We start from the raw sequence: 55,247 nt of genomic DNA, 5'->3' as shown, positions 1-55,247 counted from the left end.
GTGATTGTATTGACGACCGATAACTGTGAAAGTCGCCCATTCACTGTGGTGTTCAATAGGGTCAATGACTTTCACTTTACTATCAAGAGCAAAACGAGCATGAGGGACATCGAGGGGATCTTGATCGGCAAACAAATCGCAGTCTTTGGTTCTTTGATGATGAGTTCTAGCAGCCTGTTCAAAAAGGCGACACCAACCGCGATCTCGATCTGAGTAATTATTAAAGTGTTTGCATTGAGAGCAGGTAGATAAACGGGTTAAAGCCGATTCAGAGAACCAAGTTTTTTGTTGTCCGTCGTTGATGAGATATTTCCAGTAGGGCTGATTAATTAATTGTCCAGAAGGAGTTTTCGATTCAACTAACTCCATGCCACAAACAGTCGATGGTCTAGAGGAAGTGCCAGTGACGCGAGTAACTTGTTCGCCAAACACGAAGTTCGGTTGAGAGTAACTGTACTCGGTTTCGTTAGGATGAATCTTGGGGGCGAACTCGATGGTGATTAACTGTCGTTCCTTATTCGCCAATGATACTGACGATTTCTCTGTAATGTATGTCATTATTGTAAATGCCTTGATTTGAGTTTTGAGGTAGAGGGGAGTAGTAACCGTGCAAAGTAGCTGCTCCCCTTTTAAATTGGCTGAAAATTGTTACTTGAAATGTTGAGAGTCTTTATTACTTATTAAATAAAGGAAGTCTCTTTTTTCTATAACCTATATTTAAATATTACCAACTATCACTTGGTAAAGTCAAGTATTAATTAGACAATTAATACTTGACCAAGCAACAATTGGATAGATATGATAGATTGTAGCTGATAAGCTAGGAGCATGACTGTGAAAGTACTGTTGAAACAAATAAGAGAAAAACGTGGCTTGTCTCAAAATAAGCTTGCTCAGATTATGACGATGAGTCTTCAAAATATACAAAGAATCGAATATGGAGATGCAAAATCAATTCCTTTAGAAACATTAGATAGGCTTTGTGAAGCTCTTGATTGTCAGCCTGGGGATTTATTAATCAAAGTGGACGATCCAGATCGAGAAAATGCTCTTATTGAGCAGATGCTTCTTAGACTAAATTCAGATTCAGTCGAGAAAATCAGTTTGAAATCAGAAAAGTCGTCTCAGACGAGTCAACTAAATTCTTTGCTAGCGGTTAATTTAATGTCTAATTCAGCCTAATCATTAAAAGCTGGAGGTCAAAATGATTTTTAGGCACGTAAATTAAATAGAAGACTTAAATTAAAATCAGCAGAAAATTCAAATGCAAAAGCGACCGCCTTCCGACCAAAGAATCGCGATCGCTTTAATTACACAAATCCCGTTAGGAGGGAAAAAATGATTACTTACATTTTAAGTGCAGTAGGTAAAAACTGCACTCACGTTTCAGCACAAGTATTATCAAATCGCTCAAAGCAGTTGGGAGGTGCGATGTGATAGGATTTATCTCGCCATTCCAGATTTTAGATTACTTAGAGCGCTTAAACGTAGTCAAAGAAACTTCAAATGAATACCATTGTACTTGTCCTGTCTGTGGAGATGGTGGGTTCAAGATCAACAAGAAAAAAGGTTCGTACCAAGCGTTCAAGTGTGGCTGTGAAGTTAAGGATATTCGGGAGGCAGTGAGTCCTTGGTCTGAGGTGACAAGGAGACAGGGAGCAGGGGAGCAGGGGAGACAAAGAGCGCATGAAAGCTTAAAACTAGCTCGACTTACTTCACTCCCCACAGATTCGCCTTCACCAGAGTCAAAAGTTATTCCCGAATGGCTAGTTAAACAAGGAGTACCTGTTTCAGCTACCGAAACTCGTTATTGGTACTCAAAAACTCAATGGGTAAGCAGATTTGAGTGGCAAAATAGCGAAGGCATTAAAGAAAAAACAATCCGCCAGGGTCACATCAAATCGAATGGGTTAATTCAATGGAGCAAAGGCGCAAAAGACTGGAGAGCCTATCGACTAGGAGAAGCAGTTAAACATTGTCGGGGAAAATGGGTCTTAGGTTTAGAAGGAGAGGGTTGTGTAGAAACAGCCCGTGCGATCGCTTTGTGTGCAATAACATGGCAGGGGTCGAATTGGCAGGAGAAAGCTATAACCTCTGACTTAACAAAGCTTATTGAGGGTGGAGTAGCAGGAATAGTCTATTTTCCCGACCATGACGAAGCGGGAGCAAAGAAAGCCGAGTTGATCGAGTCAGCTTGTCAGCTTGTTAACTTGCCATGTTTAATCATCTCCCCGACGGATGTTTGGACTGATATGCCCGATAAAGGAGATATCACTGACTTTGTAAAAGCGCATCCTCAGCTTAGTACAGACGAATTAATTGAAAGATTAAACAGAGCGATCGCTCTTGCAGTACAGAGAAGTGAGCAAGAAGAACAAAAACAAGAAGAAGAAGAATTACTAGACAACTTACCAAACTGGTCACAATCAGATATAGCCTGTTGGCTAGCTGAAAAATACCGAGGAAAATTAGCTTGGAATACAGATTTACAGGAATGGTATCGCTATAGCCCCATTACCAAAGGAATATGGAGTATAGAGCCTGTTGAGTTTATTGGACAGTTAGTTAACTCAGAAATAGAAGCACTAGCCGAATTAATTGCTCAAACCAGTAAAAATAAGAAGAAGCCAACTTACACTATTAGCATGATCAATGGTGCGAGCGCTCTGTTAAAAATAAAGTTGGCGATTAGAAAGTGGAATCAATCGACAGGATTACTGCCTTTGCTTAATGGTGTTCTAGACCTTGAAACCAGGAAGCTGCTACCTCATAGCCCCCAAAACCGATTAACCTGGTGCTTGCCTTATAACTACAACATTCTGGCAACTTGTGAACCAATCCAGGAATGGCTGCTCTTGATGTGTAATGGCGATCGCGATCTAGTTCAATTGATGAGAGGCTATTTATTGGGCATAGTGACAGGTAGGACTGACTGGCAAAAGTATTTAGAATTAATTGGACCAGGAGGCACAGGAAAAAGTACCCTCACTCGATTAGCCACGGCTTTAGTAGGGCAAGAAAACGTTCACACGACAACACTGAAAAAACTAGAGAAAGAAAAGTTTGAAACTGCTTCGATTGCAGGAAAAAGGTTGGTACTAATCAACGATTCAGAGAGGTATGCAGGTGAAGTCGGGAAGCTTAAAAATCTGACAGGACAAGATAGTTTGCCTTACGAAGTCAAATTTAAGCAGAGCAAAGGTGGGTTCACACCTGATGCCCTGGTGATAGTTTCGACTAACGAAGTAATCCAAAGTTGTGACTATACATCAGGGTTGGCAAGAAGAAGAATATCTATACCCATGTTCAACCAAATAAAGGGCGATCGCCAAAAGAATTTAATTGAACATAAAAATGGTCAAATGAGGGGTGATTTTCTGCCATATATACCAGGACTACTTAACTGGGTGCTAGCGATGGATGAAACAGAAGCTACTTCAATTGTGAAGAACTATGAACTGAGTGTACCTTCACTGTTGGCAATGAAGGCAAGAACGCTGGTGGAGACAAATCCCATTGCCGACTGGTTAGATAATTTTGTGGTGTACGAGGCTGAAGCCAGAACCAATATTGGGGTGGCAAAAAGAGATAAAGATAGTAATTCACCTCATTGGTATTTAGACACCGATAGATGGCTTTATCCTAATTATGCCGAATACTGCCATAACAGTGGTACTCGCCCAGTCAGTCTACGTCGATTTGTCACCTTACTTTCTGATTTGGGTAAAAACCAGTTGGGTTTAGATATTATTCGAGAACGCGATCGTCATGGATCATATTTTGTGGGGCTAAAGATTCGAGATGAGAGCGACACTTCGCCGCCACTGATTACGGGAAATACAGCAATAGAAATAAATATTAGTCCTCGACTAGAGAACACAAATGTAATAAGTAAATTGTGGGCAATGATAATGGATAAGGTGACGGATGTTATAGTAACGGTGATGGATGAAACGCTTGACAGTAGTGAATGTGACCGATGTGACGGCAAAAATGAAAAATCCTCAGATAGTCAAAATAAAGTAGAAAATGAAACTAAGTGTAATACGATAAATAAGGGAGATTTAGAGAGAAAGGAAATAAATAACGAGTTTTTGAAAATGCCATCATATGCATCACAAAAAAAAGCTTTAACTCAAACAGAACAAGCTGCTACAGATAATCAATCTGCCATCACAGTAGGAGAGCGCGTAGAAATAGAGGATTGTCCAGGGCATTGGACTTCTTTTTCACCTTTCACCGTAGAGGGGATAGAGGGTGAGATGGTTAAACTAGAGATGGTCAGTGAGTTAGTAGAAATAGAGAGGTTGTCTGTAATTAATGGGTGAAGCTAGAAGCGCGAAGAGCCTTTGCCCTAAAGGATGTTATACCCTTGTGGTACTCGCTTCGCATCGCGGGGTTTCCTCCGTTGTCCCGAAGGGATACACTCAATGCGATAAGTGCAAGCCGCAAGCATAAGCAAACTTCGTAAGAAGGAAATGGAGCTATCTCGTCCGCCATTAAATATCTTATTGTCCCCTATTAAGAGGCAAAGCGCTGTAAGTACCTCAATCAGAGGCAAAGCGACAATCAAAGTCCAAATGAAGACAGCTATCGTAAATATTACGCTACAATGTAGTTAACTTTACGATAAAGCTGATAAAGGTCATGAAAACTATAAATTTAGAAAGCATATTAACTGAGTCACGGATACCACCAGAAGTTTTAGAGGAAGATGGTGCTTTTATTCAAGCTTCAAGATTGGGGATTTCAGGAGCGATATTACAGCCGACAATCAAGGTTTTGGGGGTGCGAAATCTCATTATTAGTCTTTTAAATACTGATAAAACCAACCTCAGCAAGTTTTATCATCAAGAACATTTATCTCCGAGCGTTAGTGAAGCTATTTTAGATACTTTAAAAGTGTTTAAATTGGCTTTTTCTGTCTACGAGCAAGATGCTAAAACCGCTTTGAAGTGGTTTCACACTCAGATTCCTGCCTTATCAGGACAAGTCCCAATAGATTTGTTAGATACTTTTAAGGGCAGAGAATTAGTTAAAGATTGCTTGATGGTCATGGAAGATGGTGATTTTACGTAATGCTCATCTACCGTGGTGTTAAACGGGATTACTTAGAAAGCTATGATGGCATGGGAAACTCCTACCGTAAAGGAGCAAGATGGAATTTTCCTCTTCATCCTGTTCTTTATTTTGCTCCTAATCCATCCGTAGCTGCTTTAGAATTAGCAAATTATTTTCCAAGTCCCGACCTCGTACCTAAAAACTATGTCATGGGGGAATATGAAATACCCGACCCAGTTGAGATTAAAACTATTTTGTTAAGAGATTTACCCGAAAATTGGCAAGATTACCCCCATCCAAGAAGTACCAAAGAGATTGGTAGTGCTTGGTTAAAATTTGGGCAAGAATCGTGTTTATTTGTGCCAAGTGCTGCCACCCCAGGTAATTTAGAATATATTATAGTCATTAATCCTCACCATCCTGACCTGAGACATATCAAATTAACTCAAGTTATTGAACCTATTTACAGCGCTCGCATCTTTAAAGGTCTTTAATTGCCAATTCAATTTGGTAGCATTGAAAATAATAGACGAGTTGATTAAAATTAGCGGCTTAGAAAAATGTCAAAAATAAGAAACGAATTTCTCATCGTTAACCGCTATTGAAGATCTATATTTTAATGGACGTAAACGTTCTCAGATTTGCCACACAGTAAATTAGTTGAGTAGTAGCCGATCGATTTGCCGTTTCAGTGAAGCTCCGCCTTTACTGGGGGTAATCGCCCCAGTATATTCGTCTAGCAGGTCAAACTTTAAGAACATTAAGAGCATGGTGAATAAAGCAACAGAAAAAGATTTAGAAAAAATTAAAGGACTAGTAGAGAGTGCTTTGAGTCCGAGAGAAAAAGCCATGTACGAAAGCTTACTGCACAAAGCAGAACAACAAATAGCCGAAGTGAAGAATAGTGAAACTGCAACCAAGGTAGCAAAAAAAGGTCACAGTACGTCTCAAAAAAGCCAGAAAGCATTTGTAGCAGCAGAAGAAATAGTCGCCCCTGGGTTGAAAATACCAAAGTCAACAGTGGAACAAGACAAATCATCTATAGAGACTGTAACCAAAGAACTGCCACTGGAAAAGAAGGTGGCATCTTTAGAGGCAGAGGCAAATGCGGCAATATTTCAAGCAATTGGAGTGATTGAGGGAATAATCTCCTTGACCGAGAAGTCGCAGCTAACAATCACTTTAGGTAATCAAAAATATCGCTTGGGTTATACGGCTAAATCGAGAAAACGAGATTACGCTAAATTGCTCGAAGAAATATCCAGCCAAGGCAGTAAAATCCAGAAAATATCGGTTTATCCTCAAGTCAACTACAGGTCAGGCGTTCCCTGGCTTTTAAAGCCAGGGCTTGCGCCTGACCGCATTTCGCGGTTAAAAAAAGAAGGGAATAATTTTACCTACGAAATAAACTTTTATTTAGTATCAGTAGAAAAACCTTCCCTCCAAGAGAAGCAGAAAACAGCAGGAATATTTGGGGATTTGGCGGTAGGAGAATTCCAAATATCAGGATATTGGCAGTATGTAAAGCTTTGTGATAATCCTGGTATAACAGTGATGAGAAACTACAGTGAGAGTTTAGCCAAGCAAGCCAAGAAATTAGGTCGGCAAAAAGCAAGTAGGTGGTTGCGACCCAATCATCTACCAGTAGAATGGCTCGATTCGTCACCAAAGCCGTTTAAATACGATCCCAACTTGGAGCAAAAAGGGCAAATGCCACGTTTATTTGTGCAGACAAAAGTTAAATTTGAACCTGAGTTGCAGAAATTCATAGTGATGGAAGAACTAGAACAGGCTAGAACACAAGCTCCTCGCTACTTAAAAGCTTAAATGGAAAGATAATGATTGAAGAAGTGGTAGGAGTTGATGGATATTTGTTGATGGTCTATTATTCGCCCAGCAAATGTTATCAATTTTTGGTAATTGATGAAGAGGGCAGAGTCCACCAGTTTGAGTCAATATTTTATGCGGTGGCTGCTGCCAGAGCTGAAGGTATGGCAGCGATTATGGCAATGTCTTGGTAGACAATCTGACTGTTCATCAAGTTAACTTGTATAGACGCTCACTTTCGTTCTCCCAACCACAAGGTAAATTAAGCATCACCACGCTAAAAGTGGGATGCTTCCAAGGCGATCGCCTTGATTGACCAAATCCCTAAAGTAGTTATGTACATTTTAAATGGGGAAGGTAAAAATGCTCTAAGTACAGGACAAAAAATAAACCAGAAGCTTGCAAAAGACTACAGGAAAAGGGTTTGATTTAAAGTAACCACACTCAAATCGAACCCTATGAATCAGATTAACTTATTGCGACAAACCCTGAAACCACTTTTAGGATGGCATGGCGCACGCCTAAGCTTTCTGGCGCTATTTTTAATTGCTTTACTCAGAGTCAAAACTATCAATTTAGTGGAATTAGCGACTGGGTTTAGGACTCAAGTTAAGACAGATTCTAATTACAAACGCCTACAGAGATTTTTTAAGGATTTTAATTTAGATTATGTCGCGATCGCCAAAATTATTGTCACCTTAATGGAAATTCCTCAGCCTTGGGTGCTTAGTAAGGATAGAACGGAATGGTCATTTGGGAATACTCGCTTTAATATACTGATGTTAGGAGTAGTACATGAAGGAGTAGCTTATCCATTGTTATGGGAAATGCTCGACAAGAAAGGCAACTCCCACAGTAATGAACGTATGGATTTACTCGATCGCTTTCGAGAAGTTTTCCCTGATGCAGAAGTTGCTTAGATCTGCGGAGATCGGGAATTTGTTGGTCGGGAGTGGTTAACTTATCTGCTGATTGAGCCAACGATTCCTTTCCGAATCAGAATCCGAGAAACCGACCAAATTAGCGATGGTCAAAAAAGGCTTGCTGCTTCGATTATTTTCGCTCATCTTCAACCTGGTCAAAGAGAAATTTTGTCAGGTCGTCGTTGGGTCTGGGGTCGATTGGTCTACATTTCTGCTTTACGCCTCGAAGATGGAGAGTTATTAGTAGTTATCTCGGATGATTCTCCTCAAACAGCTATTTCTGACTATGCCAAGCGTTGGGGAATCGAAACTTTATTTGGAATGTTTAAAACTAGGGGGTTTTGCCTTGAATCCACTCATTTTACTGATGCCCAACGATTAAGTAAGTTATTAGCTTTAATGAGTTTAGCCATGTGTTGGGCGATGAAAATGGGACAATGGCTACATTCCCTCCCAACGCTGAATTAAAGATTGAGCAGCGACCTAGCGTCTTTAAAAGACGTTAGGTCGCTAGTGCGAGGCGAAGGACGCGACGTAGGAGCTAATCTCCAACTAAGCGAGACAAGTCCTTTAGGGCTAGTACCATAAGGGTATAACATTTTTTAGGGCGGCTTGACCGTGAAAGCGCTGCGATACAGTGTAGGACTTCGCGCAGATTAGGTAAAAATTATGACATTTCAGTCGCTTCTCGTTCTTGATACTTTTGCATCAAAGACATTGCGGCTTGACGATGTTTAAGCTTTAATTCGGGTGGGGATAAAACTATAACGTTGTCTGAATATCGATTTATCCAAAATCCAAATTCAGCCAGCGATCGCAGTGGTAGCTTAAGGGAATAATCTAAATAATCTGGATGTTTTTCGATTATCTGTCGGGGATGTCTTCGTTCTCCCTCAGCAATAAAAGCACTTACGGGCGGAAAAAAACGGACTTTGGCGGAAATAAGCGCCAGTTTACCTGCTAATTCCAATTGCTGTTCTTCAAACGTTCCTAATTTTAAACCCCAGCCATTGCGGATTAATTGGTGAGCATTATTCAGGCTTTTTTGTTGCTCTGCTATCTTTCTCGCTTTTGTGCTTGTCACAACTTTTAGATAATCTTTAAAACGATTAATTCTACCAGTAGATAAAGTACCATCTTGAGCATTTTCATAAATTAAATACCAGGCGATATCAAAATAAATTAGTTGTAAAGGATATAAAGTAATCAAACCAAGTTTGTTTTCACCATAGGGATCGACATTACGAGAAAGTTCAATTGCCTGACCTGTAATAATAGCTTCCTCTAATAATTCAATTTGATGATATAAAGTATGACGATATTCACCTTGATTCATCATTTCTTGAGGATCGGTATAATTAATAGCACGATTAAGATGTTGGCGGACAGGATAAAAGAAATCTTGTTGTTCCTCAAATTCAAATCCGCGCAAGCGTTTTTTAAGTGAATAGTAGATATTTCTTAATTGAGGATCTCCCTGATATATTGCCTGAGATTCTAAAGCATTAAATGCTGCTTTAAGTTCTTGTTTACTCATCACTCCTGTACCGAGATAATAACCCCAGCGATACATTCTATGGTCTAAAATTTGATAGTCTCTCAATAATTCTAAATCTTTCCTCAAAGTAGCTGTAGCTGGATATTGTTCTGGTAAGTCAATGCCTAGTGATAAAGCTAATTCTTGTAGTTTAATTTGCACTAATTTCAAAGCATTATGATGCTTATCATCAGATTTTTCTAATTCATTAGGACATCCAACTCCTGGATATTTGATTAATATGGCAATTAATAATAATAATCTTTCTAAAGCTTGGATATTAGTATAACGGTTTATTTTTGAAGACTGATTCATGGATATTATGGGAGCAGGGAATAAAGAATCATTAATGTCAAAAAAAAGAAAATATTTAAGGGCGATCTCCTTGTTACTCGATTCTCTTTTTTAGTTTAATTTTTACTTGCCAGTTTGTAATTCAGTAAATATTGGGAAATTAGAGAATTAGTTGAGATGTATTAGGTAAATTATAGTTTCATGAAGTAACTTTAATATTACAAAAATATTTAATGTATTTATCAACTCGGACAGCAGTAATCAGAAATTTTAGTACCGCTATAGCTAATGGTGCAATTACCTTAGCTTTATTATTAATCGCTCCTTTGGGCTTGGCAGCTGTAATCGGTAATACCTTTTTAGTGACTGTCTCCAGCTTTTTTGTCGGTACTTTTGCGGATCTGGTTGTTGATTGGCTAGCTCTTTCTAGTATTAGGCAAAATAAATTTGCCTCCTTAAATACTGAAAAAGAATTGCAGCTTAAAAATCAAAGAGCGTCGGCTATAGAGAAAAATAGACTATGAAAAGTCTTTATGTATCCCAACAGGGCTGCAATATATCCTTAAGTAAAGAAACTTTAATCGTTCGTTATCGAGAAGACATTGTTAATCGCGTTAAAATACCGCTGCTCGAACAGATTTTAATTTTTGGTAAGTCGCAAATTACCACTCAAGCAATTAGAGCTTGTATCTGGCAAAATATTCCCATTGTCTATCTTTCGCGCATGGGTTATTGTTATGGTCGAGTTTTGCCTCTAGAAAGAGGCTATCGTCAGCTTTCGCGCTATCAACAGCAATTATCTCGTGGAGAAAAACTAGCCGTAGCCAGAGAAATTACTCTTGCCAAACTAAAAAACAGTCGCGTTTTATTACAACGGCAGCAGCGAAAACAACAGACACCAATATTAGCTCAAACTCTGCTGAATTTAAATTATTTACTGACTAAAGTAGAACAAGTTCAAGACATGGAGCAATTAATCGGTTTAGAAGGTGCAGGTGCAGCTAGCTATTTTTCTGCTTATGGTGAAGTGATTACTAATCTAGATTTTGTATTTGTGGCTCGTAGCCGTCGCCCTCCAGGGAACCCTGTCAATGCTATGCTGAGTTTTGGTTATCAGATCTTGTGGAATCATCTTTTAGCTTTAATTGAACTACAGCAACTCGATCCTTATCAAGCTTGTTTGCACCAGGGAAATTATCGTCATGCAGCTTTGGCTTCTGATTTAATCGAAGAATTTCGCGCTCCTATTGTTGATTCTTTAGTTTTATATTTGATTAATCGGCGAATGATCAACTCGGAAACAGATTTTGTCTATCGAAATGGCGGTTGTTTTCTTAATGATGCGGGAAGAAAGAATTACTTACAAGCATTTCTGCAACGAATGGAAGAAGAAATCAAAACCGATCTAGGTAATCAACCTCGATGGGATTTACTCTTGCAGCAGGTTAAGTTATATAAGCAATTTGTCTATCAACCAGCTCAACTCTATCAACCTTATTTGATTCGGTAGTTATTTGGGGAATAGGGAGTATTCTCATATTTTCTTATATTGCTTACTATAAAAAAGCGATCGCTCTATAAGTTACTTGGGCGATCGCTTTTTTAGTTTCCATTCAATTAGTTTCTCTAGTAATTAGAGAGAAGTAGCAATTGAAAAGCTTTACGAACTAGAACCAAGTCATTGTAGTTTCCATTCAATTAGTTTCTCTAGTAATTAGAGAGAATATTAATATGAAGAATTTAGAAAGTTAATTCATTTATGTTTCCATTCAATTAGTTTCTCTAGTAATTAGAGAGCTGAAAAAGCAGTTTCTGTTTCTTACACCTCTTCTGTTTCCATTCAATTAGTTTCTCTAGTAATTAGAGAGTTATGAATCAGCTGAAAGAATTAATAAAGAAACTAATGTATAGTTTCCATTCAATTAGTTTCTCTAGTAATTAGAGAGTCCATTCTTCCAAGTTCATGATTGCATTCATTGGTTTTCAGTTTCCATTCAATTAGTTTCTCTAGTAATTAGAGAGACAAGAAGGTTCTGTGTTAGATGTAAATCTAACAATTATGGTTTCCATTCAATTAGTTTCTCTAGTAATTAGAGAGTGGTGCGATCGCTCATGTAGAAAACACCTTTGAAACTATTAGGTTTCCATTCAATTAGTTTCTCTAGTAATTAGAGAGCAAAGAGATATATTGCCATGTATAAATTAATCGAATATAGTTTCCATTCAATTAGTTTCTCTAGTAATTAGAGAGACATGGATTGGATTCCATATCAATGGAGATTTTTCATATCGTTTCCATTCAATTAGTTTCTCTAGTAATTAGAGAGCTAACCCCCACAGCTATCGCAATAGTTGGGATCGTCGTTTCCATTCAATTAGTTTCTCTAGTAATTAGAGAGGTGTTAGATGTTTACACTGACAGCGATCCTCAAGAATTACTTGTTGAGACGTTTCCATTCAATTAGTTTCTCTAGTAATTAGAGAGGTTCCGGTGCAGATGTGTCTAGTTGTAGTAGTGAGAACAAGGTTTCCATTCAATTAGTTTCTCTAGTAATTAGAGAGAGTAGATAATATGAAATATGGAGTGACATTAGAAGTTGAAGTTTCCATTCAATTAGTTTCTCTAGTAATTAGAGAGACAAATTAACCGTTGACGAAGCACGAATTGCTTCCTATTCAGTTTCCATTCAATTAGTTTCTCTAGTAATTAGAGAGTCCCTCAATTAAAACCCAGATAGAGCCTGATGTCTAGAGGCAGTTTGCGAGGCTCAGAGAAAATAAAGCAAGATAGGCTGTTAAAAAACAAGAGAAAATCCGTAAAAGATATACACAGCGATAAGTCGAGGCTCACAACGAGATCATTAGGATTACAGCGATTTTGGCTAAGGTTCGCAAGATTTATCAAATAATAAAAATAAATTACTCAATAAATACGATCGCCTTTAGATAATTGTCGAACTAGGTGGTTGAGTCAGATTATTTCCTACACCCCAAGTTTCTACTTGCTGCAAAGTATTTCGAGTTATGGGATAAATCCTAATACTATCCTCATCTAGTTTAATTCTCTTTTTCAAGCGATCGCCAAGCTGCCGATATTGAGCGCGATCGAGAACACATTCAAAAACACTATATTGAACTCTGGCACCGTAACCTTCTAATAAGTCCGCCACTTTTTTGCGTCGTTTATCACAAGAAATATCATAGACAATTACGTAAAACAAAATCTTCTTTTTCTCTCAATCTATTAAGTTTTTTGAAGCAATCCCACTAAAAGAAAATATTGAAAACAAAGGCAAACGCGATTGTCAAAACTATATCCGATAGTCTTTTAAAGCTATTACAAAAGTAATTTTCAGTATTATTACTTGCTAGACCATTTATAATCACTCGGCTAGAGTTGAAGAGAAACTCAATCCATAGTGATTCAGGTTAATGACAAGACTTTACTGGCAAGCTAAAATCTGGGGTTTACTTCACGATCCAGGTTTAAAAGCTTTATCCCACGCACAAGATTTAGGTAGAGAAGGACAATGGCACATTTTGCAGTGTATGGCAGGATGGCGATCGTCTAAATCTAAAAGTAAACATGAATCTGTAGATCCGATTCAAGCCAAATCTCTTAACGGCACATGGTTAGAACATGTTGGGCTATGCGACTTAATTGCTTCTGCAAGCGATAGAAGTAGTATCGGTAGATTAGGTTATGGAAGTGCGGTTAGTTACCGTGAAGATGGTTTGCAAATACACCATCTTTTATCTGGCGAATCGCAGACTCTAAAGATACCTCAATGGCATACCAGGCTGCAAGAAGGCAAACGCAAAGAGTTCTTAGAAGAGAAAGAATTAGCAGTATTAAACCTGATCGAAGAATATAAAGATCCTCGTTTGGTTCATTGGTGGCTATGGCGTTGCTATCCAGATTTACTTGCTAAAGATGTATTAGAAGTATATTTGCTTCCTGCCGAAACTCGTTTTCCCGATGCCTCCTTGTGGAGTCATACAAGTATTACTTCTGCATTAGCTGGTGGATTGGCAGGACATTATAAGAATCCAGAAGAATATCCCAGTAAGGGAGATAGATTTACGCGCTCGCGTCCTAATTTAGTAGTATTTACCTTTTCTCCCGTACAGGAATTAGTCAAAGCCAGTCGTAAGATGCGCGATTTTTGGGCTGGTTCTTGGTTGCTGCATTATTTATCAGCTAAGGTTTGTTGGGAACTAGCGAAAAAATACGGTGCAGATACATTGTTGTATCCTTGCTTGTATCAGCAACCATTAATTGACCATTGGTTATTACAAGAATATCCCGAATTTAGTCAGTGGATTGAAGAACCTACGACACAACAATTACTAACGGCTGGTTTTCCCAACGTAATCGTGATGATTGTGCCAGATAACGGCAAACAAGGCGATGAAATTAAAGATAATCCGATCTATGCAGTGACACAATATGCCAAACAAGTTTTGGAACAAGAATGGCAAGAGTTGGGCAACCAAAGCTTAGAATTTCTGCAAAAGATAAATCCAGCCTGGAAAGATATTAACCCCCATACCTGGGAAGGTTGGCTCAAGTCTCAATGGCAAACATATTGGACGGCTTTACCAATTGGAAATTTAGAGACAGAATTACATCATTCATACGGCAAAAACAAAGATAAAGAAAAAGAAAGAGAAAATCACAAACAATATCAAGATTGGTGTAAAAAACAAAATGATTTTACAGGTTTAAAAGAAAATAGCAAAGAGCCTGACAAATCAGCAACATTATTTGAACAAAATGAAGCTGAATTTCTCAAAGCAGTTTTTGATATATCAGAAATAGAAACGGAAACAGAAACAGAATCAAAGTCAAAATCCTATTCCAGACAACCTAATCTTAACGTTGGTTCATGGTGGGGTAATATATTTGATCGCCTACGTCATAATCTAACCGCAGTCAAAAACGCCCGTACTTGGTCAATGCCCACTGCTTTCGGTACTCGTTCCACTATCTCTGGGATTGGTTCAGTGGTGCATAACCATCAATCTGACTGGGTAAGCGAAGGGCAAACCAAAAAGTTTTGGTCGGATGGCAAAAATCTGGGTTTATTTGACGGGATTGAAGAATTAAATGCTACTGAAGTAGTCAAGCGAGTTTTACATAAAATATTGCCCGAGATTTTAGATATTCCCAACTTATCTTTAACTTATCCCGATCTGAGTTCGGGAGTTGCTGGCTGGTTAAAGCAAGCGAAAAAAGCGGGAGATGATGAGGCGATTAAATATTATCAAACTGCTTGTAGAGAAATAGGCGATCGCTTCGATTGGGCAAAAAAAGAAACAGACAACAATAACCAAAATTCTTGGGGCATCCCTTGGATCGAGCGAAATTACCGAAACTTACCTCATCCTCGTTTAATTAATTCTAGTTGGCTAATTGAAGATTTTGCTGATGAAAATAAGAATGAGCAAAAAGCAGAACTGAGCAAGTTAAGAAATACTATTGCTACCTATTTCCCTCCTGGAAAAAACCCCACTGACTGGTATGTAATTGCTGCTGGTGATGGCGATAGTATGAGTGAATGGTTAAAGGGAACAAAATTAAAACAATATCGTGAATATATTCCTCAAGAGTTAATTGATAAGATTGATCGCTTTCCTGATGAAATCAAGCAGCCAGTTACTGAATTTTTGAACGTTCAAAAAAGAATGGGTCCTGCTACCCATAGTGCCTTAAGCCGTTCTCTTCTGGATTTTGCCAATCAGTTAGTACCCTATCTTACCGAATCTCGATATGCTGGCAGACTAATTTATTGCGGTGGCGACGATATTTTAGCTTATACCAATCTTTGGGAATGGGATAGTTGGCTGTGGGATATTCGGCAATGTTTTCAAGGACAAAAAGATCCAGGTAATGAATTTGATAATAAGGGGGATTATTGGGAATTTACAGGACAGGGACCAAAAACTTTACCAGATCGTCCTTTGTTTACTTTAGGATCGGCAGCAACTATTAGTTTTGGAATTGTTATCGCCCATCATTCTGTACCATTAGCGATCGCGCTACAAAATCTTTGGGAGGCAGAAGAAGAAGCCAAAGAACATTACTATCTGGTTAATAATCAAGACTCTTACAAAGATGCGGTTCAAGTTCGGGCGATTTATGGCAACGGTAATATTTTACAAGCTACAGCTAAATTTAGTGTCTTTAACTGTTGGCGAGAGATCGTAGAATTTGCCCAACAACATGATGAGTTAGACTGGGCAATTTTTGAACAGGCTGCTGAGATTTGGTTACAACATCCTGCACCAGAACAAGCAATTTTACAGTGGACAAAAGCTTTTTGCGATCGCCGAAATATATTTAAAAATCACCCAGAATCTCGTGAAGTTTTTGCTCAAAAACTCAGCGATTTACTTAGTAAATTATTTACTTATAGCCCAAGCAAGCAACAAGACGAAGAAATAAAAAACTGGCTGAAATTAGCAGCATTCAATTTAAGAAATCGGCAGATAAAAACTAATAAAGAAAAATCATGTATTGGTACATATTTACCCCATTAGATATACTATTATTTCGCGATGCCAAACCTTTTACCCCAGGGGAAAGAGCCTGGGCAGGAAGTGTGTTTCCTCCCAACGGACATACGATCGCAGGAGCAATTAGAGGACTATTAAATAGTAAGGAAAACCTAACTCTTAAGGGTACTTTTCTCTGCTACCAAAAAGAACTTTATTTTCCCCGTCCTCTTAATTATGTTAATAACTCTTTACTCCACCCTGTAGCTTGGTTGGATGAAAAATCTCCCTCTCAACAGATGATCTGGGATCGTCTATCTCCTGCACCTTTGTTATTAAAAAAATTAGCTAATAGCAAAGACCAAGAAAATAAGCTCGAACAAAAACCGCGCAATTATTTACCTTTTTCTATAGTTACTAAACTATTAGAGAACCAAGATTTAAAACCTGAAGATTGGCTATGTCAAGAGGGAGAAAGTTCTCAACCTTGGACGATAGAAACTCGTTCTCATAATGCGATCGCTTCTGATAGTCGGCAAGTAAAAGATGTGGATGGTTATTTTGTCGAGAATGCCATTCGTTTACATTCAGGCTGGAGTCTGGCGATTGCTCTAGACATCAAAATTCCCAATACCCCTACCTCCATGAGACTGGGAGGAGAGGGACATCGGGTATTAATCGAAGAATGTTCCGAATTAGGCGAACAATGGCAGGAATTACAGCAGCAATCTCAACAAAACTATCAAACAAGAGGTAAATCCTTAGCTTATTTAATTACCCCAGGAGTATTTGAACGCATTCATAAAGACCAAAAGTCAGTTTGTAAATCCTATCCGTGGGAATGGAAACTCGCCCATACCGTTAATTCCAATCAAAAAGAAGGCAACTTAGTTAGTGTGGCTACTGCCCAACCTCTAGCAATTAGTGGCAGGATTCAAGGAACAGGAAACGGGGGACAGGGAATAGAGAACAAGAACCCAAGTATTCCTGCACCTCAAGTATTTGCTGCTCCTGCTGGTAGTGTTTACTACTTGGAACAACCAGATGCTTTGTTTCAAGAGTCAAATGAAGCCCCCAGCAAAGTTAAACGCTGGCGTAACCTCGGCTATTCCGAATTATTGTGGATCTCTTATTTAGATAAATAAAGCAACTATTATGACGATTAATTACACATATCTTTATCTACTTTCTCCTTTACATACAGGAGGAACAACTCAAGAAGGAAACTTATTGGGAATTGCCCGCGAATCTCATACTAACTTTCCCTATATTCCCTCTAGCAGTATTCGCGGTAGACTGAGGGCTAGTGTGGAAGACAAAAACCAAAAATTTAAACTTTTTGGTACAGATTTAGAAAATGCCAGCCAGTTAGAACAGGGAAATATTTGGATTGGTGATGGTGCTTTACTTTGGCTTCCTGTACCTTCCCTGAGTCATGGAGTGGTTTGGGTTAGTTGTCCGATGTTACTAAAACGTTGGGCGAGGTTTACAGGTAAGTTGGATCGAATTCCTGTGGAATATAGCTGCAACTTTGTCAATGGTAATTCCGCTGTTTATCTCAAAGATGCGATTCTCAAAGCAGAAGAATTAAAACAGTGGCAAGATTGGCAAGATTTTATGCCACAAAATGTTCAAACTAACACCATTGAAAGAGCGATCGTCTTGCCAGATAGACACTGCGGGACTTTAATTCAAATGAGTTTGTGGCGACAAGTCAAAATCAAACTTGATGAAAATAAAACTGTTGATGGTGGTTTTCGCTATGAAGAAGCCATTCCTCCCGATACCCTGATGTATTTTACCTGGGGAACTACCTCTGCTGCTAATGGGAAGTCATCTGAAATACATCAAGAATTTAGTCAATTATTAGCCAATCGAGAAATTTTACAAATTGGCGGACAAGAAAGCTTAGGCAGAGGTTTTGTTCAACAGTGGCCAGCATCAGTAAATAAATAAGGAGAAATTATCATGCAAACTTTCGACCCTCGTACCCTTAGTACTCCTGTCTACGGAGCTTTACAAGAATTACGAACTAACAATAATAACGATAATTCCCGTCTTAAAGAGCAAAAAAGCCAAGCGGTAGAACTATATACCTATCTTGCTACTTGGGGCATGATGCGTCTCAAAGCTGAAGAACAAGCATTAAGTCAAAAAGGCAAACAAGATGTTGTCAAAAAATACTTTGAATGTCTGCAACTTCTTGCTTCAGTTAAAGATTTGGCTGGCAATAAGGGTTTAGATACCCTCAAGCAACTCAAAGCCGATGATTATTTAGGTTTAACTGGATTGGGACTAAACCTGGCACAGGAATTTAGTTTTTGGGCAAACGCTATCTATAACGACGTCAAAGGCGATGCTTAGAACAAATCTATCTTTATCAGGGCGAACCTACCTTCGCCCCTACGATTGCCGATTATTTATTACTACTAGATAAAATGTCTCCACAACCTCTTCAACATCCTCAAAGACCAAATCCACCTAAACCTCGATCGCAAGTCAATAATCAATCACAACCGCCCAAGCGCAATAATGGAAGTAATAATCGCGGTAATGAAAATAGACCAAATAATCAACCTCCATCGCCCTGGTTAAACTCTGATAATCCACCTCAGCCAAACTCTACAGCTAGTTTTGTCGAATACTTGCGTTGGATGCGCGAACCAGAACGAGAATATAAAGATGCGACTAAATTACAGATCCTACAAATAGCTCAGGAAAATGCCAATAATTATGGCGATCGCCTAAAGCAGTTAAATCAACGTACAGAACTAATTGTAGGTAAAAACAACACCTTTACTGTCAAATGCCCTTGGCGCATTCGTATCGGTGGTCATCGTGGCCCCGAAAGTATCTTATTACCAGCTTTTGATGCGTTGGGAATGCCCTATATTCCAGCTAGTACTCTGCGGGGTGTTGCAAGAACTCAAGCTATTCGAGAAATAGTTGCTGCGGAAAAGATTAAATGGAAAGATGCAGAACAAAAAGTAGCCCCTTACTTTGGTTCGATTGAAACAGCAAATCTTAAAGATTCTGCGGGGAAAGTAGTTTTTCTCGATGCTTATCCTTTACCCAGTCAAACTGGTGGTTTGAGTATAGATATGGCAAATAATATTTGGAAATGGGATGAAAATCAGCAACCCAAATATGATTCTAACCCCAACGTTTTTCTTTCTCTACAAGAATCTAGCTTTTTAATTGGCTTACGTTTGGTTAGTAATTGCCAGGATAATGAAATTTTAAACAAAGTCAAACAATGGTTAATTGTAGGTTTACAAGCTGGCGTTGGTTCACAAATTAATACAGGCTATGGACAGTTAATTTTAGGCAATCAAGATAAATCTAGCAGTGAATTTTTCCGCGTTAAGTTTGCCATAGAAGGGCAGCTAATTCATGGTCATCAAAAGTTTAATAATGTCAAACAACCGTTTCAGACAGAACGAGATGACAATTTAAAAACTGATAGAAATGGAAATCTAAAACCTGCAACTTCTGCTGTTTCTGAAGTTCGTCCTACTGCTTTTAAATCAATTCTGCGCTATTGGTTTCGGGCTTTTGCGTTAGGTGTTTTATCTACCGAACAAGTAATAAATTGGGAGGGTCAAATTTTTGGTGCGATTACTCCCAAACAGCAGTTGGGTTGGGTAAAAGTTAATATTTTCTCAGGAACAGTAACTCAACGAGAAGCAAAAAATAAAAACGATGATTGTGGGGAACAAGAAGGTATTTTGACTCTATCCTACTCTGTCGCTACGCCTCAAGATAAGACCCAAGTAATTTCATCACTGTTGAAAAATTTAACTTGGATGATGTTTAACCTTGGTGGCATCGGACAGGGTGCAAGAAGACCTTGCTATTCTCGACGAAATAGACAAAATGCACCGTGGTTTCGTGGTTCTACTTTTATTCTTGATGAAGAAGATAATCCAAATTTAGAAGACTATTGGTTCGATCCAGGTTCAGCTAAAGAGTTTCAAAAATTATTCAAAACTAAACTCAAAGCTTTCTATTCCGCTTTAGAACAGTTAATTCTTAATAGCAATATAAGCCAAAATATTAATTCACCCCTATCTTTTAATCAACCAAGCGACAAAAATTGGTCTGATGCAGTCGATCAACATTGTCGTATTGTAGTTTGTTCAGGCGAAGAACAATACGAAAAGCCTCATGCTTTAGCAGTTTTACACAGTCAAGATTTAAAAATTAATAACTCGAGAGGCCAACTAGATTATGACGGTAATCTTTGCGGACAAACTAATAGACCTGTAAAACCTTCTCCTGTTTGGATAGCAGATTTAGAAGATTATCAAGTGGTTACTGTTTTTGGTGCAACAGTCGCACCTCGATCTAAATATCTCCAAAAACTAAAACAAGAATCAGACCAATATTATCAAATCTTTCCTTTTAATTAAAATATGTCTAGTATTCTCTTATCTTTTGTCGGCAATCAAGATCCAGGTTCGGATAAAAACGATCGCGAAGGTTCAATTGTCACTTTAATTTGCCATTTATTAGAACAAGAACGAAAAATCAAGGGAGCAATTTTACTCTACACCTCTGCTACAGAAGATGCTGCTCATTTTACTAAAGAATGGTTACTATCTAGCGAAATAAAACAACTGTCTATTGCTCCAGAACAGATTGAATTAATTGCAGTGGATGATCGATTGTCAAAAGATCCTATCGATCTGTTATTAGCTACCCAAGAAGCCAAAAAAGCGATCGCCAAAGCCCAATTGCAATTAAAATCAGGCGATCGCTTGGAATTAAACTCTTCTTCGGGTACTCCTGCAATGAAAGCCGCCTGGAGCATATTACAAGCATCGGGATTAGCAACTAATAGCCATCTTTGGCAGGTGAGAAATCCTAATCTGATGCTGTCCGATCAGGAACGAGTATTTGAATCTAATATTACCGTTCTTAAAAAAACAATCGATATTAAAATTATTAAAGAACAGGTAGCTTGTCATAATTATTATGGCGCATTAGTAACTTTCAAAAATAATAATCTTTTAGATAATGGAGTCAGTACTTTACTAAAATGTGCCTCTTATCGTTTAAGTTCAGCATTTGAAACTAGCTTTGAGCAAATACGAAATCACGCTCAGTTTTGTGGACAAGAATTTCACCAACAAAGTAAGCAATTAGCAGCTAGACAACACCGAGAAATTATCAAAGAAATCTATTTTCAAGCAGAAATTAAAGCCAAGAATCAAGAATATTCTGAATTACTAGTAAAAATATTTGTTTTTCAAGAAAGTGTTTTATTCTATCTCTTGAAACAAGAATTAATACCTGAACAAGATATTAATTCAGTGATGAATGAAAAACTAATTGATAAATTGAATAAAAATATCAAGGATTTTGATGATGGTAAACTTCAAAAATATCTAAATGAATATCGTCTTAAAAATGGTCAAAAACTATTTTTTGCTACTAACTATAATCGTATTACAATGATAGCTATTGTGGATTACTTCTACGATAAGAATACTGAAATATGCCAATTATTACAAAATTTGAATGCTTATTGTCAAAAAAGAAATGATTATATTCATCAACTTAAAGGTATAGATCATTTGGAAGCAGATCAAATTTTATTTGATCTGAAGCAAATCCTAAAATCGCTTAATATAGCAATTAAACCCAATCCTTTTGATACGATCAAGCAAAAAATTGAGAGATTACTAGACGTTCAATGATTAATCTAATTTTTGCTGAGGTTCGCAGAAAAAATTAGATTAATCCGGTGGTGTAATGAAAGAGTGTATAATATAATATGTAAAAATTTAAAAAGCTGGCGGATAAAATATTACAATGACGGTTTGGATCGCAGTAGAATGTCCTTATTGCCAATCAACAAATGTAGTCAAAAATGGTAAATCGAAACAAGGAAAACAACGCTATCGCTGCCGTAATACTGAATGTTTCCGTTCTAGTTTCATTTTAGATTATACAAATTGTGGCTATAAACCAGAAGTCAAAGAAAAAATTGGCGAAATGACAATAAATGGAAGTGGAATTAGAGATACAGCTAGAGTTTTAAAGATTAGTGCTTCTACGGTAATGTCAGAACTAAAAAAAAAGAATCATTAATCGAACAAATCAATTACAAATGGCTGAAAGAAAGAAGCCGTCAAGATTTAAAAGTAGTGATTCAGAAGGTTGAAGTAGATGAGATGGAAAGCTACGTAGGAAAGAAAGGCTATCAAAGATGGTGGTGGCACGCAATTGACCATAAAACAGGAACGATTTTAGCTTTTGTCTTAGGAAGAAGACAAGACCGAATGTTTCTCAAGCTCAAAAGACTACTCAAACCATTCGGAATTACTAAATTTTACACTGACAAATTAAAAACTTACGAGCGTCATCTTTCTAAAGAAGAAAGAACTATCAGCAAATATAAAATGCAGAAGATTGAGAGAAAGCATTTAACTTTGAGAACAAGAATTAAAAGATTGCAGCGCAAAACTATTTGTTTCTCAAAGATAGCTCTTATGCACGATTTAGTAATTGGGCTTTATATTAATAGATATGAATTTGGTAGAGAAATCTAACTTGTTTCAACATCTTTATTACACTACCTTTACCGCCAGCAATAACAATAATTTACAGTAATACATCAATGCAATACCTTCGCCAAATTAAAGAGTAGCATCGCGGTCGTGCTGAACCCCATTTAACTGAATTTGCGAGAAGTCACAGAGAAATAATTTCGTCGATAGAAGGGTAAGTTTTACCTTTGGAGTTATGGCGGGGACCGATTTGATGAACAGCATGGTGCTGTTCGATTTCAGTCTTTCTAGGTTGTAAGACGCGCTGAATAACCGAATCACCTCTTTCGGTTAACTTTCTCAGGGCGCTGACACCGATATGCCATTTATCCTGATGAGAGACATCTTCTTGGTTATTGAATTGAATAATGGCATCGATAGCGCGATCGATCTCCTGTTCGGCCTCAAGACTTTTTTTAGAGATCTTACGGGGTGAACTTTCTCCCTTCGATGATTTAGAAGAAGTTGGTTGGCTATTTTTAGTTGGTTCGGCAGGTTCTTTCTCGACAGGCAAAGAAAGATTTGGTTGGAGTTTAGCCGAGGAATTGTTGTGGCTTGGCGAATTATTATGCTCGGCAGTGTCTAGTAGCTTTTGCTCGATAACTGTAGTGGGATTTTGTGGAGTAGACTTATCGCCTTGAGAGTTCTGCTTATTGTACAAAGCTTCACTTAAGAGTCTGATCGAGATAGAAAGTTGATTGAGGCTATGGCTATTTAACTTAGCCGACTGAGACGAATCGAACTCAACTGAGTCTGAATTGTTGTCTGCTGTTGCTTTTAGCTGTTCGACGGACTCAAAGATAGCTTGAGGAGTAAGGTCTTCTATTGATAATTGCTCCGCCAAAGATAGACCCATTTCCGTCCAGGTAAACAATGCCTGAATAGCTTGGTCGGGAGTAATTCCCAACTTTTGAGCAATAGTTGATAACCTCGATTGAAAAAAAGAGGGGATGACCATGGAATTAGCGTGAGCAGAATTAGCAGAATTAGAAGATTGATTCATAATCTGGGGCTTGTTTGGTTGAGTTTGAGCTAGTGTAGTATTAGTGTAGGCTATAAGATTAGTTGGGGGTTTGTCAGCTTGGAAAACTGCGGGCTGAAACTGTTCGAGTATTTCAACATCGGGCAAACTTAACTTGATTCCTAATCGACCGTCAATGTTGCCCTGACCATCAGAGATCCTGTAATCAAAGTAATTTCTACCCGCAGCAATACTTCGTCGTAATTTAGGGTCAAGTTCGTCAATAATCTGATAGTGACCTTGAATAGCAGCCCGAAACTCGATTTCGGGAACAGTAGGGGGGCAATACCAGTAGCTAGCGATCGTGGCGTAGACAGCGCGAAAAAGATGAGTGTACAGGTTATCCTGATCTTCTCTGGGTGGGACTAACTCATCAAAATAGCGATCGCACTTTTTCGCGACAGCGCGACCATAACGACTACTAACTTGTCTTTTGGTCAAATCTTGAATCTCTTGTCCAAGCTGAGATCTAAGATTAGCGATCGCCTTGATTACCAACTGGGCTTCACAAAGAGTAGGAATTTCAAAGACACATTCGACAGGTTCATTTCCTCTTTTAAGTGCGCCAGTAAAGATAACGCTGTATTTAGTTTTGTATTGAAACCTCGCTGTTTTAATAACTTCAGTAGAGCGTCTGCCAGTTACTACAGCCAAGCCCGCAGCAATTTCCGACCATTGATAGCTACCCAAAAGAGTAGTAGCTAGTTTGACGATGGCATCAGGATTATCGATAAACTTGGTCTTTCTTTCTCCAAGGCGATCGCCTGCTCGGTTATTGATTTGAACCCAGGTAGAGGTGTCGAAATCGACAACTTGTAAAGCAGGGTGATGGGGGTCGATGACTTTAATGGCGTTACGGATATCAGACAGATAATCTTTTTGTTGAGTGGGTTGAGTTAATCCTCGTTGCTTCATGACTGATTTGATCGAATCAAACCAAGTCTGATAATCGGTTGAGGGCTGGTTTAACTGTGGCAAAAGCTCAATCAGACAGTTTTGTAGCCAGACAGTTCTCCCCTTATTAGCAGCAGCTTGAACGAGAGGGTCGGCGGGGTTTCCCCGCCATGAACAATCGAGTTGTTGAATGATCTTGTTATCTTTCATACCTAATTTTACCCTATGCTTGACTTTTGTGTCATGTATTAAAGGTGATGAATAGGGGTTTGAGATCTTCGAGAAAATTTTGAGTTACTTCGGCAGCCGATTTGATGCAGTCGATGACAAATTTGGGTTCGATGTCAGGACAAACTGATTTAGCAATGTAATGACCTTCGCTATAAGCTCGAATTAGTTCGCCCTGATTGACCGCGAAAGGAGGTCAAGCGCAAGCCCCGCCTTCTTGCTCCCGCAACATGGCGACGGGGAAACTGCGTCGGCTTGCAAGCTGGAGTTCGACTCAAAACGCTATTGGCAGTATCGTAACTTTTATGTAGTATTACCATCTATAGTGGTTGACTAATTTTTGGCAACACTACCTGATTTTGTCATCTCAACTAGAAAGGAGGCTCATCAACCGATTCAGCAGTGTCATCTTGATATTTATGTGCAAAGTCTTGGTGCTGCTGCCACCAAGACAGGATAGTCTTCCCTTCACTTGACTCTTTGGCTATAATCATCTCTCCTATTGAAGAGTGAAGTAGTTCAACAGAACGCTCACGGCAAGTTAACGTAGCACTTTGGTCAGGTGTGAGTCTTGTAGCTGAATAAAGATAAGGAGACTTGCCCTCGCTCTTGTGTAGTCCTAGCTGTAGGTCAAGAACGGTAAGTAAATGAGCGCGATTACGCTCCGCGCGACGCGAAGGACGGACGCGCCAGCTAATGGTAAACCATACCGCTTCGCATATCCTCTAAGACGAGCTTGCGAGCTGACGCGAAGCTAACCCTTTAGGGAGTCCTTTAGGGTACCCTACGGATCGCTTGATGCTGTTATTAATGTACGGCTGTGGGTTGAGAGTGTCGGAAGTTGTGGGGCTAACTTGGAACGATTTAAAACCCCATCACAAAGGCGAGGGTAAGTGTACTGTCTTTGGTAAGGGAAGTAAAACCAGAATAATTATAATTTAAGGTTGTTGCAGCAGAGTTTGGATCATGCGAGTGTGACTACTACCGAGAGGTATCTGCATATATCACAGTAATGCTGGTATTAGTCAGTTTATTGAGTTTTAGATGGTTTGGTTTGGGTAGGGCGATCGCACCGAGGTTTTTACTTTTCCTCTAAGAGTCTATGTTCCAAGTTCCAGAACCTTCTTGAGATTCAGCCCATGCTAAAGCTTCCGCATCTTTTTTATCTGAACCAACATCGTAGTAATTCCACAATTCATTTTCAGATAATCTTCCGAGTCCATTACACCAATCACACTTATTGTCTGCGTAATTGTCATCAACTCCAGTCCCATCACATTCAGGACAATCATGCATGAGATTCATAATTAAATCTTATTCATCGTTTGCTTGTAATAATTCTCCCACTGTTTCATCCTTCTCAATCTCCGCATCAACTAATCTTTTAATTAAGCGATCGCTCTTACTTATCCCCCCGTTATCTAGTTGAGTCTATTGAGAAATATCTGTATATATCACAGTAATGCTGGTAGTAGTCAGTTTATAGATTTTTAGATGGTTTTGGTGGGGCGCATATTAAGACAATTGTGTCAACTATTTACCAGTTTTATTTTATAGCCTAATTTTCGAGCATTATTGATAAAACCATTAATATTACCGATACCCCATTGATTGCTAACTGCTATTGTACAATCAAATAGTTTTAACTGTTCTTCAGGCTTGATGTAGTGCCTTTTATGACCTGTTTTAGTATAAATCTCGTTAGCTTTTTCTATAGTCGTAAACGTACCCGATTTACCTTGAATATTTGGCGAAAACTGAGAAGCTAACTGATTAAAAGTTATTTCTGGATGATTAGCTACATAAGATTTAATAACTTCTAAAACTAATCTAGATTTGCCGAATTCAAGTTCGTTGAATATATATTTTTGAGTATCTTTCTTTGATTGATTACTATTGAAAAGCGGTTCAGTAACAACGTATATCTGACCATCATTACCTCTATACCTTTGAATTGTTAGAGCAGCGATTGGTATATTACCATTTGCTTGGTAGCCATTATTAATTTTTTCCGCTAATTTAGGGTTAATAGATGCACCAACTAATACTCCTAACCATTTAGGGCGATCGCTAAAACTATCTTTTATTAAGTCTTTGTATTTCTCAACCAAAGTTTCTCTGCTTTGCAAATAATCTTCAAGCTGTGATAAATGCATTTCTTCTAATTGCCCTAATTTTAGTTCGACTACAGCAAGATACTCTTGAGAATAGCTGGCTAAAATATCAATCCTGCCATCTGTTTCTTTACTTTTTCTACCTTCTTTAAGAGTCAACTCGGCTTCAATTATTTCTACATCAGTAAACAAATTATGATCGAGAGCCAAAACACCTTCATTTTCTATCAAATATGACTCCATCGATAGTTCTCTCCTAAATGGAAAAGGTTCAAACTGAATGTTATTAACAGTGAAGTGTTTGTACAGTTGCATTGTTTATCACAGCATTATTGTTATCAAATAACCCAACTATAACCAATCAAAATCAGGTTTTTCTCTTTCGCACCTCAAAAACCTCCTAATTTCTGTAACTGTAAAGCTGGTTCATAAGTATTAATATTCACATTAGTTACTACTTTTTCTTCGCCAGCAGCACAGTTATAAACCATATATGTCCAAATGCCAGGATTACCAGCTTCTGCACTTTCAGCTTCGTAAAAAGTAATCGTGCCATCTTCTTCGCATTCATAGTAAGCAGAATAAATATCATCCCAATCACAATCTGAATTAAAGAGCAGATCGCGCACTTCAGCCAGTACACCTGTAATGTGATGTGGTTGAGTTTCTACTTGTACTAAGCGTTCTTCTGACCAAATAAAGTTGTGTAATTCTAAAGCCATAATAATTTTTCCTAAATTAATTAATTTAATAAATTGCTTTTCTCGACCAAGAAAAACCGATTAACCCTTAATCAGAATCTCAATCTGTTCTGGATTTACAGCAAAAGACTTTGCTAGTCCCTGCCTTGCTTGTTCTATGGTTAATGAATAGATATAGTTGTCACTTTCAGGCAGTTTTTTAAACTTAATAGTAGATGAATCGATTCCTAGTTCTCCTAAAGAAGTGTAGTGAACTGGATTTTGCCAGCCTTTCCAAACATTAGGAAGATCGATATTGGCATACTCAAAGATCTCAATATCCCAGCGTTTCTTTCCGTTGGCATCATCATCTACCTGGCGAATTCCACTAATCAAAGCTAGCAAAAACGCATCTCGTCTTTTAGCACCTTCCGAATGACAACAAACTAAATACTTACATTTTTCTGCTCTTTGTTTATTCAGAACCCAACTATAATCGCATCCCTTTGCTTTAATCTCTTGTAGCTGATTTCTGGTAAAGGTAATAATTGTATCTGCCATATTTTTAATCTCATAAGTATCTATAAAGTATTTAATATTTAATTCGTACTTCAATCATACTTTAGTGATACTTTTATGGCAATAGTCTAAATTAGGTCGAAGCTAAAATAACTGAATTTACTGTAGAAACTCCTGACTCAGCTTCATTTGTTGACAGAAACGATCTCGATCGCAGCTATCTATGTAGTCCCTCTTTATTCTTGAGAGAACTATATATAGTAATACAAATGGAAAAGATTATTTATTCGCTTCTAGTAAGCGTTTTATGTTTATCAACACTTCCAATTGAAGTTCAAGCTAAAAATAAGGATTGTGATGATTTCAATAATCAATATGAGGCGCAGAATCATTTAAGATCGAATCCATCTGATACAGACATTTTAGATTCAGATAATGATGGAATTGCTTGCGAACATTTAGAAAACACTAGTTACGGTACTTTAAACAAAACTATCTGGCAAAACCTTCTCAGCCAAAACGGGGCAAGATTGAAAGAAACCAAGAATAAACATTCTCTTACATACTACGAAGCCAAAGTGATTATTGGCTTTGAACCTTACTCAAAGAACGGAAAGTTAGTCTGGGAAGATAAAGTTAACAAGAAAAAAATTGAATTACATATTCATCAGGATGAAATAACAAATTTAAAAGGAACAGGGTTTTAATTTATTTTCTTTGATATCGATATCGACAATTTGTAATAAACAGCGATCGCTTGATTGAACAGTAGAGGATGAAAGCGATCGCCCTACTTCTCACCCCGAATATCCAAAGTCACTTCAGCAGTAATACTCCGCTCGTTCTGTCCGAGTATCTTCACTCTTCTTATCTTTCCCCGATAAGGCGAATAAACCGATGTCAGCTTGTCTAATTCATCATCAACTGTATCTAGTTGAGACTGAAGTGAGTTAACTTGCTCCTGCTGCTTAGAGATCAGAGTTTGATAGTCAGATACTTTAAGACTGTGTTCGTACTGCTGACGACGATAGTTGAGTTTAGCTTCATCAAGGGAGGCGATTGCGCTCCGCGCACTGCGAAGCAATCGCGACGCTCGGCTAAGGCGTGTTTTGGGTGTAATCTGAGTTCGGGAGAAGCGCGATCGCTCGAAATGAAGAAATTGTTAACGATTGCATTCAGCAGCGGCTGACAACTTCGGCAATGCACTAGGATCTCTCAAAAGTCGAGCGTAGTACACTTGTTACGCATTTGTCAACTGGTTAGAATTTGAAGTATTAACACTGGCTTCTATCACTGCAAAGGCACGCTCAGCGAGGCTTTGTTCTTCGCCCACAGGAGCTACGTAGCTTAAGGCTTCTTCAACCGCTTCTCGCCTTAAACTTTGGTAGATCAACATCATGGGCGGTAAAGAGTAGGGTTACTTTTTACCAGTTTGAATTTTGGTAGGCGCGATCGCGACTTTATAAAAATCGCCGTTCACTATCATAATGTTGATAGTAATTCTCAATCTACGAATCGTCTTATGTCCTGGCTCGATCTACGTTACGCTCGTCAACAGCAGATTCAACAACTAGACCCAGTTACCGACCATTGCCAGATTTGCCATTTATTAGCTGGCTATGAATTTCCTTGGGATATCACCCGTTCTCTAGAACTAGCCATGCTCAAAACTTATTGCATCCCTAGCATTTCCCAACTACTCGACCGAACTGGCGAATTCCATCATCATACCCAAAAACGCTACGATGATACGGGCTTACTGGTAGCTGAAATTCTTAAATGGGGCTACGACAGCGAGCGTGGTCGAGAGTCTATTCGGAGGATGAACGCCATTCACGGTCATTACCCAATTAGTAATGAAGATTTTCTCTACGTTCTTTCTACGTTTATCTACGAGCCAATTCGCTGGAACGAGCGTTTTGGCTGGCGGTTGTTTGGTGAAACTGAAAAACTAGCTATCTATTACTTTTGGCAAGCAATTGGTAACAAGATGGACATTTACGACATTCCTTCTACCTATGACAAATTCGCCCAATATAATCAGGATTACGAACAGCAATACTTTATTTATTCACACAGCAATCATCGTGTGGTCGAATCAACTATCAATTTATTTCTCAGTTGGTTTCCTGCTTGGTGTCGTCCTCTTCTTAGACCATGTGTTCATGGGATGTTTGATGAGTTAACCCTTACCGCTTTTGGCTACTCAAATCCTCCTGCTAAGTTACGTAATTTAGGAGAAAATAGTCTTAAGTTACGCGGTCGTGTTTCTAGATGGCTTTTACCGAGAAGAAAACCTGATTTTTTCACTGACAGTAAGTTGAGAAGCTATCCCGATGGTTATGAATTAAACGACCTCGGACCTACTAAAATGCTTTCCCAACTCAATCATTCTCCCAAACAAGAATAGACCCTATTTAAAAGTTTAAAAAACAATAGACATTTTTGCCTAAATTCTTCAACCAATATTATTCCTCAAGCCACACAAACCCGCATAACCAATACCAATGGCATCAACGCTATCATCAATTGGCAAAGTTTCTAAATCGAATAAAACCCTTACCATTCCTGCTACTTCATTCTTATCGGCTTTGCCATAACCGAGATGACATTTCCAACTTGATTGATGTAGATATATAGGTTGAATCCCCAGCTCTCGGTAACAGACTAAATTAATCACGCCAAAAGCTTGTAACACTCCCCCTGCTGCCTTGATGCTTCTACCAAAAAAGGGCATCTCAATCGCTATGTGTGCGGGTTGAAATTCAGCTATCAATTCAACCATATCCTGCTCGATTTCCAGCAGCCTTTCGGATGTGGTCAACTGTTTACTAGTTTCTATCGTTCCAAATTGTAGTAATTGTACTTTTGTCTCTTCACTCTCTATTAAAAATGCCCAACCAATTGTCGCTAGTCCAGGGTCAATTCCCAGCCATGTTTGATTCATTCGATCACCGCATATTGCTATATATTATTTATCTTTTAATATTGGGGAACATTGGTAAACTATTAACCAAAACAGATGATCTTTCTTTCAGGACATGGCGTATCTACTACCTATGCCGTCAAGATTTATAAGCAGTATGGCGATAGTGCGATCGCCACTGTTACAACCAATCCCTATCAACTAGCCATTGATATTTTTGGTATTGGCTTTTTAACAGCAGATAAGATTGCGGTGAATGTGGGAGTGTCGCCCTGGTCAAAGTTTCGCTATCGTGCAGGCTATATGGAGAAGGAAGTAACTATCGATTTCGATGGCAGAGATGTAGTTTATGATTATGCCGATTTAAATGAAATTACTTTAGCTTGGGCGACAAGTATTCATAAAAGTCAGGGTTCTGAATATCCCGTTGTTATCCTGCCTCTTTAAATTCTTCCGTGACAGCAATGGTAATATTGTTATTGCTCAACCACCAAACCCACCTATTATCGTCTGGGGTGTAGTTAGTTTGCTCAAACTAATCTTTACAACTGGCTTGACCAATGTAGGGTTAGACTTGATAGCTTTTGGCTCTTTATTTACTTGGGCGTGGCTTGAATTATTTCAAGGCGTTAATTATTTTCGCAGAACGCTAGGTTTGATCGTATTGATTGGATTTGTAGGGTTCAGAATCTACAGCTACAACCCAGTTTAAACTTCAATTAAAAATATTACCTTGAAAATCTAATGCGATCGCAGTAAAGGAAGTCAAGCAGCAGCAGAGGTATACGAGATTGAGGGAGAGGTTAAAAGATCGAAATTAATTAATAGAGCCATTTCTTTTTGACTAGCTTTCTTCCTCTATTGAATTGTTCCAAGACAGTTCGCCTTACTACAAATGCGATCTTCGGGAACGCAGCAATATCCCCAGAACTTCCCGCATTTTCTACACATATAGATATTATCAAAAGAATAACTTCCTCCACATACAGAACAAGAATGTCTGCCTTTTTCTTCTGCCTGTTTGTAGAGAAATTGATAGATTATTTCTTCTCTTTCCGAGTCGCTATAAGATGAACTCATATTCTTAGAAAAAAATGTATTTTGCCAACACTAATATTACCAGTTGCCGAAAGACTATTAGATTAAACACCTTTAAAAACTTATTTTTCCAACACAGTCACTTTTTCCTACCTTTCAAAACTTTCAAGATCTTATTAACTGACACTTTCTCCGCCTCCAACTTCTCCACCCGTGCTAACAATCGCCTGGGAATATAACGAGACTTTTTGCTCAGGCGATCGCCCTCCCTCCACTCTTCATAGTGATACCAATACTGCTGATACTCCTTCCCACTCCTTTTCATAGGTTTACATTCGATATATCCAGTCCCATAACCCTTTTTTCGCTTCTTGAAACGATGGCTCATGGGGCTTGCGCCGCTTAGTTGGGTGGAAACCCCCACAAGACCGCCGCGTTTCACTTTTTACTGGGGGTTATAGTTTTCCTAGGGTTATTTTTATCGGTTTCCAATACTGCATCATTGGTTTTAGGTTTTTCATCGCCGAGAGTGGATAAAGTCCTAAAGGATTCCTAAAGGATTAGCTCCTTGGTCCTAAAGGATACCGCTCCGCATATCGCGTCACCGCTTCGCATATGTTAGAACTTTTCCTAGGGTTTTTTTCATCTCCCCCCAGTAAAAATAGAATATTGGCGACGGGTAGCGATCGCACTTAGCGCAGCACTCATTTCTGCCGTTGTTCTTAACTGAATTGCTAAATTGCCCACATCACTAGCATGGGAACGAATTAATCCTTTAAGTAAAGATTCGGGAGTAAAACTTTTTTTAGTTTCTTGAGCTTTAAGCTGTCGATAATCCGACTGTTCGATAACTTTTAAGAGCGATCGCCCTGCTATTTGCTCGTGAACCCTATCCAAACCAGCAGCCCCTTCATGACGATTTTCAGGAATCCACCCCACATTAATAATGGTTTTTGGAGTTGGTGCCAACTCCTTTAGTCCGTGAACGGGATCTGACTGATAAATTGTCGCTTGAGCCACTGATAGATAGACAAAAGAATCGGCATAACTAAGCATGGGAAAATCCCCACTCCCATCCACTCCAGCCACAAGTATTGAGCCAAGTCGGCGAGAATACTATGATGCTATTTGGTTCACCCGAATTTCGGAAGTGAAATGTTCTAATAGTTAGCTTTGTTCAAATAAATGTGTCAGGCAGTCAGGGTGAATACTTTAGATTTAAAGTATTGACTATAGATGCTTATCTGTCATGAATACATCTTCCTTTTAATTTTTGCCTCAACAAAAGTTATATAAAATACCTCTGTACGGGACAAAAAAAGAGAAACAACTTGCAAGAGTAGACAGGAAGAGGGTTTGATTAAAAGTAACTACACTTCATACAAACCCTATGAATCAGATTAACTTACTTCGACAAACTTTGAAGCCTCACCTGGGATGGCATGGAGCAAGGCTAAATTTTCTGGCCTTGTTTCTGGTTGCTTTGCTAAGAGTAAAAACAGTCAATCTAACCGAGCTAGCTACAGGTTTTCGCAGTAGAGTCAAAATAGACTCTAATCACAAGCGCTTACAACGATTTTTCCGCAGTTTTGACCTTGATTATACGGCAATTGCCAGAGCAGTTATTGGCATTATGGATATCCCTCAACCTTGGGTTCTCAGCGTCGATAGAACTGAGTGGTCATTTGGTACAACGAGATTCAATATTCTGATGCTAGGGGTAGTTCACAATGGAGTTGCATATCCTGTGGTTTGGAAGATGCTGAACAAAAAAGGTAATTCTAATGGCGATGAACGAATGGATCTACTCGACCAATTCTACTCAATCTTTCCCGATACTGAGGTTGCTTATTTAACTGGCGACCGAGAGTTCGTCGGTAAACTATGGTTAACTTACCTGTTGATTGAGCCTACAATTTCTTTTCGACTAAGAATTAGAAAAAGCGATCGTATTTTCGATGGCAAGAAAGAACTCAGAGCTTCGATTATCTTTGCCCATCTAAAACCAGGTCAGACTAGAATTCTGTCTGGTCGTCGATGGGTTTGGGGACGCTCCGTTTATGTTTCAGCTTTACGTTTAGAAGACGGTGAGCTATTGATAATTGTCTCTTCTGATTCAACTACTACAGCTATTTCAGATTATGGAAAACGATGGGGAATCGAGACTTTATTTGGAATGTTTAAAACTAGAGGATTTTGCCTTGAGTCTACTCATTTTACTGATTCAGAGCGATTGAGTAAGCTCATTGCTTTGATGGCTTTGGCTTTGTGCTGGTCAATCAAGACGGGTGAGTGGCTAAACCAACATCGACCACTCAAAATTAAAAAGCATGGAAGATTAGCTAAAAGTATTTTCCGTTATGGTCTCGATCATTTACGTTCAATCTTTACCGATTTGGACTTAAAACAGTCTGAGTTTCTTCAATCTTTAAAACTTTTGTCCTGTACTTAGGACCTTGATATAAGTTTCATCTACTTTCCATGAATCATTAGTTAGTTTCAAATGACGACGAGTTCTTTCATCTATTTGAGGAGAATAAGTTAAAACCCAACGACCAATAGTAGAGTGATCGACTTTCAACCCTCTCTCTAACATCATTTCTTCTAGATTACGATAACTCAAAGGATATTTTAAATACCAACGAACGTTAAGCAAAATAATTTCTGTTTGGAAATGTCGCCACTTAAAAGGTTCTTGGGAATTCATCAAAAAGATTTAAATTTATCAATGTTATCGTTTAATATTATTGTACTACATCAGCCTGTTTCATTTTTTGCGACACAACCTTACAACACGATGCTATACGATAACCAGAAATCTTACTCTCACAAAATAGCTCATCCTCTACAGACTCTACTAAAACTTTGGCTGCTTTCAAGCTTTGAGGAACACGAGTAATCCATCTCAATTCTCCCAATTGCTGTAAATTTTCGGCACTGTACAAGGCACTGTCAGCAACATAAATGCTATCGAGATTCCATTGTTTTTGAAACTGTTTCATCAATTGAGCAAAAATGGCACGGTCAGATTCATTCCCGTCACCGACTCGCACAAACAATGGTACGTCTCCATCTCCTGTGCAGATCACATCCATCATAAATTGCTTGAGATCTGGTCGACGGTCTCTTGAATAGCCATAAGTGATGTGTACCTCTTCGATTGATTCTCTAGATTGCCCTTTCTCTTCTATTTCATAGCTTCCTTCGAGGCTAAAACTACTTGAGTCGAGATGTAAACTTTTGGTATCAAGCTGGCATTTTTGTTGTGCTAACATGGCAATGCTTGTAAATAATGGAGTTAAGCCTTGATTCCACAGGCTATCTAATCCTCTGGCTATTCGATCATCATTCAAGTGTTCTGGTTTAATTCCTTCTCCTAACAAATGTTCTGTGGCTTTGCCAATGAAAAACTCTCCAAACAAGTATAAAGGCGCGCTCACAAAGCCCAATCCATTCAAAATCATGGCTTTGACTACTTGCCCTGTACTGATTATCTGTTGCGGATGTTTTTCTATTTGCCTATCTATTTCTTCAACTAATCCTATTTGGTCAACAATTCCTGCTACTATACCTAAGTGATCTAGATTTTTAACTTGGATCTCCACAATGGGTCATTTAAACTCTTCATTTTAATACCCTACCTTTTTTCATCAACCTGCGAAATGCCCGTCTTAACTTGACTCCTGGTAGATATCATTATCAACTATGGACGAGTACCAATGGGCAGGTCAACCAACAGAACCCATCTTCCTTTGACTGGTATCCGCAATTAGTTGAGACTGAGAATGTTACTGCTTTCCCCAGCGTTACCGTAATTACTCCTGATGCTGCTAAAAACGATCTTTATTCTTTCAATAAAGCTCATGATTTGGGATTAAACATAGCCTCTAAGGTTGATGAATCCCTCACAGGAACAGGCAATGTGCTGCGTTATGAATCAACTACTGGTAATTGGGTCAAGATATCTGCTAATTCTAATGGCGATCGATTCGATCTAACTAAACCATTGGTTCTGATCGCAGATTGGTTTGAAGATTCTACCAAACTTAATTACAACTCGGGTACAGCAGAAGCCACCGCTGATAAAATATTTGCTTCTTTAATTAAACTGGATCTCAATGAAAAACTAGAGGGCAAAGGCGAAATCGGTGAGGGAACTAAAATCTATGACCAAAAAGGCGACTTAATTTATACTCCAGGCAGCTTATTTAATTCTCCCTTCCACTTTATTGGTTTTGGTTCTGGTGGGGTGGTTAACAGCGAGATTATCCAGCGTATTGGTACTGCCTTCCCGAAAAAAGATGAACAGGGTAATGATACTCAATTCGCTGATACCTTCCCCGATTTGCAGATGACCACTATCGATGCCGATAAGGTAAATAAAGATCGTCCTCTAGCTAGTGATGCAATCCCTGAGCCTAGTATTGAGGTTTGGGATAATGTTACTTTTGCCGATAACTACTATCAAAGTGCGACTGAGCCATTTAGTTATCAACTGGCTGGTGCAGATGTAAATATCGATTTAGGAGGTTTTGATCACGAAGAGGTCTTTAAAAATCGGGTTGGTTTTACTGGTGATGCGGGAGAAAACAGAAATATTAACAAAGACTCCAATGAAAGGTCAATTGCCTGGTACGAAGGAACTACCAATATCAACTTGGATCGAGTTGGTCTGGGGGCAGGTTTCTCCAACAAATATCCGATTCATCGACGCAGAGGTGATTTTGCCCAGCCAGAGTTTCAAAACACTGATTTTCCTTGGTATGTTGTCGATCATGCTACTGGTGGTGTGATCGATGATGATCGGTATAAATATTCTCAGTGGGAGGGTAATGGTACTGGTTGGTATTATTCGCTGTTAGGCAATGGTTATTATAAACGCCCTCAAGGAGATTTAACTAAGCGCACTCCTATCAGTTTTGATAATACGGCAAAACCCAGACAACGGGGTGATTTTGCTGTTCCGACTGTTTATGATGGTAATTTCGATGCAATTGACAGTAAGTTAGATGTTCAACCCATTCCTGGTTGGAATAATGAAAATTCTAATGGGAAATTACAAAAGTATCTTAAATTTGGAGTTGCTGGTAATCAGAGTTATGCGCTGGAGTTGGGTAATGGCTTGAAGAGTATTACTCATAATCCTTTTGTCGTTCCTGATTGGGGTACTTTAAGGTTCGATCTTCGTGTTCCCGAACTTACTGGTGGTACGGTTGATGTTTCGATGCAGTCTGATGTTCCTGGGTTTGAAAATCATGACTTGGGTTCGATTAGTTTGACTCCTGCGGTTACTTCCGTAACGGGTCCACATACACCACAAGATATTTTTGAAGATCGACTTAAAGTTGATTACGGACAAACAGGTTTTGAAACCTTCAATTTACCTGTACCTAATGCACTCAGAGGGAAAGTCGCAACCCTTACTTTTGAAGTTAATGGCAACACTGTTTATTTGGATAATGTTTTCTTTCAGAGTCAGCATTTAGCGATGGATAATCCTAGTAATGCAAGGTATACGCCTGAAAATCCTGAAGCTTTTGCGAATAATTATTTAATAGAACGACCACAATATGCAATTTCTTATAATAAGAGCTTAAAAGGTGCTAATTGGGCTAGTTATCAGATGAATAGCTCTTGGCTTGGTGGAAATACAACAAGCCCCTTTTTCCAACAAGAGTTTTTGTTGCCATCATCATTTCCAAAAACTCAGCATAGTGATTATGCTGGCTCTACATATTTTAATAGAGGTCATTTAACTGAGGCTCAATCCAGAACTAGAAGTTATAAAGAACATTACTCAACTTACTTGACTTCAAACATACTTCCTCAATTAAAAACTATGAATGAGGGTGTTTGGTCAGATTTTGAAGACTATTTGAAGAATTTTACTACTCAAGGAAAAGAAGTATACGTTATTACAGGAGGTAGAGGCAGCATTAATAACGATCCAATTTGGGATGATTTACTTGCTAACGATCCTATTAGAAACTCAGATATTAACATTCCGTCTCATTTCTGGAAGGTTGCAATTGTTTTGGATAAGCAGGGTTTAACCTCGGATACGCTAAGTGATGTACAGGGTGGCGGTATTCATCAGTTATTCGCTATTGATATTCCTAACGATCCTACAGATCCAAATTTTGAAACAGAAAATTGGACACACTGGAAAAAATCAGTCGATTGGATTGAATCACAAACAGATTATGATTTTCTATCTAACTTACCTGATGAAGTAGAAAATCGTATTGAAGCAAATGAAGATTTTCGATATTACGATCCTTCTTTATCTGCATCTTTGTTGAGCAATTCAATTTATTTAGCTTCAGATTTAAGCTCCCCAGATATTCAAACCTTCTTGAAGAATTCCATCAGTCATGATGGTGTTATTGAAAGTAACGTAGCAAACATCGGACAAGTAGTCGATGAATTTAGCTCCAGTGAGGTTAGCTTCGGTGAAGTTAGCCCGTTCGACTCTAGCAGCAAAAAGATTAACCCCCATCAACTTAGCACGAGTCAAATTGACCTCGAAGAGGTTAGCCCCTTCGAGATTACATCCTTCCAAGATAGCCCACTCCATGACAGCACACTTAAGATTGGCTCTAGTGAGATTGGCATCTCTGAATCTAGCACCTCTCAAAATGGCACCAATACAGATAGCTTCGGTCAAATTGGCTTGGCTAAAATCGGTAGCGTAGCTCTCAATGCCAATCAAAATAGTTTTAATCAGATCGACATTCCTCAAAATGGCGTTCATCAAGTCGGCTTCAGTCAAGTCAGCCCCACTCAAGTCAGCCCCACTGAGATCGGCTCCACTCAAACTGGCATCTCGCAAGTTAGCCCCACTCAAATCAGTGCAGATCAACTTAGCATCCCTCAGTTTGATTCCAGTCAGTCGAGCCTCAATCAAATCAGCTCCACTGAGATCGGCGCCAGTAAAATCTCGTTCGCCAGCAGCATATCTAACGAGCAACTCCTCAGCAGTCATAATTCGACACCTCAAATAATTAATGAACTCAATAATAGCGCAACCAAAATCTGGTCAGATTTACTCAAATCAGAAACACCACTAAACATTGAGTTCCAAATCACCGACCTGCCATCAGGACAACTAGCTGAAGCAAGCATCACAGGCTTCGACTCATCTGGAGTACCCAAAGCAGGAACAATCCTGATCGACTCCGATGCCAACGGTGTCGGCTGGTTCATTGACTCGACTCCTCTGGATAACAGCGAATTTTCGTTAGTGGGAGACAAGGCAGACAAGGAAGAAACTTATCTACTTGCTGCTGCCGAATCAGAAGCTTCGGGCAAATACGATCTACTTACAACAGTTCTCCATGAACTCTCGCACCTCTATGGATTTATCGACGGTTACGCAGGATATAGCGACAACATAGAAACCAAAAACGATACTACCAAATTCATCGGTGATGGCTTCACCGCCACCTTAGATGGCGAACACCTAGACAAAATAGCCCATCCCTATGACTTGCTCAACACCCACCTCGCACCAGGAATGCGGAAACTGCCCTCTCAGTTGGATGTACAAATACTACAATCACTAATTGCTACTGAATTTGAGAGAAATGGCAACAAGCCAGAGGGTGAAGAATTACTTGCCAAACTAACCTCAGATCCTTTACTCGGTATTACCAACGGCGACTTCAGCATCACCGACACCACTACCGATAGCTTTGCCTGGGATACTCGCGGTGCAAGTAAAGTAGAAACAGGTCAGGCGGTACTGACAGAAGACTCGCCATTTTTAAGCAACTTCAGCCAAACCTTTACCGTCCCTGAATCTGCCAAAACAATTCAGTTTAAGTTAATTGAAACAGAATTAGGAGCAAGCGAACTTGCACCACCCGATGCCTTTGAAGTCGCTTTACTCGATGCCAATACCCAGGAATCCCTTGTTAGCGACAACGATTTAACCGAAACAGATTCCCTACTCAACATCCAAAACGACGGCACTGCTTACTTTAGCGACCAGGTAAGAATTGGCGGGGCAACATCAGGAGAACTCATCAATCTCGACAAATCACGCACTGTTACCATTGATATCTCAAACCTCACCCCTGGTACAGAAGCCACCCTTTACTTCGAGCTTCTAGGCTTTGGCGATGTAGATAGTCGCGTGGTAATCGACGATGTACGCCTATCAGACCAAAATCTCCTACCTCCTACGGCAGTAAACGACACTGCCAGCACTGCTCAAGGGCAACCAGCCATTATCGATATCCTGGCTAACGACACCGATGATGATGGCACAATTACCCCCGAATCAGTCCAAATCCAAACCGAACCTACCAAAGGTACTGTTACCGTTAATAATGACGGGACTGTTACCTATACTCCAAGCGATCGCTTTATTGGCGAAGATAGCTTTACCTACACAGTTCAAGATTCGGACGGACAATCCTCCGAACCTGCTGAGGTCGAGGTGACGGTAGAAAATGCTCTGCCAGAGATTAGCGAAATTCAGATTAGCGATAACATCACCGAAGGAGATGAAGTTACCTTAAATGCCACAGCATCAGATCCAGGCAATGATGAACTTACCTACACTTGGGAATTCGATGATGGTACTACAGCAGATGGGCGAACAACCAAGCGCCCCTACGCGGATAATGGAACTTATACAGGTACGTTAACCGTCACCGATCCTCATGGCGGTAGCGACACCCAAGACTTTGAGATTGTGGTGGATAACGCCGTCCCAGTAGTCGATGCTGGAGCAGACCAGACTGTAGATGAAGGAAGTAAGGTTAATTTTGCTGGCAGCTTTACCGATACAGGTAGCTTAGATACCCATTCAGTTGCTTGGGACTTTGCGGACGGCAGCACCGCCGATACGAATGAGGCAAATCATACCTATGCTGATAACGGAACTTATAACGCTACCTTTACCGTTACCGATAGTGATGGCGCAGTCAGCAGCGATGAGTTAACAGTTACCGTAAACAACGTAGCTCCTACTATTACCAATCTTACAGGTGATAGTTCAGTCAAAGAAGGAGAGACAGTTAACTTTAGTGCCACTGCCACAGATCCAGGGTCTGACACTATCACCTATATTTGGGACTTCGGCGATGGCAGTGAAACGGTCGAGGGTGCAGAAGCAAGCCATATTTTTACCGATAATGGCACCTATAACGTAACTCTGACTGCATCAGATGAAGACGGCGGAGAAACAGCCCAAACCTTAGAAGTCACCGTGGAGAATGTCGCTCCTACCTTTACCCAAATCAATGGTAAAACTACTGTTAATGAAGGAGAAGCAGTTGACTACAATGCCACAGCTACAGATCCAGGAGATGATGAACTTACCTACACCTGGAACTTTGCCGACGGGACATCAGAAGTCCAAGGTGCAAACGCCAGTCACACCTTTTCTCAGAATGGTGTTTATGATGCTGTTGTCACTGCATCAGATGATGATGGTGCAGCTACTACTTCCAACCTCAGCATTACGGTAAATAATGTTGCCCCCACAATAACTACAGATACAGCTAAAACTGGAGATGAAGGTTCATCTGTTGATTTTGAAGCTACATTTGATGATACTGGTAATGACGATTTAACAGTAACTTGGGATTTTGGCGATGGTAGTGATTCCATAACCACAGAATATCCTGCTGAATCCACACCCAATTCAGAAACTCAGTCTCACGTTTACGCAGCAGATGGCACATACACCGCCACTGTCACCGTTACCGATAGCGATGGAGCAGTAACCGAATCTACCATTGATGTCACGATTAATAACACTCCTCCAGTAATTGAAACTATTACTGGCGATACAGAAATAAACGAAGGGGATACCGCCAGCTTTAGTGCGATCGCCACAGATGCTGGCAACGATCCTTTAACCTACAGTTGGAACTTTGGCGATGGCAGCGAAGCCATCACGACACCCGACACCCTAACCCCTATACCCCATATATACAATGACAATGGCGATTATATCGTCACCTTAACCGTTACCGATTCTAGTGGTGCGACCTCTAGCAGTAGTCTGGATATAACTGTAAACAATACGAATCCAGTTATTAGCGATATTACAGACGCTCTAACTATTAACGAAGGTGATGCAGCCAGGTTATCAGTAACTGCTGTTGATGCAGGAGCTGACGACCTTACCTACGTTTGGGATTTCGGAGACGGTAGTGAAATCGTGATGGGCGAAAACGCCGAACATATCTTTGCCGATAATGGTCTGTATCAAGCCAGCGTTACCGTCACCGATGACGATGGTGCAAGCGTAACTCAAAGCCTGAGCATAACTGTCAAGAACGTCGCGCCGATTGCCGATCCGTGGCTCGATGAAACTGCCACAGAAGGAGATACTGTAGAATTCAATCTCAACTTCAGCGATGCAGGTCGCTTGGATACTCATACTCTGACTTGGGACTTTGGCGACGGCTCCAAACCATTGACTACTAATGGCGATGAAACTTCTGTCAGTCATGCTTATGTTGATAATGGTATTTATACAGCCAGTGTCATCATTACCGACTCAGATGGAGCCAGCACCACCAATACCATGACTGTCACCGTCAATAATGCTGCCCCAGCGATCGCATCATTGACAGGAGATACCAACATTAATGAAGGAGATACGGCTAAATTTGCCATCACCGCCACCGATCCAGGCTCGGACGAATTGACTTACTCTTGGGACTTGGGTGATGGTCAAACTGCCACGGGTACGGATATCTCCCACACCTATACTCAAAATGGGACTTATACCGTTACGGCTACAGTAACCGACTCAGATGGCGCAGCCACCTCTTCTACTCTGGAGGTGAAGGTTAATAATGTTGCTCCTACCATTATTGATTTAACTGGCGATAGCTCGATTGACGAAGGGGATACAGCTACCTTTAGCGCTACAGCCACCGATCCTGGCAACGACACTCTCACCTATACCTGGAATTTAGAGGATGGCACTCAAATCTCTGGCACTGATGTCACGATCTCCCAGCGCTTTGTTGAAGATAGTGAATATGATGTTAATCTCACCGTTACCGATGAAGAGGGCGCGTCAGCAACTCAGACGTTAACTATTACGGTCAATAACGTAGCACCAATAGTAGAGGCGGGAGAAGACCGCACGAGTAATGAAGGTAGTTCCGTAACATTTAACGCTAGTTTCAGCGACCCTGGTATAACCGATACTCACACCATTGCCTGGGACTTTGGTGATGGTGAAACAACTACAGATACCTTAACTCCCACTCATATTTATACCAATAATGGAGAATATGATGTCAGTCTGACAGTTACCGATGATGAAGGAGCCAGTACTACTAGTACTTTAAAAGTTACGGTTAACAATGTTGCCCCAGCGATCGCATCATTGACAGGAAATACTCAAATCAATGAAGGAGAACGGGCGAAATTCTCCGTCGTTGCCACAGATCCAGGCTCGGACGAGCTTACCTATACTTGGGACTTCGGCGATGGTGAAACTGCTGCTGGCACAGATTCGCAGATTACCCATACTTTTGCTAAAAATGGCGAGTACACTGTTACCGCCACCGTCACCGATGGAGACGGCGCAAGCACTAACAGCACTTTTGAAGTTACGGTAAATAATCTTGCTCCCACAATTACCCAACTTACAGGAGATACAGAGATAAATGAAGGCGATCGCGCCAGCTTTAGTGCTACGGCATCTGATGCGGGGAATGACGAACTTACATACACTTGGAACTTTGGCGATGACAGTGAGACTGTAATTGGTCAAGATGTCGGTCATATCTTCACCGATAACGGCGAGTACACTGTTACCACCACCGTGACTGACTCCGATGGAGCTAGTACTACTCAGTCTCTTGATGTCAAGGTCAATAATGTGGCCCCCACGATTATCAAGATTGAAGGCGAGCGCACTATCGATGAAGGGGATACCACTAGCTTGACGGCTTCTACTACAGATCCAGGTGACGATAGCTTAATCTACACCTGGAACTTAGCTGATGGCACGCAAGTGAAGGGAGAAAACGTCACCGTCACTCAAACCTTTTTTGAAGATGGTAAATACGATCTAAATCTGACCGTTACCGATGACGATGGTGCAACGGCGACTCAAACCGTAACCATCACCGTCAATAATGTTGCCCCGATAGTTGATGTGGTCGAGGATAAAACTGGTGATGAAGGTAGTCCCGTAGCATTTAACGCCAGCTTTAGCGATCCTGGTTTACTAGATACTCACACCATTGCTTGGGACTTTGGTGATGGTAGTACTATTAGAGATACCTTAACTCCAACTCACGTCTACGCAGATAATGGCGAATATGATGTCAGTTTAACTGTCACGGATGATGAAGGAGCAAATACTACCAGTACCTTCAAGGTTACGGTTAACAATGTAACTCCGACGATTACATTTATTACTGGTGATACTGAGATTAATGAAGGCGATCGTGCTAACTTTAGCGCTGCTGCCACTGACCCAGGAGCCGACGAACTTACCTACACTTGGAACTTCGGCGACGGCAGCGAAACAATCAAAGGTCAAAACACCGACCATCAATACGTTCAAGATGGGACATACAATACTACCCTTACTGTCTCGGATTCAGACGGTGCATCTACCAGCCAAACCAGGCAAATTACGGTCAATAATCTCCCTCCTACCGTCGAAGCTGGCAATAATCAAACCGTATATGTAGGGGAAAGCGTTAGCTTTAATGGTTCATTTAGCGATCGGGGTTCTCTCGATACCCACACCACTAATTGGGATTTTGGGGATAACACTAATACCAATGGTATTAATAATCCTACCCACACCTATACGGAGTCTGGGATTTACACCGTTACTTACAGCGTCAGGGATGACAGTAATGCCAGCAGTAACGATACCTTACAACTAACCGTTAAGAAATTACCAACTTTAGCAGTTAATGACATTAGTATTGTGGAAGGGGATAACGGCACGGCTAACGCGGTATTTACCGTCAGTCTCAATGAAGCTAGCACCCGTCCTGTTGCGGTTAATTACAGTACGGCTAACGGTACGGCTGTTGCTGGAGTAGACTACACGGCGACCACAGGCAGTATCACCTTTGCTCCAGGACAAACCAGTCAATCTGTAACTATTGCCATCAATGGCGATCGCCTAGACGAAATCGATGAGAACTTGAGTCTCAATCTTACCAGCCCCGTCAATGCCACCATCGCCGACGATCGAGGCATAGCAACCATTATCGATAACGATCCTGTTCCCAGTCTAACTATTAACGATCCAACTATTACTGAAGGAGATAGTGGTACGAGCAATCTTACCTTTACCGTGAACTTGTCTGAGGCTAGTGGTAAAATCGTAGCGGTAAATTACAGTACGGCTAACGGGACGGCTACTGCTGGTGCTGACTACACAGCTACTACAGGCAGCATCACTTTTGTTCCAGGACAAACCAGTCAATCTATAACTGTTCCCATCAATGGCGATCGCTTAGATGAAATCGATGAGAATTTTAGTCTCAATCTTATCAGTCCAGTTAATGCCACTATTGCTGATGGTACTGGCGTTGGCACGATTATCGATAACGACCCCGCTCCTAGTCTCAGTCTGAATGACCCCACCATCACCGAAGGCGATAGTGGCAATCAAAACCTGGTCTTTGATGTCAATCTCTCTGCTGCCAGTGGTAAAACCGTGAAGGTTAATTACAGCACGGCTAACGGTACGGCGACTGCTGGAGTTGACTATACGGCTATGTCGGGAACTCTGACTTTTGCTCCAGGGCAAACCAGTCAAACTGTAGTTATCCCCGTCACGGGCGATCGCATTACCGAAAATAACGAAACCATCTTACTCAATCTGACCAATCCAGTAAATGCCACTATTGCCGATACTCAAGGGATTGGCACGATTACTGATAACGACCTCAACAGCTATAGTATCAAAGCGGAAGGGCAGGTATTTATCAATGGCAGCAGTGATTTTGATGGAGTTGCCATTAATCCCAACGATGATGTCAAGATTTATGCGGGCAAAGGATTTACCTTCAATGGCAATCAGGCACTGGCGGTTAAACTCGACGAGGCGGGTAATCCCATCCTTAGTAATGGCAAACCAGTCTTGGTAGATCGGGCTGTCGCCGTGGCACCTGGTTATTTAAGTAGTACTGCCAACGCTGCTAGAAATCAATATGCCAATTTGATTCCACCCCAGGTAATTGAAGCACAAACTGTCACTGTTCCCGCCTATGGAAATCTAGCAACTCAAGAATTAAGCAGACGAATTCCTACGGGTACGACCACGGTGACTTTCAATGCGGCTCAAAATCCCCTCAATACCCTAAGCGATTGGACATCTCGTTTCCCCGCCCCAGGCACCCCAACTCGTCCCACCGTAGTTAAAGTGACTGATGGGGGCTTGAATATTCCCAGTAATGTCAATCTCAGTAATTATGTCATTACAGTGGAATCGGGAGACCTTAATTTTAACGGTAGCGGACACAATCTCAATAACGTGATGCTCCTCACTAATAATGGTAATGTCAATCTGGCTAGCGTCAGTTCCAAAGATTTATCCCTCTTCGCCAGTGGCTCGATTAATACGGGTAGTGGCGCTCGGTTTGCTGGAAATACATTACTAACCACAGGCACGAACAATGGCAATATTACCTTTAACGGAGCAACCAATACCGTCGATGAGTCGAGTCATTTACGGGTAATTTCCGCAGGCGATCTCAATTACAATGGGGCCTCTAATACTCGTGGCGAGTTGATTAGTGCTAAGAACTTTTTCTTCAATGGCAGTTCTAATTTGTACGGTTCTATTTCTGCTAAAGGCAATATTACCTTTAATGGTAGTGCCACGGTAATCGGCATCGCTAATTCTTCTCCCAGTTAAATAAAGAAGGAGCGATCGCACTTGTAGTCTGCTTCAGCAAACGACAGTATTTAGTTTTCTTCAATCAAGCTAAATACCGTCGCTTGAATTAATAAAATTTAGTCAAACAATAAGTTAGTCAATCAGTCAATCAGCTATTCAAACATTATACAAATGTTAAATAACTAAAAATTTCCAGCCAGTCACTACACATCTGAGAATTAAGCAGTTAGATTGGGCGAGAAAATATACAGAAGAACCAAAAAATGCAAGTAATCTCTTGTTTGAGTCTCTCAGGAGGCATGGGAAAAACCACCTGTAGTTTTTTCTTAGGTCTACATTTAAGTAAATTGGGCTACAAAGTACTGATGGTAGATAGCGATCCTCAGTCAAACCTAACGTTTTATCTCTCCATCGGAGTAGAGGCAGACGAGCCAACATTACTAGAAATATTGAGAAAGCAGATCGAAGTAGAAGAGGGAATATACGCAACAAAATATTCAAACTTATGGATAATTCCTTCAGATGATGCCCTCAATCAAGCACAAGAATACCTGTCAAATAGCGGCATGGGAGCAGTAGTAATGAAAAAAAGACTAGCAGAAGTATCCCAGATGTTTGACTTCTGTATCATCGATTCACCACCTCAACGTTCACAAATAAGTTTGACGGTATTGGGAGCAACAGATCGGTTACTAATACCAGCAGAGGTATCGAGCAAAGGGATAAATTCAATCTGTCGCACATTAGACCTAGTAGACGAGCAGGTAGAAATAGAAGCATTTGCGGGAAAAATCTTGGGAATATTACCCTTTAGAGAGCGCTGGGTGGGAATCCGTCAAACTAGAAAAAGTAAAGAAAGCCTAGAAACGATTAGGCTATTTTTAGAAGAGGAATCAAGACCTGCATTAAAAAGAATAAAAATACTACCGTCGCTAATAGAATCAGAACAGTTCAAAAAAGCGATGGATTCGGGAAAGACACTGGGGGAACTAGGACACGAGGATTTAGAATATCCTTTCCAACAAATCTCTAAATTATTATCCTCAAGTTTAGTAACTACAGTGTGAGTCAAAAATAATTAAAAGAAACGAAAAATGACAGAAGCGATAGAACGCCTAAAAGATAGGCAAAAAAGAAAAGTAAGCGCCAGAAATCCATCCCTAAATTCTCAAGCTAAAAATGACTCGATAGCTGAAGATAGTCAGTTATTAAATCAGTCAAGCAACGATAACTGCTTGACGGCAAACAATCAAGTAGTCAAACAACTAAACAGTAATAGCTCTGTAACTGAAAATAGTCAATCAATAAATGAATCAGAAATAAATGACTCGATAACTGAAGATAGTCAATCAATAAATGAGTCAGAGATAAATGACTCAATGACTGAAAGTAGTCAAGGCGCTGTCTCCCGAATGCATTCGGGAGCTTGTACGCGCCGTCAATCAGTAGGCTTAGAAGCGGACGGGCGCGGTCTTGGGGGTTTCCCCCATGAGCGACCCGTTCAAGAAACAGAGCCGATGCGTAGAACGATTAGACTAGATCCAGCAGTAGACAAATTGATGGATACATTGTGCCGAGAAAACAGAGTGACCAGAGAAACTTTGATTGAAGCAGCAATCTTGACCTGTAGCAAAAATCAGAAAACCTTAAATAAGGCGATTGTAGAAGCTAAAGACAGATATAAAAATCGTAAACGAATCGGCGAACTAAAAAAATTACAGACTATGAACCGAAAGTTCGGTCGAGATATTTCTTGAAAGAGATTGCGGACGGGCGCGGACTCGGGCTCTGCCCGGTCAAGCGACCCGTTCAAGAAGGCGATTTTTTTAGTCTGAGAATCATTCAGCTCGTTCGTAGATTCGAGAAATCTGCCAAGGACAAGTTGAATGCGTCTACTAATGAGACGCATATCTAGATTAATATAAAAGTTCAGTATAGAAGAGGATGACCTCAAGAAATAAAGTAAGGCAAAAAAGTAAAAACGTAACCAGTATTTATCGGGAAATTTAGACAGTCAAGAAAATGCATTAGATAGGCATTAACCTCCTGCTCCCACATAAAGAGGATTCATAGGCTCTAGCCTCTAGGCTCTAGGCTCTAGCATTTACAAGGGGATTGAACCCCCAGTAAATGCAGGCTTCTTAAAACAAAGGGCTTGCCCGCATGTAGGGGTCTTATACCCACTTATCTGCGTAACTCGGCTCTTGCCTAGAGCCTACGCCCTAGAGCCTAGAGCCTCGTCCCGCAGGGACGATAAAATAATCGAGCGCTTTTTCTGGAGGCAGAGAAGCATATTGTTGCGGAAGTAGCCAAACGGTAAAGTTTTGGTTGTGATAGAACAGGGGAATGGTAGATTGCAGCAACTCAATCTCATCTTCACTACAACCACGCTCATCATTGGTAAACAAAGAAAAAACAGTTACCTCATCAGAGTCAGTTTGTTCTAACTGAAACAAAAGTTCATCAATATGTTGGCAAGCATTCTTCAAAACATTGGGCTTTCCATAGTTAGGGTCGAGTTTTTGACGGCGTTTAGCTTCTCCCACGGTACACCTTCAAGTTCAAGAAAAATAAATTTAAGCAGATTCAAGTTTTTCAGCGATCGCCTGACGAACAAATTCCTGCCAGTTATCTTGGCTCTTGACTTCCGATAGTAGAGAAGGCGGAACTCTCAGGTTTAATTGAGCAGTACAAGATTCCTTTCTTTCTGTTTTAAAAGTATAAGCCTTTATTTGGTCTATTTTAGGATTCTTGTTGGCCATAGAAAAGAACTGTCACCGTATGAAAACCTGATTATTAATAATATAGCTTGTGAACATGGCATAGTAAAAAACAAATATTTGATTAAAATCCTCCATTTAATAGTCTATTGCTGTGTGAACATGGCAATAAGGTGATATTATAAATTAAGACTTAAAAGAGCGATCGCTTTCCGTCGAAAGTCCGCGATCGCCTTTGAGTAAAACCCAGAAAAAGGAAATTTACTATGACACTGAATATAGCATTGCAACAGGAGCAGCAGCAAAGAGTAAAGAACGATTTAATCTTAGCAAAGAGGCAAATCCACGAGGAAGCGGGTCTAAATACAGACTTGTATTCGGCAGGATATTTTGAGGGATATATAGGGTGTGAACCGTCTCACCCAGAACAACATAGTTATTGGGCGGGCTATCAAGTGGGTTGTCGAGAATATTGGGCGAAGAAACTAGGTGTAGAAATACCATCTGAATTCTAATGGGCGATCGCCCTAACTTTTAGCTTTTAGCAAGTAGTACTCAAGATAACCTGTACTGCTTGCCAAAAAGAACGCTACAGAAACTAATTACTGAGTTGAACCTAAATGAATAGACCCCAAAATCAGGGAGAGATGATAAGTGCTGGCTTATCCCAAATAGCCCCTACGTACCAGAAGGCGATCGCTCATACTGCTCAACATTATCAAACAATGGTGGCATTTGTACAAACCCAAATGGTTAAAGATGTAGACTACGGTGTAATCCCAGGAACAAAAAAACCAACATTACTCAAGCCAGGGGCAGAAAAACTGTGTAGACTATTCAGCCTACACCCAAGCTACGAGCTAATCCATTTCGTCACCGATTTCGATAAGCCCTTATTTCACTATCACTATCGCTGTACTCTAGTACGACAGGGAGAGATGGTAGGACAGGGTGATGGCAGTTGTAATTCTAAGGAGAAAAAATACGATTCCCAGAAATACAAAATCTTCGATCTGACCAATACCATAGTCAAGATGGCGCAAAAACGAGCGTTAGTAGCAGCAGTGTTATTTAGTTGTGGCGCATCGCAATTCTTCACCCAAGACCTAGAGACAATACCACAAGGGTACAAGGTGCCAAGAGGAGAGTCATGAGCATCTTAAGTACCTCCCCCACCAGCACAAGACACTTTGATATGCAAATAGCTGCTGCCTTGGGAAACGTTAACGCAGCGATCGTCATCCAACAACTGCATTACTGGATGGAGAAGAAGGAAGTAGGAGTAGTAGTAGACGGCATCAAATATATTTACAACACCTACCGAGACTGGGTAAAAACACAATTTAGCTGGTTGTCTCAATGGCAGTTAAGACAAGCAATGTCTTTGTTGCGAAGTCTTGAAATAGTCAAAGTAATTCGTTACAAAGCTAAAGAGTGGAATCAGACTAACTACTACACTTTAGACGGCGAGCGCTTGAATGAATATCTCAAGTCCCAATCGGCTGGAAGTATTGAAATGTCAGAGTTGCAGAGTAACACACCTCAAGGTGAAAGATCTTGTACTCTTGAGATGAGGAATAGTGAACTGTCATTATATGAAACAAAGATTACTACAGGAGATCTAACAACAAAACAAGTAAGCGATCGCCATAATTCAAAATCTCAGCCTTTTGCTGCTGCTCAACCAAAAACAACTTCAAAAGAAGAAAAAATCTCCAAAAGAGTGAAGTCACCAGAAGAAAGGTTAACTGCTTCTGCTCGTCAGAATAAAGTTAAATCAGAACAGATTGAGGAAGACACTGGCTCTGACAAAACACCTGCTGGGGTTGACTATATAGTCAACAAAGATTGGCAGAAGCAGATTGAGGAACTAGATAGTACGGGAATACTAATAAACAAGACAGTGATTAATCTGCTGAAGATGTATAGTCCTGAGCAAGTCAGAGGAGCGATCGCGCTCTTTCGGTCAAGGAAAAAAGAGCAGTATATTCCCAACCCTTCTGGATATTTCGTAGCAGCACTCAAAGGCGATTGGGGAAGTAAAACTGTAATTGAAAACGAATCTACTGGCGATCGCGACTTACAAATAGATACGGCTGCTGTATTCCGTCATTGGTATGACTTGGCGAGAGAGTTAGGTTACTGTGGCGGTCAAGAGGTTAGAGAAGGGGAACAGTGGGTTGTCTTGTCTGGCTCATGGGAAAAATGGGAGGATGCGGTCAAGCGGGGTTATAGCTTGGAATATCTTAAGAAAATAATGAAGAGGAATTTGAGACAGTGAAAGATAATATTGTCAGATTAATTGAAATAAAAACAGGAGTTTAGAAAGAACTATGAAGCTGCAAAAAATACTCCAAACAAAGCGTAATGAAATTCTCGAAATTGCTAGTAAACATGGTGCATATAATGTGCGAATTTTTGGTAGTGTAGCCAGAGGAGAAGAAAGCTCTAGTAGCGATATTGATTTTTTAATAGATTACGATTTAGCCAAAATTACCCCTTGGTTTCCTGGAGGATTACTAGCTGATTTAGAAGATGTCTTAGGCTGTAAAGTCGATATAGTAACAGAAAAAGGATTGCATAGTTTAATTCGCGAACGTATCTTAGCTGAAGCAATTAAATTATGAAAGAAGATCGGATTTATCTAGAATATATTTTAGAGTGTATTAACTTAATTGAAACTTACGGTAAAGGAGGAAAAAAAGAATTTATAAATAATCTCATGGTACAAGATGCTATTTTGAGAAGATTACATACACTAGCCGAATCAACTCAGCGTCTTTCTGATAATTTAAAACAACAAAACTCAGATATTGATTGGCGAAGTATTTCAGGATTTAGAAATATTTTAGTGCATGATTATTTAGGTGGAATTGAGCTTGATTTAGTTTGGGAAGTAGTGAATAGTTATTTATCTAATCTCAAAGAAAAAGTAGAAACAATCTTACAAGAAAAGAATATATAATCTAACAACTTTGACAACTTCAATTAAATCTTAAATCTCGTCATTGTATTAGAGATAGAGTGAGAAAAATTTATGGTCAATCCTAAATCCGCAGCTAAACTGATTCGCCAACATTTTAAAGAGTTGACCACAGAACAATTTGTGGAGAATCTGCATCGTTCTTGTCCAGAGGTATTTGAAGATAACGAGCGATCGTCATCCAACAACTGCATTACTGGATGGAGAAGAAGGAAGTAGGAGTAGTAGTAGACGGCATTAAATATATTTACAACACCTATGTCGATTGGATAACTCAACAATTTAGATGGCTATCTAGCTGGCAATTCAGAAAGTCAATGAATCTATTGCGATGCCGAAGGCTAGGCGGAGCCTAATCGCTTTCCATAGTGAAGGTAATCAGGTACAAATCGAAACAATGGAATCAGACCAATTATTACTCATTAGATCGCGATCGCTTGGCAGAATTTATCAACCTAGAAATGGCTGGAAGCATTGAAATGGTCGAGATGTGCAATACCCCACTTCAAGATGAGAGAAACCTTCCTCTTGAAGTGAGAGATCTTAACATCTCATATATAGAACCAAAGATTACTACCAAAAAAGAAACAACAGAGCAGAGAGGCGATCGCCAAAAAACAGAATCACCTCTTGCTGCTGCCTCGCCTAAATCGGCTAAAGATGAAGATATAAACCAAAAAGGGAGTAATCCCCATTTAGCAAGTTTGACTGTTTCTCCTGGTCAAATAAAGTCAAATCAGAACAAGTACACTCAAACATTAATGAAGATAAAACACCTGCTGAAGTTGACTATATAGTCAATAAAGATTGGCAGAAGCAGTTAGAGGAATTAGATAGTACAGGAATACCTACAAATAAGACAGTGATTAACCTGCTGAAGATGTATAGTCCTGAGCAAGTCAGAGGAGCGATCGCGCTCTTTCGGTCAAGAAAAAGAGAGCAGTATATACCTAATCCTTCTGGGTATTTCGTGGCAGCACTAAAATAAGGATGGGCAGACAAGCAGATTGTGGAAAGCTTAAACTCAGAGGGAGAAATAGACACGGCTACTGTATTCCGTCATTGGTATGACTTGGCGAGGGAATTGGGTTATTGCTTAGGTCAGAAAATCAGAGAGGGGCAGCAGTGGGTTAAATTATCTGGCTCGTGGGAAAAATGGGCGGATGCGGTAGCCCGTGGATACTCGTTGGAATATCTCAAGAAGATAATCAAGCGAAATAGTAGACAGTAATAAATCAAACAGTTTTGTTATAATAATTATTATAACAAGGTTAATGTAGTAGATTTTATGTATACGCTGAAGTTAACAACGGTAGGTTCATCAACAGGAGTAGTAATTCCTGTTGAAATGCTCAAAAGCATGAAGTTAGAGAAAGGTGATTGTCTGTACGCGGTTGAGACACCTGAAGGATATGTGGTGAGTCCATATAATCCATTCGTAGAAGATCAAATAAAACAAGGTCGTGCATTTATCAAGCAAAACAGAGAAGTATTTAAAGCCTTAGCGGAATGAGTCCACCTATTTGGATCGATGCAAATGCTTTGCGTTTATTGCATGGCGAAAGTCTTGCGGAATTCGGTGGACTTTCAGGAATGAGGAACGAAGGCTTATTCTTGTCTGCGTTAGCTCGTCCTCAAAACCTTTTTGCTTATGAAGAAGTGACAAGCATTTCTAGGTTAGCTGCGGCATATGCCTATGGTCTTGCTCGAAATCATCCCTTTAATGATGGAAATAAACGTGCAGCTTTTTTGGCTATGGGTATGTTTTTGGCAATTAACGGTTATTTATTAAAAGTAGAGCCAGTAGAAGCAGTAGAGACAGTGCTAGCTTTGGCTGCTGGAGATTTAGCAGAATTAGAACTAGCTAAGTGGATTGAAAAATTTATCGTCAAAGCATGAAGCGCAAGGAAGTAGCCAGGGCGATCGCTCTTGTTGCCGATAATCAAGAGAAGTTAATCCAAGCTTGGACTCAAATTCACGGAGCATAATTAGAGATGGCACAGCTAACCGACCGACAGATAAAAGCACAAATCGATGTGGCGATCGCCCGCCAACAAAAGATCGATGCAACCGAACCGAGGGCTAAAGAAGTACTATTTGATGACGGTAGACTTACGCTTCACTTTACTAACGGTGCATCTTTTTCATTTTTAGCCGAATCTGTAGAAGCGATCGCGACACAGCCCTCTAAGATTTTAGCAACAGTAGAACTTACTCCATCGGGAAAGGGGTTAAGGTGGAACGAGCCAGATATAGATTTGAGCATTCAAGGGTTGCTACTGGGTATTTTTGGAAGCAATATGTGGATGAAACAGATCGCAGCCAAAGGTGGTTCATCTACTTCGGAGAAAAAGAGGGCTGCATCGAGAGGCAACGGAGCAAAAGGCGGACGACCCAAAAAAAACAATTACACACCAAGATGAAGCTTCCCCAACTTAAACATAGAAAACTGTGGGGGCGACAATCTAGACTGAAAATTAGAGAAGAAGGGAGTTTGAGGCAAGTGGCAAAAAAAGATAGGCTGAAGAGTGAGTCATCAAACCTATCGTCATATAATGTTACCTGAATTATATCAA

General features: G+C 39.9%; 52 protein-coding genes, 3 pseudogenes and 1 CRISPR repeat array. Of the genes and pseudogenes, 36 read left to right on the top strand and 19 right to left on the bottom strand.

Annotated elements, in window-relative coordinates; translation table 11 throughout:
* A partial coding sequence (locus tag KME09_01460) for a hypothetical protein (GenBank protein MBW4532581.1) occupies nucleotides 1-558 on the bottom strand: 558 nt, incomplete at its 3' end.
* A gap of 270 nt (nucleotides 559-828) precedes the next feature.
* Between KME09_01460 and KME09_01455 the strand changes: the two genes are divergently transcribed.
* The 7 genes and pseudogenes from KME09_01455 (at nucleotide 829) to KME09_01425 (ending at nucleotide 8,258) form a co-directional block, all read left to right on the top strand.
* Nucleotides 829-1,182: a helix-turn-helix domain-containing protein gene (locus tag KME09_01455; GenBank protein MBW4532580.1), complete on the top strand. Its 354-nt coding sequence runs from the start codon at nucleotides 829-831 to the stop codon at nucleotides 1,180-1,182.
* A 251-nt stretch (nucleotides 1,183-1,433) separates the two neighbouring features.
* Nucleotides 1,434-4,328 (top strand): hypothetical protein, encoded by a 2,895-nt coding sequence (locus KME09_01450; protein ID MBW4532579.1) that lies wholly within the window; start codon nucleotides 1,434-1,436, stop codon nucleotides 4,326-4,328.
* A 319-nt stretch (nucleotides 4,329-4,647) separates the two neighbouring features.
* The gene (locus tag KME09_01445) at nucleotides 4,648-5,079 is read left to right on the top strand and encodes an MbcA/ParS/Xre antitoxin family protein (protein MBW4532578.1); all 432 of its coding nucleotides are present in this window, start codon (nucleotides 4,648-4,650) and stop codon (nucleotides 5,077-5,079) included.
* Nucleotides 5,079-5,555, top strand: a complete 477-nt coding sequence (locus KME09_01440; protein MBW4532577.1) for an RES domain-containing protein — start codon at nucleotides 5,079-5,081, stop codon at nucleotides 5,553-5,555. Before KME09_01445 ends, KME09_01440 begins: the two co-directional genes overlap by 1 nt.
* 274 nt (nucleotides 5,556-5,829) lie before the next feature.
* Nucleotides 5,830-6,888, top strand: a complete 1,059-nt coding sequence (locus tag KME09_01435; GenBank protein ID MBW4532576.1) for a hypothetical protein — start codon at nucleotides 5,830-5,832, stop codon at nucleotides 6,886-6,888.
* Nucleotides 6,889-6,899: 11 nt separating this feature from the next.
* Nucleotides 6,900-7,082, top strand: coding sequence for a hypothetical protein (locus KME09_01430; protein ID MBW4532575.1), 183 nt, complete (start codon nucleotides 6,900-6,902; stop codon nucleotides 7,080-7,082).
* 264 nt (nucleotides 7,083-7,346) lie between these two features.
* Nucleotides 7,347-8,258 (top strand): annotated as a pseudogene (locus KME09_01425) (IS4 family transposase).
* A 220-nt stretch (nucleotides 8,259-8,478) separates the two neighbouring features.
* Here KME09_01425 and KME09_01420 read toward each other — a convergent pair.
* Nucleotides 8,479-9,663, bottom strand: a complete 1,185-nt coding sequence (locus KME09_01420) for a WYL domain-containing protein (GenBank protein ID MBW4532574.1) — start codon at nucleotides 9,661-9,663, stop codon at nucleotides 8,479-8,481.
* Nucleotides 9,664-9,875: 212 nt separating this feature from the next.
* Here KME09_01420 and KME09_01415 point away from each other — a divergent pair, with 212 nt between their 5' ends.
* Together KME09_01415 and cas1 are read left to right on the top strand one after the other, a co-directional pair.
* Entirely contained in the window at nucleotides 9,876-10,166 is a 291-nt protein-coding gene (locus KME09_01415) for a hypothetical protein (GenBank protein ID MBW4532573.1), read from the top strand.
* Nucleotides 10,163-11,152, top strand: a complete 990-nt coding sequence (cas1, locus tag KME09_01410) for a CRISPR-associated endonuclease Cas1 (protein ID MBW4532572.1) — start codon at nucleotides 10,163-10,165, stop codon at nucleotides 11,150-11,152. Before KME09_01415 ends, cas1 begins: the two co-directional genes overlap by 4 nt.
* A 95-nt stretch (nucleotides 11,153-11,247) precedes the next feature.
* Nucleotides 11,248-12,357: direct repeats of the CRISPR family, unit length 36 nt; unit sequence GTTTCCATTCAATTAGTTTCTCTAGTAATTAGAGAG.
* Between the two features lie 227 nt (nucleotides 12,358-12,584).
* Here cas1 and cas2 read toward each other — a convergent pair.
* Nucleotides 12,585-12,866, bottom strand: a complete 282-nt coding sequence (gene cas2, locus KME09_01405) for a CRISPR-associated endonuclease Cas2 (protein ID MBW4532571.1) — start codon at nucleotides 12,864-12,866, stop codon at nucleotides 12,585-12,587.
* 208 nt (nucleotides 12,867-13,074) lie between these two features.
* Between cas2 and cas10 the strand changes: the two genes are divergently transcribed.
* The 8 genes from cas10 (at nucleotide 13,075) to KME09_01365 (ending at nucleotide 22,697) form a co-directional block, all read left to right on the top strand.
* Entirely contained in the window at nucleotides 13,075-16,185 is a 3,111-nt protein-coding gene (gene cas10, locus KME09_01400; GenBank protein MBW4532570.1) for a type III-B CRISPR-associated protein Cas10/Cmr2, read from the top strand.
* Nucleotides 16,158-17,285, top strand: a complete 1,128-nt coding sequence (locus KME09_01395; protein ID MBW4532569.1) for a CRISPR-associated protein Cmr3 — start codon at nucleotides 16,158-16,160, stop codon at nucleotides 17,283-17,285. The genes cas10 and KME09_01395 overlap by 28 nt, the downstream gene beginning before the upstream one ends.
* A 10-nt stretch (nucleotides 17,286-17,295) precedes the next feature.
* Complete coding sequence (gene cmr4 / locus KME09_01390) at nucleotides 17,296-18,096, top strand: type III-B CRISPR module RAMP protein Cmr4 (protein ID MBW4532568.1); 801 nt, start codon at nucleotides 17,296-17,298, stop codon at nucleotides 18,094-18,096.
* 12 nt (nucleotides 18,097-18,108) lie between these two features.
* Nucleotides 18,109-18,504 carry a hypothetical protein gene (locus KME09_01385; protein ID MBW4532567.1) on the top strand — a complete coding sequence of 132 codons (396 nt, stop codon included), beginning with the start codon at nucleotides 18,109-18,111 and terminating at the stop codon, nucleotides 18,502-18,504.
* Between the two features lie 74 nt (nucleotides 18,505-18,578).
* Nucleotides 18,579-20,552, top strand: a complete 1,974-nt coding sequence (locus tag KME09_01380; GenBank protein MBW4532566.1) for a type III-B CRISPR module RAMP protein Cmr6 — start codon at nucleotides 18,579-18,581, stop codon at nucleotides 20,550-20,552.
* A gap of 3 nt (nucleotides 20,553-20,555) precedes the next feature.
* Complete coding sequence (locus KME09_01375) at nucleotides 20,556-21,842, top strand: hypothetical protein (protein ID MBW4532565.1); 1,287 nt, start codon at nucleotides 20,556-20,558, stop codon at nucleotides 21,840-21,842.
* 115 nt (nucleotides 21,843-21,957) lie between these two features.
* Entirely contained in the window at nucleotides 21,958-22,236 is a 279-nt protein-coding gene (locus KME09_01370; GenBank protein MBW4532564.1) for a hypothetical protein, read from the top strand.
* A 56-nt stretch (nucleotides 22,237-22,292) separates the two neighbouring features.
* Nucleotides 22,293-22,697, top strand: coding sequence for an IS1 family transposase (locus KME09_01365; protein ID MBW4532563.1), 405 nt, complete (start codon nucleotides 22,293-22,295; stop codon nucleotides 22,695-22,697).
* Nucleotides 22,698-22,839: 142 nt separating this feature from the next.
* Here KME09_01365 and KME09_01360 read toward each other — a convergent pair whose 3' ends face one another.
* A complete protein-coding gene (locus KME09_01360; GenBank protein ID MBW4532562.1) occupies nucleotides 22,840-24,819 on the bottom strand; it encodes a telomere resolvase in 1,980 nt (659 codons plus the stop codon).
* 170 nt (nucleotides 24,820-24,989) lie between these two features.
* On the bottom strand, nucleotides 24,990-25,157 hold the full coding sequence (locus tag KME09_01355) for a hypothetical protein (protein ID MBW4532561.1): 168 nt from the start codon (nucleotides 25,155-25,157) through the stop codon (nucleotides 24,990-24,992).
* 478 nt (nucleotides 25,158-25,635) lie between these two features.
* Between KME09_01355 and KME09_01350 the strand changes: the two genes are divergently transcribed.
* Entirely contained in the window at nucleotides 25,636-25,779 is a 144-nt protein-coding gene (locus KME09_01350; GenBank protein ID MBW4532560.1) for a tyrosine-type recombinase/integrase, read from the top strand.
* 150 nt (nucleotides 25,780-25,929) lie between these two features.
* On the opposite strand, the gene KME09_01345 is transcribed toward KME09_01350, so the two are convergent.
* The 4 genes from KME09_01345 to KME09_01330 form a co-directional block, all read right to left on the bottom strand.
* Complete coding sequence (locus tag KME09_01345) at nucleotides 25,930-26,142, bottom strand: hypothetical protein (GenBank protein ID MBW4532559.1); 213 nt, start codon at nucleotides 26,140-26,142, stop codon at nucleotides 25,930-25,932.
* Between the two features lie 224 nt (nucleotides 26,143-26,366).
* Nucleotides 26,367-27,194: a hypothetical protein gene (locus KME09_01340; GenBank protein ID MBW4532558.1), complete on the bottom strand. Its 828-nt coding sequence runs from the start codon at nucleotides 27,192-27,194 to the stop codon at nucleotides 26,367-26,369.
* Between the two features lie 146 nt (nucleotides 27,195-27,340).
* Nucleotides 27,341-27,673, bottom strand: a complete 333-nt coding sequence (locus tag KME09_01335; GenBank protein ID MBW4532557.1) for a hypothetical protein — start codon at nucleotides 27,671-27,673, stop codon at nucleotides 27,341-27,343.
* A gap of 60 nt (nucleotides 27,674-27,733) precedes the next feature.
* Nucleotides 27,734-28,192: a hypothetical protein gene (locus tag KME09_01330; GenBank protein MBW4532556.1), complete on the bottom strand. Its 459-nt coding sequence runs from the start codon at nucleotides 28,190-28,192 to the stop codon at nucleotides 27,734-27,736.
* 227 nt (nucleotides 28,193-28,419) lie between these two features.
* Between KME09_01330 and KME09_01325 the strand changes: the two genes are divergently transcribed.
* Nucleotides 28,420-28,857: an excalibur calcium-binding domain-containing protein gene (locus KME09_01325; GenBank protein MBW4532555.1), complete on the top strand. Its 438-nt coding sequence runs from the start codon at nucleotides 28,420-28,422 to the stop codon at nucleotides 28,855-28,857.
* An 83-nt stretch (nucleotides 28,858-28,940) separates the two neighbouring features.
* Here the strand turns inward: KME09_01325 and KME09_01320 are convergent, their stop codons facing one another.
* Nucleotides 28,941-29,234 carry a hypothetical protein gene (locus tag KME09_01320; protein MBW4532554.1) on the bottom strand — a complete coding sequence of 98 codons (294 nt, stop codon included), beginning with the start codon at nucleotides 29,232-29,234 and terminating at the stop codon, nucleotides 28,941-28,943.
* A 156-nt stretch (nucleotides 29,235-29,390) separates the two neighbouring features.
* Complete coding sequence (locus KME09_01315; protein ID MBW4532553.1) at nucleotides 29,391-29,549, bottom strand: hypothetical protein; 159 nt, start codon at nucleotides 29,547-29,549, stop codon at nucleotides 29,391-29,393.
* Nucleotides 29,550-29,672: 123 nt separating this feature from the next.
* On the opposite strand from KME09_01315, the gene KME09_01310 reads away from it, so the two are divergent.
* Nucleotides 29,673-30,560, top strand: a complete 888-nt coding sequence (locus tag KME09_01310; protein ID MBW4532552.1) for a DUF2236 domain-containing protein — start codon at nucleotides 29,673-29,675, stop codon at nucleotides 30,558-30,560.
* Between the two features lie 48 nt (nucleotides 30,561-30,608).
* Here the strand turns inward: KME09_01310 and KME09_01305 are convergent, their stop codons facing one another.
* A complete protein-coding gene (locus KME09_01305) occupies nucleotides 30,609-31,097 on the bottom strand; it encodes a crossover junction endodeoxyribonuclease RuvC (protein MBW4532551.1) in 489 nt (162 codons plus the stop codon).
* A 75-nt stretch (nucleotides 31,098-31,172) separates the two neighbouring features.
* On the opposite strand from KME09_01305, the gene KME09_01300 reads away from it, so the two are divergent.
* Nucleotides 31,173-31,523, top strand: coding sequence for an ATP-binding domain-containing protein (locus tag KME09_01300; protein ID MBW4532550.1), 351 nt, complete (start codon nucleotides 31,173-31,175; stop codon nucleotides 31,521-31,523).
* Nucleotides 31,524-31,934: 411 nt separating this feature from the next.
* Here KME09_01300 and KME09_01295 read toward each other — a convergent pair whose 3' ends face one another.
* The 3 genes from KME09_01295 to KME09_01285 form a co-directional block, all read right to left on the bottom strand.
* The gene (locus KME09_01295; protein ID MBW4532549.1) at nucleotides 31,935-32,156 is read right to left on the bottom strand and encodes a hypothetical protein; all 222 of its coding nucleotides are present in this window, start codon (nucleotides 32,154-32,156) and stop codon (nucleotides 31,935-31,937) included.
* A gap of 97 nt (nucleotides 32,157-32,253) precedes the next feature.
* Nucleotides 32,254-32,439 carry a hypothetical protein gene (locus tag KME09_01290; protein ID MBW4532548.1) on the bottom strand — a complete coding sequence of 62 codons (186 nt, stop codon included), beginning with the start codon at nucleotides 32,437-32,439 and terminating at the stop codon, nucleotides 32,254-32,256.
* A gap of 317 nt (nucleotides 32,440-32,756) precedes the next feature.
* Nucleotides 32,757-33,203, bottom strand: a complete 447-nt coding sequence (locus tag KME09_01285) for a hypothetical protein (protein MBW4532547.1) — start codon at nucleotides 33,201-33,203, stop codon at nucleotides 32,757-32,759.
* Between the two features lie 301 nt (nucleotides 33,204-33,504).
* On the opposite strand from KME09_01285, the gene KME09_01280 reads away from it, so the two are divergent.
* On the top strand, nucleotides 33,505-34,566 hold the full coding sequence (locus tag KME09_01280; protein MBW4532546.1) for an IS4 family transposase: 1,062 nt from the start codon (nucleotides 33,505-33,507) through the stop codon (nucleotides 34,564-34,566).
* Here the strand turns inward: KME09_01280 and KME09_01275 are convergent.
* Together KME09_01275 and KME09_01270 are read right to left on the bottom strand one after the other, a co-directional pair.
* Nucleotides 34,567-34,821 (bottom strand): annotated as a pseudogene (locus KME09_01275) (IS6 family transposase).
* A gap of 82 nt (nucleotides 34,822-34,903) precedes the next feature.
* Nucleotides 34,904-35,719, bottom strand: a pseudogene (locus KME09_01270) (IS1634 family transposase).
* Between the two features lie 71 nt (nucleotides 35,720-35,790).
* Here KME09_01270 and KME09_01265 point away from each other — a divergent pair.
* The 3 genes from KME09_01265 (at nucleotide 35,791) to KME09_01255 (ending at nucleotide 48,725) form a co-directional block, all read left to right on the top strand.
* The gene (locus KME09_01265) at nucleotides 35,791-46,986 is read left to right on the top strand and encodes a PKD domain-containing protein (GenBank protein MBW4532545.1); all 11,196 of its coding nucleotides are present in this window, start codon (nucleotides 35,791-35,793) and stop codon (nucleotides 46,984-46,986) included.
* Between the two features lie 245 nt (nucleotides 46,987-47,231).
* Entirely contained in the window at nucleotides 47,232-48,035 is an 804-nt protein-coding gene (locus KME09_01260) for an AAA family ATPase (protein MBW4532544.1), read from the top strand.
* A 27-nt stretch (nucleotides 48,036-48,062) separates the two neighbouring features.
* Nucleotides 48,063-48,725, top strand: coding sequence for a hypothetical protein (locus KME09_01255; GenBank protein MBW4532543.1), 663 nt, complete (start codon nucleotides 48,063-48,065; stop codon nucleotides 48,723-48,725).
* Between the two features lie 465 nt (nucleotides 48,726-49,190).
* On the opposite strand, the gene KME09_01250 is transcribed toward KME09_01255, so the two are convergent.
* Both KME09_01250 and KME09_01245 read right to left on the bottom strand, forming a co-directional pair.
* A complete protein-coding gene (locus KME09_01250; protein MBW4532542.1) occupies nucleotides 49,191-49,514 on the bottom strand; it encodes a DUF2839 domain-containing protein in 324 nt (107 codons plus the stop codon).
* A gap of 30 nt (nucleotides 49,515-49,544) precedes the next feature.
* Nucleotides 49,545-49,730, bottom strand: a complete 186-nt coding sequence (locus tag KME09_01245; GenBank protein MBW4532541.1) for a hypothetical protein — start codon at nucleotides 49,728-49,730, stop codon at nucleotides 49,545-49,547.
* A 224-nt stretch (nucleotides 49,731-49,954) separates the two neighbouring features.
* Between KME09_01245 and KME09_01240 the strand changes: the two genes are divergently transcribed.
* The 11 genes from KME09_01240 (at nucleotide 49,955) to KME09_01190 (ending at nucleotide 55,094) form a co-directional block, all read left to right on the top strand.
* A complete protein-coding gene (locus tag KME09_01240; protein ID MBW4532540.1) occupies nucleotides 49,955-50,203 on the top strand; it encodes a hypothetical protein in 249 nt (82 codons plus the stop codon).
* A gap of 105 nt (nucleotides 50,204-50,308) precedes the next feature.
* Nucleotides 50,309-50,842: a hypothetical protein gene (locus KME09_01235; GenBank protein ID MBW4532539.1), complete on the top strand. Its 534-nt coding sequence runs from the start codon at nucleotides 50,309-50,311 to the stop codon at nucleotides 50,840-50,842.
* Complete coding sequence (locus tag KME09_01230; GenBank protein MBW4532538.1) at nucleotides 50,839-51,969, top strand: hypothetical protein; 1,131 nt, start codon at nucleotides 50,839-50,841, stop codon at nucleotides 51,967-51,969. Before KME09_01235 ends, KME09_01230 begins: the two co-directional genes overlap by 4 nt.
* A 52-nt stretch (nucleotides 51,970-52,021) precedes the next feature.
* Nucleotides 52,022-52,315, top strand: a complete 294-nt coding sequence (locus tag KME09_01225) for a nucleotidyltransferase family protein (GenBank protein MBW4532537.1) — start codon at nucleotides 52,022-52,024, stop codon at nucleotides 52,313-52,315.
* Complete coding sequence (locus KME09_01220) at nucleotides 52,312-52,653, top strand: DUF86 domain-containing protein (protein ID MBW4532536.1); 342 nt, start codon at nucleotides 52,312-52,314, stop codon at nucleotides 52,651-52,653. Before KME09_01225 ends, KME09_01220 begins: the two co-directional genes overlap by 4 nt.
* Before the next feature lie 72 nt (nucleotides 52,654-52,725).
* Nucleotides 52,726-52,890 carry a hypothetical protein gene (locus KME09_01215; GenBank protein ID MBW4532535.1) on the top strand — a complete coding sequence of 55 codons (165 nt, stop codon included), beginning with the start codon at nucleotides 52,726-52,728 and terminating at the stop codon, nucleotides 52,888-52,890.
* 149 nt (nucleotides 52,891-53,039) lie between these two features.
* Complete coding sequence (locus KME09_01210) at nucleotides 53,040-53,468, top strand: hypothetical protein (protein MBW4532534.1); 429 nt, start codon at nucleotides 53,040-53,042, stop codon at nucleotides 53,466-53,468.
* A 212-nt stretch (nucleotides 53,469-53,680) separates the two neighbouring features.
* The gene (locus tag KME09_01205) at nucleotides 53,681-53,902 is read left to right on the top strand and encodes a hypothetical protein (GenBank protein ID MBW4532533.1); all 222 of its coding nucleotides are present in this window, start codon (nucleotides 53,681-53,683) and stop codon (nucleotides 53,900-53,902) included.
* A gap of 57 nt (nucleotides 53,903-53,959) precedes the next feature.
* Entirely contained in the window at nucleotides 53,960-54,184 is a 225-nt protein-coding gene (locus KME09_01200) for an AbrB/MazE/SpoVT family DNA-binding domain-containing protein (protein ID MBW4532532.1), read from the top strand.
* Nucleotides 54,181-54,570 (top strand): type II toxin-antitoxin system death-on-curing family toxin, encoded by a 390-nt coding sequence (locus KME09_01195; protein ID MBW4532531.1) that lies wholly within the window; start codon nucleotides 54,181-54,183, stop codon nucleotides 54,568-54,570. Before KME09_01200 ends, KME09_01195 begins: the two co-directional genes overlap by 4 nt.
* 95 nt (nucleotides 54,571-54,665) lie before the next feature.
* A complete protein-coding gene (locus KME09_01190) occupies nucleotides 54,666-55,094 on the top strand; it encodes a DUF2442 domain-containing protein (protein ID MBW4532530.1) in 429 nt (142 codons plus the stop codon).
* Nucleotides 55,095-55,247 lie beyond the last annotated feature (153 nt).

It is taken from the genome of Pleurocapsa minor HA4230-MV1 (assembly GCA_019359095.1).
Taxonomy (GTDB): Bacteria; Cyanobacteriota; Cyanobacteriia; order Cyanobacteriales; family Xenococcaceae; genus Waterburya; species Waterburya minor.
Note: the sequence above shows the minus strand (reverse complement) of the source record. Positions and strands in the feature narration are given on the sequence as shown.

Excerpts from the sequence above, each read along its gene's own strand:
- KME09_01220 (MBW4532536.1), top strand. The coding sequence starts at position 52,312 with ATGAAAGAAGATCGGATTTATCTAGAATATATTTTAGAGTGTATTAAC.
- KME09_01310 (MBW4532552.1), top strand. The coding sequence starts at position 29,673 with ATGTCCTGGCTCGATCTACGTTACGCTCGTCAACAGCAGATTCAACAA.
- KME09_01380 (MBW4532566.1), top strand. The coding sequence starts at position 18,579 with ATGTCTCCACAACCTCTTCAACATCCTCAAAGACCAAATCCACCTAAA.
- KME09_01340 (MBW4532558.1), bottom strand. The coding sequence starts at position 27,194 with ATGGAGTCATATTTGATAGAAAATGAAGGTGTTTTGGCTCTCGATCAT.
- KME09_01200 (MBW4532532.1), top strand. The coding sequence starts at position 53,960 with ATGTATACGCTGAAGTTAACAACGGTAGGTTCATCAACAGGAGTAGTA.
- KME09_01255 (MBW4532543.1), top strand. The coding sequence starts at position 48,063 with ATGACAGAAGCGATAGAACGCCTAAAAGATAGGCAAAAAAGAAAAGTA.
- KME09_01245 (MBW4532541.1), bottom strand. The coding sequence starts at position 49,730 with ATGGCCAACAAGAATCCTAAAATAGACCAAATAAAGGCTTATACTTTT.
- KME09_01370 (MBW4532564.1), top strand. The coding sequence starts at position 21,958 with ATGACGGTTTGGATCGCAGTAGAATGTCCTTATTGCCAATCAACAAAT.
- KME09_01235 (MBW4532539.1), top strand. The coding sequence starts at position 50,309 with ATGAATAGACCCCAAAATCAGGGAGAGATGATAAGTGCTGGCTTATCC.
- KME09_01415 (MBW4532573.1), top strand. The coding sequence starts at position 9,876 with ATGTATTTATCAACTCGGACAGCAGTAATCAGAAATTTTAGTACCGCT.
- KME09_01225 (MBW4532537.1), top strand. The coding sequence starts at position 52,022 with ATGAAGCTGCAAAAAATACTCCAAACAAAGCGTAATGAAATTCTCGAA.
- KME09_01230 (MBW4532538.1), top strand. The coding sequence starts at position 50,839 with ATGAGCATCTTAAGTACCTCCCCCACCAGCACAAGACACTTTGATATG.
- KME09_01445 (MBW4532578.1), top strand. The coding sequence starts at position 4,648 with ATGAAAACTATAAATTTAGAAAGCATATTAACTGAGTCACGGATACCA.
- KME09_01305 (MBW4532551.1), bottom strand. The coding sequence starts at position 31,097 with ATGAATCAAACATGGCTGGGAATTGACCCTGGACTAGCGACAATTGGT.
- cas1 (MBW4532572.1), top strand. The coding sequence starts at position 10,163 with ATGAAAAGTCTTTATGTATCCCAACAGGGCTGCAATATATCCTTAAGT.
- KME09_01355 (MBW4532561.1), bottom strand. The coding sequence starts at position 25,157 with ATGGTAATACTACATAAAAGTTACGATACTGCCAATAGCGTTTTGAGT.
- KME09_01195 (MBW4532531.1), top strand. The coding sequence starts at position 54,181 with ATGAGTCCACCTATTTGGATCGATGCAAATGCTTTGCGTTTATTGCAT.
- cas10 (MBW4532570.1), top strand. The coding sequence starts at position 13,075 with ATGACAAGACTTTACTGGCAAGCTAAAATCTGGGGTTTACTTCACGAT.
- KME09_01350 (MBW4532560.1), top strand. The coding sequence starts at position 25,636 with ATGCTGTTATTAATGTACGGCTGTGGGTTGAGAGTGTCGGAAGTTGTG.
- KME09_01430 (MBW4532575.1), top strand. The coding sequence starts at position 6,900 with ATGATTGAAGAAGTGGTAGGAGTTGATGGATATTTGTTGATGGTCTAT.
- KME09_01240 (MBW4532540.1), top strand. The coding sequence starts at position 49,955 with ATGACACTGAATATAGCATTGCAACAGGAGCAGCAGCAAAGAGTAAAG.
- KME09_01385 (MBW4532567.1), top strand. The coding sequence starts at position 18,109 with ATGCAAACTTTCGACCCTCGTACCCTTAGTACTCCTGTCTACGGAGCT.
- KME09_01325 (MBW4532555.1), top strand. The coding sequence starts at position 28,420 with ATGGAAAAGATTATTTATTCGCTTCTAGTAAGCGTTTTATGTTTATCA.
- KME09_01315 (MBW4532553.1), bottom strand. The coding sequence starts at position 29,549 with ATGATGTTGATCTACCAAAGTTTAAGGCGAGAAGCGGTTGAAGAAGCC.
- KME09_01335 (MBW4532557.1), bottom strand. The coding sequence starts at position 27,673 with ATGGCTTTAGAATTACACAACTTTATTTGGTCAGAAGAACGCTTAGTA.
- KME09_01295 (MBW4532549.1), bottom strand. The coding sequence starts at position 32,156 with ATGAGTTCATCTTATAGCGACTCGGAAAGAGAAGAAATAATCTATCAA.
- KME09_01345 (MBW4532559.1), bottom strand. The coding sequence starts at position 26,142 with ATGAATCTCATGCATGATTGTCCTGAATGTGATGGGACTGGAGTTGAT.
- KME09_01420 (MBW4532574.1), bottom strand. The coding sequence starts at position 9,663 with ATGAATCAGTCTTCAAAAATAAACCGTTATACTAATATCCAAGCTTTA.
- KME09_01290 (MBW4532548.1), bottom strand. The coding sequence starts at position 32,439 with ATGAAAAGGAGTGGGAAGGAGTATCAGCAGTATTGGTATCACTATGAA.
- KME09_01375 (MBW4532565.1), top strand. The coding sequence starts at position 20,556 with ATGTCTAGTATTCTCTTATCTTTTGTCGGCAATCAAGATCCAGGTTCG.
- KME09_01395 (MBW4532569.1), top strand. The coding sequence starts at position 16,158 with ATGTATTGGTACATATTTACCCCATTAGATATACTATTATTTCGCGAT.
- KME09_01260 (MBW4532544.1), top strand. The coding sequence starts at position 47,232 with ATGCAAGTAATCTCTTGTTTGAGTCTCTCAGGAGGCATGGGAAAAACC.
- cmr4 (MBW4532568.1), top strand. The coding sequence starts at position 17,296 with ATGACGATTAATTACACATATCTTTATCTACTTTCTCCTTTACATACA.
- KME09_01215 (MBW4532535.1), top strand. The coding sequence starts at position 52,726 with ATGGTCAATCCTAAATCCGCAGCTAAACTGATTCGCCAACATTTTAAA.
- KME09_01360 (MBW4532562.1), bottom strand. The coding sequence starts at position 24,819 with ATGAAAGATAACAAGATCATTCAACAACTCGATTGTTCATGGCGGGGA.
- KME09_01300 (MBW4532550.1), top strand. The coding sequence starts at position 31,173 with ATGATCTTTCTTTCAGGACATGGCGTATCTACTACCTATGCCGTCAAG.
- KME09_01280 (MBW4532546.1), top strand. The coding sequence starts at position 33,505 with ATGAATCAGATTAACTTACTTCGACAAACTTTGAAGCCTCACCTGGGA.
- KME09_01190 (MBW4532530.1), top strand. The coding sequence starts at position 54,666 with ATGGCACAGCTAACCGACCGACAGATAAAAGCACAAATCGATGTGGCG.
- KME09_01435 (MBW4532576.1), top strand. The coding sequence starts at position 5,830 with ATGGTGAATAAAGCAACAGAAAAAGATTTAGAAAAAATTAAAGGACTA.
- KME09_01330 (MBW4532556.1), bottom strand. The coding sequence starts at position 28,192 with ATGGCAGATACAATTATTACCTTTACCAGAAATCAGCTACAAGAGATT.
- KME09_01440 (MBW4532577.1), top strand. The coding sequence starts at position 5,079 with ATGCTCATCTACCGTGGTGTTAAACGGGATTACTTAGAAAGCTATGAT.
- KME09_01455 (MBW4532580.1), top strand. The coding sequence starts at position 829 with ATGACTGTGAAAGTACTGTTGAAACAAATAAGAGAAAAACGTGGCTTG.